This window comes from Streptomyces sp. NPDC051662, from assembly GCF_040681655.1.
Taxonomy (GTDB): domain Bacteria; phylum Actinomycetota; class Actinomycetes; order Streptomycetales; family Streptomycetaceae; genus Streptomyces.
Genome location: NZ_JBFAZD010000016.1, coordinates 111,367 through 168,382, shown reverse-complemented (window position 1 = coordinate 168,382; position 57,016 = coordinate 111,367). Strand labels below are relative to the sequence as shown.

Annotated in this window: 48 protein-coding genes, 1 pseudogene and 1 riboswitch (2 of these 50 running past the window's edge); of the genes and pseudogenes, 31 read left to right on the top strand and 18 right to left on the bottom strand. The window is 70.2% G+C overall.

Annotation, left to right across the window (positions count from 1 at the left end):
• A protein-coding gene (locus AB0M67_RS26015) for a hypothetical protein (protein ID WP_365749144.1) crosses the window boundary here: on the bottom strand, window positions 1-55 show its 5' end (the start). It extends 338 nt beyond the left edge of the window; only the first 55 of its 393 coding nucleotides appear in the window; its start codon is at window positions 53-55; its stop codon lies off the left edge, out of view.
• Window positions 56-302: 247 nt separating this feature from the next.
• Here AB0M67_RS26015 and cbiT point away from each other — a divergent pair, with 247 nt between their 5' ends.
• The 3 genes from cbiT to AB0M67_RS26000 all read left to right on the top strand — a co-directional run bounded on the left by cbiT (window position 303) and on the right by AB0M67_RS26000 (window position 6,963).
• Window positions 303-1,649, top strand: coding sequence for a precorrin-6Y C5,15-methyltransferase (decarboxylating) subunit CbiT (gene cbiT, locus AB0M67_RS26010; RefSeq protein WP_365749246.1), 1,347 nt, complete (start codon window positions 303-305; stop codon window positions 1,647-1,649).
• Entirely contained in the window at window positions 1,646-2,398 is a 753-nt protein-coding gene (gene cobM, locus AB0M67_RS26005; RefSeq protein WP_365749142.1) for a precorrin-4 C(11)-methyltransferase, read from the top strand. The genes cbiT and cobM overlap by 4 nt, the downstream gene beginning before the upstream one ends.
• Before the next feature lie 188 nt (window positions 2,399-2,586).
• Entirely contained in the window at window positions 2,587-6,963 is a 4,377-nt protein-coding gene (locus AB0M67_RS26000) for a hypothetical protein (RefSeq protein WP_365749243.1), read from the top strand.
• A 121-nt stretch (window positions 6,964-7,084) separates the two neighbouring features.
• On the opposite strand, the gene AB0M67_RS25995 is transcribed toward AB0M67_RS26000, so the two are convergent.
• A complete protein-coding gene (locus AB0M67_RS25995; protein ID WP_365749241.1) occupies window positions 7,085-8,257 on the bottom strand; it encodes a cobalt-precorrin-5B (C(1))-methyltransferase in 1,173 nt (390 codons plus the stop codon).
• 35 nt (window positions 8,258-8,292) lie between these two features.
• On the opposite strand from AB0M67_RS25995, the gene AB0M67_RS25990 reads away from it, so the two are divergent.
• Entirely contained in the window at window positions 8,293-9,135 is an 843-nt protein-coding gene (locus AB0M67_RS25990) for a cobalt-precorrin-6A reductase (RefSeq protein ID WP_365749140.1), read from the top strand.
• On the opposite strand, the gene AB0M67_RS25985 is transcribed toward AB0M67_RS25990, so the two are convergent.
• From AB0M67_RS25985 to cobG, 3 genes are read right to left on the bottom strand one after another with little or no spacing between them, the layout of a single operon-like run.
• A complete protein-coding gene (locus AB0M67_RS25985) occupies window positions 9,075-10,733 on the bottom strand; it encodes a precorrin-2 C(20)-methyltransferase (protein WP_365749138.1) in 1,659 nt (552 codons plus the stop codon). The two genes, AB0M67_RS25990 and AB0M67_RS25985, sit on opposite strands and share 61 nt — an antisense overlap.
• On the bottom strand, window positions 10,730-11,392 hold the full coding sequence (locus tag AB0M67_RS25980; protein WP_365749136.1) for a precorrin-8X methylmutase: 663 nt from the start codon (window positions 11,390-11,392) through the stop codon (window positions 10,730-10,732). The genes AB0M67_RS25985 and AB0M67_RS25980 overlap by 4 nt, the downstream gene beginning before the upstream one ends.
• The gene (cobG, locus tag AB0M67_RS25975; protein WP_365749239.1) at window positions 11,389-12,864 is read right to left on the bottom strand and encodes a precorrin-3B synthase; all 1,476 of its coding nucleotides are present in this window, start codon (window positions 12,862-12,864) and stop codon (window positions 11,389-11,391) included. Before cobG ends, AB0M67_RS25980 begins: the two co-directional genes overlap by 4 nt.
• Window positions 12,865-12,973: 109 nt before the next feature.
• A riboswitch (cobalamin riboswitch) is annotated at window positions 12,974-13,128 on the top strand.
• Between the two features lie 33 nt (window positions 13,129-13,161).
• Here cobG and cobN point away from each other — a divergent pair.
• Window positions 13,162-16,815: a cobaltochelatase subunit CobN gene (gene cobN, locus AB0M67_RS25970; protein ID WP_365749134.1), complete on the top strand. Its 3,654-nt coding sequence runs from the start codon at window positions 13,162-13,164 to the stop codon at window positions 16,813-16,815.
• A gap of 19 nt (window positions 16,816-16,834) precedes the next feature.
• Here the strand turns inward: cobN and AB0M67_RS25965 are convergent, their stop codons facing one another.
• Both AB0M67_RS25965 and AB0M67_RS25960 read right to left on the bottom strand, forming a co-directional pair.
• Window positions 16,835-18,811 (bottom strand): FtsX-like permease family protein, encoded by a 1,977-nt coding sequence (locus AB0M67_RS25965; protein ID WP_365749132.1) that lies wholly within the window; start codon window positions 18,809-18,811, stop codon window positions 16,835-16,837.
• A gap of 93 nt (window positions 18,812-18,904) precedes the next feature.
• Window positions 18,905-20,620, bottom strand: a complete 1,716-nt coding sequence (locus AB0M67_RS25960; RefSeq protein WP_365749130.1) for a hypothetical protein — start codon at window positions 20,618-20,620, stop codon at window positions 18,905-18,907.
• A gap of 259 nt (window positions 20,621-20,879) precedes the next feature.
• Here AB0M67_RS25960 and AB0M67_RS25955 point away from each other — a divergent pair, with 259 nt between their 5' ends.
• Window positions 20,880-21,434: a flavoprotein gene (locus AB0M67_RS25955; RefSeq protein WP_365749128.1), complete on the top strand. Its 555-nt coding sequence runs from the start codon at window positions 20,880-20,882 to the stop codon at window positions 21,432-21,434.
• A 3-nt stretch (window positions 21,435-21,437) separates the two neighbouring features.
• Here the strand turns inward: AB0M67_RS25955 and AB0M67_RS25950 are convergent, their stop codons facing one another.
• Genes AB0M67_RS25950 through AB0M67_RS25935 form a run of 4 tightly spaced genes read right to left on the bottom strand, consistent with a single transcriptional unit; the run spans window position 21,438 to window position 24,885 of the window.
• Window positions 21,438-21,878, bottom strand: a complete 441-nt coding sequence (locus AB0M67_RS25950; RefSeq protein WP_365749126.1) for an NUDIX domain-containing protein — start codon at window positions 21,876-21,878, stop codon at window positions 21,438-21,440.
• Complete coding sequence (gene tmk / locus AB0M67_RS25945) at window positions 21,875-22,528, bottom strand: dTMP kinase (protein WP_365749124.1); 654 nt, start codon at window positions 22,526-22,528, stop codon at window positions 21,875-21,877. The genes AB0M67_RS25950 and tmk overlap by 4 nt, the downstream gene beginning before the upstream one ends.
• On the bottom strand, window positions 22,525-24,069 hold the full coding sequence (locus AB0M67_RS25940; protein WP_365749122.1) for a radical SAM protein: 1,545 nt from the start codon (window positions 24,067-24,069) through the stop codon (window positions 22,525-22,527). Before AB0M67_RS25940 ends, tmk begins: the two co-directional genes overlap by 4 nt.
• 12 nt (window positions 24,070-24,081) lie before the next feature.
• Window positions 24,082-24,885, bottom strand: coding sequence for a hypothetical protein (locus tag AB0M67_RS25935; RefSeq protein ID WP_365749121.1), 804 nt, complete (start codon window positions 24,883-24,885; stop codon window positions 24,082-24,084).
• Between the two features lie 499 nt (window positions 24,886-25,384).
• Between AB0M67_RS25935 and AB0M67_RS25930 the strand changes: the two genes are divergently transcribed.
• Entirely contained in the window at window positions 25,385-26,710 is a 1,326-nt protein-coding gene (locus AB0M67_RS25930; protein ID WP_365749119.1) for a helix-turn-helix domain-containing protein, read from the top strand.
• Here the strand turns inward: AB0M67_RS25930 and AB0M67_RS25925 are convergent.
• Together AB0M67_RS25925 and AB0M67_RS25920 are read right to left on the bottom strand one after the other, a co-directional pair.
• The gene (locus tag AB0M67_RS25925; RefSeq protein ID WP_365749117.1) at window positions 26,707-27,249 is read right to left on the bottom strand and encodes an NUDIX hydrolase; all 543 of its coding nucleotides are present in this window, start codon (window positions 27,247-27,249) and stop codon (window positions 26,707-26,709) included. The genes AB0M67_RS25930 and AB0M67_RS25925 overlap by 4 nt on opposite strands.
• A 258-nt stretch (window positions 27,250-27,507) precedes the next feature.
• A complete protein-coding gene (locus tag AB0M67_RS25920) occupies window positions 27,508-28,083 on the bottom strand; it encodes a hypothetical protein (RefSeq protein ID WP_249948542.1) in 576 nt (191 codons plus the stop codon).
• Between the two features lie 125 nt (window positions 28,084-28,208).
• Here AB0M67_RS25920 and hemL point away from each other — a divergent pair.
• From hemL to ccsB, 7 genes and pseudogenes are all read left to right on the top strand, one after another.
• Window positions 28,209-29,513: pseudogene (gene hemL, locus AB0M67_RS25915) on the top strand (glutamate-1-semialdehyde 2,1-aminomutase); the annotation flags it as partial.
• 89 nt (window positions 29,514-29,602) lie between these two features.
• Complete coding sequence (locus tag AB0M67_RS25910; protein ID WP_365749115.1) at window positions 29,603-30,286, top strand: histidine phosphatase family protein; 684 nt, start codon at window positions 29,603-29,605, stop codon at window positions 30,284-30,286.
• 180 nt (window positions 30,287-30,466) lie between these two features.
• Entirely contained in the window at window positions 30,467-31,714 is a 1,248-nt protein-coding gene (locus AB0M67_RS25905) for a hypothetical protein (RefSeq protein ID WP_365749113.1), read from the top strand.
• A 182-nt stretch (window positions 31,715-31,896) separates the two neighbouring features.
• Entirely contained in the window at window positions 31,897-32,517 is a 621-nt protein-coding gene (locus AB0M67_RS25900; RefSeq protein ID WP_365749111.1) for a TlpA disulfide reductase family protein, read from the top strand.
• 31 nt (window positions 32,518-32,548) lie between these two features.
• Entirely contained in the window at window positions 32,549-33,286 is a 738-nt protein-coding gene (locus tag AB0M67_RS25895; protein ID WP_365749236.1) for a cytochrome c biogenesis CcdA family protein, read from the top strand.
• Window positions 33,287-33,290: 4 nt separating this feature from the next.
• Window positions 33,291-35,036, top strand: coding sequence for a cytochrome c biogenesis protein ResB (locus AB0M67_RS25890; protein WP_365749109.1), 1,746 nt, complete (start codon window positions 33,291-33,293; stop codon window positions 35,034-35,036).
• The gene (gene ccsB, locus AB0M67_RS25885; protein WP_365749107.1) at window positions 35,033-36,124 is read left to right on the top strand and encodes a c-type cytochrome biogenesis protein CcsB; all 1,092 of its coding nucleotides are present in this window, start codon (window positions 35,033-35,035) and stop codon (window positions 36,122-36,124) included. The genes AB0M67_RS25890 and ccsB overlap by 4 nt, the downstream gene beginning before the upstream one ends.
• Window positions 36,125-36,270: 146 nt before the next feature.
• On the opposite strand, the gene AB0M67_RS25880 is transcribed toward ccsB, so the two are convergent.
• A complete protein-coding gene (locus AB0M67_RS25880; protein WP_365749105.1) occupies window positions 36,271-36,597 on the bottom strand; it encodes a PLD nuclease N-terminal domain-containing protein in 327 nt (108 codons plus the stop codon).
• A 166-nt stretch (window positions 36,598-36,763) separates the two neighbouring features.
• Here AB0M67_RS25880 and AB0M67_RS25875 point away from each other — a divergent pair, with 166 nt between their 5' ends.
• Window positions 36,764-38,215 (top strand): menaquinone biosynthesis decarboxylase, encoded by a 1,452-nt coding sequence (locus tag AB0M67_RS25875; RefSeq protein WP_365749104.1) that lies wholly within the window; start codon window positions 36,764-36,766, stop codon window positions 38,213-38,215.
• On the top strand, window positions 38,212-39,114 hold the full coding sequence (mqnP, locus tag AB0M67_RS25870) for a menaquinone biosynthesis prenyltransferase MqnP (protein ID WP_365749102.1): 903 nt from the start codon (window positions 38,212-38,214) through the stop codon (window positions 39,112-39,114). Before AB0M67_RS25875 ends, mqnP begins: the two co-directional genes overlap by 4 nt.
• A gap of 17 nt (window positions 39,115-39,131) precedes the next feature.
• On the opposite strand, the gene AB0M67_RS25865 is transcribed toward mqnP, so the two are convergent.
• Window positions 39,132-39,725 (bottom strand): rhomboid family intramembrane serine protease, encoded by a 594-nt coding sequence (locus AB0M67_RS25865; protein WP_365749101.1) that lies wholly within the window; start codon window positions 39,723-39,725, stop codon window positions 39,132-39,134.
• 152 nt (window positions 39,726-39,877) lie between these two features.
• Between AB0M67_RS25865 and AB0M67_RS25860 the strand changes: the two genes are divergently transcribed.
• A complete protein-coding gene (locus tag AB0M67_RS25860) occupies window positions 39,878-40,588 on the top strand; it encodes a UbiX family flavin prenyltransferase (RefSeq protein WP_365749099.1) in 711 nt (236 codons plus the stop codon).
• A gap of 94 nt (window positions 40,589-40,682) precedes the next feature.
• Here AB0M67_RS25860 and AB0M67_RS25855 read toward each other — a convergent pair whose 3' ends face one another.
• On the bottom strand, window positions 40,683-40,826 hold the full coding sequence (locus AB0M67_RS25855) for a hypothetical protein (RefSeq protein WP_351392362.1): 144 nt from the start codon (window positions 40,824-40,826) through the stop codon (window positions 40,683-40,685).
• A 133-nt stretch (window positions 40,827-40,959) separates the two neighbouring features.
• On the opposite strand from AB0M67_RS25855, the gene AB0M67_RS25850 reads away from it, so the two are divergent.
• From AB0M67_RS25850 to AB0M67_RS25815, 8 genes are all read left to right on the top strand, one after another.
• Window positions 40,960-41,415 (top strand): Lrp/AsnC family transcriptional regulator, encoded by a 456-nt coding sequence (locus AB0M67_RS25850; RefSeq protein WP_249948422.1) that lies wholly within the window; start codon window positions 40,960-40,962, stop codon window positions 41,413-41,415.
• Window positions 41,416-41,602: 187 nt separating this feature from the next.
• Window positions 41,603-42,781, top strand: a complete 1,179-nt coding sequence (gene mqnE, locus AB0M67_RS25845; RefSeq protein ID WP_365749097.1) for an aminofutalosine synthase MqnE — start codon at window positions 41,603-41,605, stop codon at window positions 42,779-42,781.
• 31 nt (window positions 42,782-42,812) lie between these two features.
• Entirely contained in the window at window positions 42,813-43,343 is a 531-nt protein-coding gene (locus AB0M67_RS25840) for a GNAT family N-acetyltransferase (RefSeq protein ID WP_365749095.1), read from the top strand.
• A 78-nt stretch (window positions 43,344-43,421) separates the two neighbouring features.
• The gene (locus tag AB0M67_RS25835) at window positions 43,422-43,718 is read left to right on the top strand and encodes a DUF4229 domain-containing protein (RefSeq protein ID WP_365749093.1); all 297 of its coding nucleotides are present in this window, start codon (window positions 43,422-43,424) and stop codon (window positions 43,716-43,718) included.
• Window positions 43,719-44,166: 448 nt separating this feature from the next.
• Window positions 44,167-45,522 carry a dicarboxylate/amino acid:cation symporter gene (locus AB0M67_RS25830; RefSeq protein ID WP_365749091.1) on the top strand — a complete coding sequence of 452 codons (1,356 nt, stop codon included), beginning with the start codon at window positions 44,167-44,169 and terminating at the stop codon, window positions 45,520-45,522.
• Window positions 45,523-45,876: 354 nt separating this feature from the next.
• Window positions 45,877-46,935, top strand: a complete 1,059-nt coding sequence (locus AB0M67_RS25825) for a DUF1611 domain-containing protein (RefSeq protein ID WP_365749090.1) — start codon at window positions 45,877-45,879, stop codon at window positions 46,933-46,935.
• Entirely contained in the window at window positions 46,935-48,032 is a 1,098-nt protein-coding gene (locus AB0M67_RS25820) for a hypothetical protein (protein ID WP_365749088.1), read from the top strand. The genes AB0M67_RS25825 and AB0M67_RS25820 overlap by 1 nt, the downstream gene beginning before the upstream one ends.
• Entirely contained in the window at window positions 48,029-49,810 is a 1,782-nt protein-coding gene (locus tag AB0M67_RS25815; protein WP_365749086.1) for an ABC transporter ATP-binding protein, read from the top strand. The genes AB0M67_RS25820 and AB0M67_RS25815 overlap by 4 nt, the downstream gene beginning before the upstream one ends.
• A gap of 178 nt (window positions 49,811-49,988) precedes the next feature.
• Here AB0M67_RS25815 and AB0M67_RS25810 read toward each other — a convergent pair whose 3' ends face one another.
• Entirely contained in the window at window positions 49,989-50,192 is a 204-nt protein-coding gene (locus AB0M67_RS25810; RefSeq protein ID WP_017948713.1) for a cold-shock protein, read from the bottom strand.
• 442 nt (window positions 50,193-50,634) lie between these two features.
• Between AB0M67_RS25810 and AB0M67_RS25805 the strand changes: the two genes are divergently transcribed.
• The 5 genes from AB0M67_RS25805 (at window position 50,635) to AB0M67_RS25785 (ending at window position 56,019) form a co-directional block, all read left to right on the top strand.
• Complete coding sequence (locus AB0M67_RS25805) at window positions 50,635-51,528, top strand: menaquinone biosynthesis protein (RefSeq protein WP_365749084.1); 894 nt, start codon at window positions 50,635-50,637, stop codon at window positions 51,526-51,528.
• Between the two features lie 107 nt (window positions 51,529-51,635).
• Entirely contained in the window at window positions 51,636-53,432 is a 1,797-nt protein-coding gene (locus AB0M67_RS25800) for a serine/threonine-protein kinase (protein ID WP_365749083.1), read from the top strand.
• A 115-nt stretch (window positions 53,433-53,547) separates the two neighbouring features.
• Window positions 53,548-54,774, top strand: coding sequence for a cyclic dehypoxanthinyl futalosine synthase (gene mqnC / locus AB0M67_RS25795; RefSeq protein WP_365749081.1), 1,227 nt, complete (start codon window positions 53,548-53,550; stop codon window positions 54,772-54,774).
• Window positions 54,775-54,798: 24 nt separating this feature from the next.
• Complete coding sequence (locus tag AB0M67_RS25790) at window positions 54,799-55,248, top strand: hypothetical protein (protein WP_365749079.1); 450 nt, start codon at window positions 54,799-54,801, stop codon at window positions 55,246-55,248.
• Window positions 55,249-55,326: 78 nt separating this feature from the next.
• Window positions 55,327-56,019, top strand: a complete 693-nt coding sequence (locus AB0M67_RS25785; RefSeq protein WP_365749077.1) for a demethylmenaquinone methyltransferase — start codon at window positions 55,327-55,329, stop codon at window positions 56,017-56,019.
• 70 nt (window positions 56,020-56,089) lie between these two features.
• On the opposite strand, the gene AB0M67_RS25780 is transcribed toward AB0M67_RS25785, so the two are convergent.
• Complete coding sequence (locus tag AB0M67_RS25780) at window positions 56,090-56,599, bottom strand: GNAT family N-acetyltransferase (protein ID WP_365749075.1); 510 nt, start codon at window positions 56,597-56,599, stop codon at window positions 56,090-56,092.
• Window positions 56,600-56,706: 107 nt separating this feature from the next.
• On the opposite strand from AB0M67_RS25780, the gene AB0M67_RS25775 reads away from it, so the two are divergent.
• On the top strand, window positions 56,707-57,016 hold the start of the coding sequence (locus tag AB0M67_RS25775; RefSeq protein ID WP_365749073.1) for a geranylgeranyl reductase family protein. 977 nt of this gene lie beyond the right edge of the window; 310 of the gene's 1,287 nt are visible here — the first part of the coding sequence; the start codon lies at window positions 56,707-56,709; the stop codon falls past the right edge of the window.

The window sequence follows — 57,016 nt, the reverse complement described above, 5'->3', positions numbered from 1 at the left end:
TCAGAACCGCGGCGAAGACCGTCCATCCGGTAGCAAGTGCCCTCTTGGCCGTCATGGGGCGCTCCCTCGGTGAGGAGACGGGCCGGGGGCCGGTGCCGGCCGGCGGCCGTGGTGGTCACCTCAAGGTTCCATAGGTAAGGGTCTCCCGCATCTCGTCCGGGGGACGGCCAGTAGAGTGCGGATTCGGTCTTCCCCCAGTTCAGAGGTGTACGGCAGTGAGCCACGCCCAGCCCTCCGCGCCCACCGGACCCGACGCGCCCACCGGACCCGACGGGCCCCGGCCCTCCGTGCCCCGGGTGCCGATGCCGGTGCTGCCCGTGACTGTCGTCGGGATCGGCGCCGACGGCTGGGCGGGGCTGCCCGATGGCTCGCGGGCCGCGCTGCGCGAGGCGGACGTACTCATCGGCGGCCCCCGGCAACTCGCCCTGCTCCCCGGCGAGTGCGCGGGCGAGCGGGTGCCCTGGCCGTCGCCACTGCGGCCAGCCGTGCCCGGGCTGCTCGCCGCCCACGCCGGGCGCCGGGTCGCGGTCCTGGCCAGCGGGGACCCGATGTTCCACGGGATCGGGCGGACCCTGTCCGAGGTCCTGTCCGAGACTTTGTCCGAGACCCTGTCCGAGGTCCTTTCCGAGCCCCCTGGCACGGACGCCCGGCGGGCCGGCGCGCTGCGCGTGCTGCCGCATCCGTCGTCCGTCTCGTACGCGTGCGCCCGGCTCGGCTGGCCGGTGGAGGACACGGAGGTGGTCACGCTCGTCGGCCGCCCCACCGAACTGCTGGCCGCGGCCCTGCACGACGGCCGGCGGGTCCTGGTGCTCAGCGCGGGCGCGGCGACGCCCGCCGAGGTGGCGGCACTGCTGACCGAGCGCGGCTACGGCCCGAGCCGGATGCACGTACTGGAACGACTCGGCGCGGACAAGCGTCATGTCGAGGCCCCCGCCCAGGAGTGGGCCGAGCCCGCCGGTGATCCGCTCAATGTCGTGGCGGTCGAGTGCCGTCGCGCGCCGGACGCGCCGCGCCTCGGCGCCGTACCCGGCCTGCCCGACACCGCGTACGCACACGACGGCCAGCTCACCAAGCGCCATGTGCGCGCCGCGACCCTGGCCGCGCTCGCGCCCGCGCCCGGCGAGCTGCTCTGGGACATCGGCGGCGGGTCGGGTTCGATCGCCGTCGAGTGGATGCGTACGCACCGCTCCTGCCGCGCCGTCTCGGTCGAGCGCGATCCCGCGCGGGCGGAACGTATCGGCCGTAACGCGCGTGCGCTCGGCGTCCCCGGGCTGCGCGTCGTCACCGGTGCGGCGCCGGGCGCGCTGGCCGGACTGCCGGTCCCGGACGCGGTGTTCATCGGCGGCGGGCTGACCGTACCGGGGCTGCTGGAGAGCTGCTGGGACGCGCTGCCCGCGGGCGGCAGGCTGGTCGCGAACACGGTGACGCTGGAGTCCGAGGCGCTGCTGGCCGAGTGGTACCGCCGGCTGGGCGGGGAGCTCGTACGGCTGGCGGTCGCGCACGCCGTTCCGGTGGGCGGGTTCACCGGCTGGCGGCAGGCCATGCCGGTCACTCAGTGGGCGGTCACGAAGGACCACCCTCCGCGGGTCTCCTCGGCGGGACCGCGGGTCCCCTCGGCGGGAGCCCCCTCAGCAGGAGAAGAACGATGACGGTGTACTTCATCGGCGCCGGTCCCGGCGCCGCCGATCTGATCACGGTGCGCGGCGCCCGCAGGCTGGCCGCCTGCCGGGTGTGTCTGTACGCGGGCAGCCTCGTGCCGCGCGAGCTGCTGGCCGAGTGCCCGCCGGACGCGCGCCTGGTGGACACCGCGCGGATGGACCTGGACGGGATCACGGCCGAGCTGGTCCAGGCACACGAGGCGGGCCACGACGTCGCCCGGCTGCACTCCGGCGACCCGTCGGTCTTCAGCGCCGTCGCGGAGCAGATGCGCCGGCTGGACGCGGCGGGGGTGCCGTACGAAGTGGTGCCGGGCGTCCCGGCGTTCGCGGCGGCTGCCGCCGCGCTGAAGCGTGAGCTGACGGTCCCGACGGTGGGCCAGACGGTGATCCTCACGCGGATCGCCCAGCGGGCCACCCCGATGCCTGAGGGCGAGGACCTGGCGACCCTCGGCCGGAGCGGGGCGCTGCTCGTACTGCACCTGGCCGCGCGGTATGTGGACCGGGTCGTGGCGGAACTGCTGCCGCACTACGGGGCGGACTGCCCGGCCGCGGTGGTGGCGATGGCCAGCCGCCCGGACGAACTGGTGCTGCGCGGCTCGCTGGGGGACATCGCGGGACAGCTGAAGGCGGCGGGTGTGGTGCGGACCGCGGTCATCATGGTCGGCCGGACGCTGGGCGCGGAGCAGTTCCGTGACAGCCATCTGTACTCGGCCGACAGGGAGCGTCCGCACGCCTGCTGAGGACCTGCTCCGGACGCACTCGTCCAGGGGCACCTGACCGGTGCGCACGGCTGATCCGTTCTCCCGCGTTCGTTCGACGGCTCCACAGGAGATCCTCCGCACGCCATACTGAGCAGGGCAATCAAACATTCAATAATTCGCCAACAAACAGCCAAGTCGTACAGGGGAGTTGGGTGTACGTGGTGGAGATGCCGAGTACGCCCGATCCGCTCGCCGCCGCGGTGCTCAGGGTCAGGTATCCCGACGGTACGGCCGTCGGCGCCGGCTTTCTCGTGACCGGGGAACTGGCCGTCACCTGCGCCCATGTCGTGGCCTCCGCACTCGGACTCGACGACGACGAGCGGCCTGCCGCCGGGGCGACTGTCGAGGTGGACCTGCCGCTCGGCCCGGCGGCCGGTCCGGCGGTCGGCGAGGCGGCCGGGCCAGCGGCCGGTCCGGTGATCGTTCCCGCGCTGGTGGAGTACTGGCCGGAGGACGGTCCTTCCGGGGCCCGGGATATCGCCGTACTGCGCCTGCGGTCCACCGTCCCCGGCGCCGTACCCCTGCGCATGGCCGAGGCGGACGACGTATGGGGCCACCCCGTGCGGACCTTCGGCTTCCCGGCCCGCCATGCCGACGGGGTGTGGCACGCGGGGGTGCTGCGGGCGCGGCAGGGGGCCGGCTGGCTCCAGGTCGAGCGGGCGGCGGGCAGCAACCACGCGATCAGCCGGGGCTTCAGCGGCGCACCGGTGTGGGACGAGCGGCTGGGCGCCGTGGTCGGCATGGTGGTGGCCGCCGACCCCCAGCAGCCGTCCGCCTTTCTCATCCCGACCGGCGAACTGCTGCTCGCCGTACCGTCGTTGCGGGAAGCCGTGCTGCCGTCCTCGCCGTTCCGGGGACTGTCGGCGTTCCAGGAGACCGACAGCGAGGTCTTCTACGGCAGGGACGAGGAGAGCGACGAGGTCACCGCGCTGGTCACCGAGCATCCGGTGGTCACCATCTTCGGGCCGTCGGGCTGCGGGAAGTCATCGCTGGTACGGGCGGGTGTGGTGCCCCGGCTGAGGAAGGCGGGACACGCCGTCGTCATCGTACGGCCGGGCGGTCCGTCCGGTCTGCTCGGCGGTCTCGCCATGGAGCTGACCCGGCTCACCCGGCCGGAGCTGACCGGCAGCGCGCAGCGCGAGGAGAGCCGGGTGGTGGAGGCGGAGCTCTCCGTGCACGGCTGGGGGGAGATCCTGGCGCAGCTGACGGGTACGGGCGGCGGTACGGGTTCGGATACGGGCGGCGGTTCGGGTACGGATACGGGCGGCGGTACCCGTACGAGCAGGGGCACGCGTACCCGGCGTGCTCGCGGCGTACGCGGTCTCGTCGTGGTCGTGGACCAGCTTGAGGAACTTCTCGACCACGGCCCCGGCGCCCGGTCCGCCGCCGAGGCCGTCGCCGCGCTGTTCCCCGAACACCCGCCGTCGGGGCTGCGTGTGCTGTCGACGCTCCGCGCCGACTTCCTGGAAGCCGTCAGCACTCGCCCCGGTCTGGAACGCGCCCTGCGGGGCAAGTCCCTCCTCCTGCCCGCGATGTCCGCCGAACAGGTACGGCAGGCGGTGGTCCTGCCGGTGGAGGCGATCGCGTCCGTCGGATACGCGGACGGACTGGAGCAGCGCATCCTCGCCGACTGCGGTGACGCGCAAGGAGTGCTGCCGCTGCTGGAGTTCACCCTCGACCAGCTGTGGGAGCGCCAGCGCGGCGGTCTGCTCACCCACCGGGCGTACGAGGAACTCGGCGGCGTCAGCGGCGCGCTGGCCGAGCGTGCCGAGACCGTATGGCGGCGCGCGGTACGGGAGACCGACGGGCCGGATCAGTCGGAGGGGGCCGACGAGGCCACGGCACGGCGGCTGTTCACCCGACTCGTCCGGCTGCCGCTCGGCGGCCCGGCGGCCACGCGCCGCGTCGTGCCCCGCGCCGAGCTGGGCGAACCGGAGTGGACGGTCGCCCAGGCGCTGGCCCGGGAACGGCTGGTGGTGATCGGCCTCGACGACGAGAAACGGGAGACCGTCGAACTGGCCCACGAGGCGCTGATCCGGGCATGGGACCGGCTCGGCGCGCTGGTGGAACGCGACCGGGACTTCCTCGCCTGGCGGGAGGGGATACGGCACGACCGAGAGCGCTGGGAGGCCGCCCGCCGCGCGCCGGATCTGCTGCCCGCCGCCTCGGCCCTGGACGTGGCGCGCCGCTGGGAGCGCGAGCGTGGCGAGGAACTGAGCGAGGCCGACGCCGACTTCCTGCGCCGGGGCCGCGACCGGTGGCGGACGAGAACACGGCGCAGACGCGGGCTGTTCACCGGCCTCGGCACCGTACTGGCGCTGGCGGCGGTGCTCGGCTCGCTCTTCGTCTACCAGAGGGGCGTGGCGGAGGAGCGTTCCGCCGAGGCGGACTCCCGCTCCATGGCGGCGACCTCGACGGACCTGCGCGCCACCGATCCGGCGCTCTCCGCGCTGCTCGCGATCTCCGCGTACCGCAGGTCGCCCACGGAGTCCGCGCGTGACGCCCTGCTCCAGAGCTATCTGACGTACGGGCGGGCGCACTGGCTGATGTCGGGGACGCTGGGCCAGGTGCGGCGCGTCGCCGCGAGCGGCGATGGACGCGTCGTGCTGGCGACCACCCAGCCCGGACGGGCCACCCTGTTCGTACGGAATGACGACGGGGAGATACGCGGGGCGCACCTTCCCGCGGAGGGGGACGCGCGGTATCCGGTGGTCGCGCCGGACGGGAGCGGCGTGGGGTACATCGGGGCGGACGGCGCGCTGGTGTGGCACGAAGTCCGCCCGGGGACGGCCCGGATGATGGGACCGGCCCGGACGATGGCCGTGCGGCCGGCGGGTGCGGCGGCTCGCCCCGGCTTCGTGCCTCCCCGGGGCGCGGCGATCTCCTCCGACGGCAGCCGGGTGGCGGCTGCCGTCGGCGGCCATCTCGTGGTCTGGGACCTGCACAGGGGCACGGTCGTGCGCACGCTCTCGCCTCCAGAGGGCGAGGACTCGTTCGCGAAGGTCTGGTTCGGGCCCGACCGGGACACCCTGCTGGCGGCGGCGGAAGGCGACGCCGACTCCCTGGAGGACAACCCGTACACGGTGCTGGCCTACCAGGGGTCGCGAGCCCCGCGCACGGTCGCCACGGGTGTGGAGGGGGTGGAAGTCTCCGGCGACGGAACCGCGTTGGTCCACTGCCGTGTGTCGGACGGGGCGGACAAGGGTCTATACCGGGTGGTTCGGATCGCGGACGGCGAGGAACGCGGCCGGTTCAGGGACACCAGCCGGTGCGGAGCGGAGCTGGTCGTCGACCGTACGGGACTGCGCGTGGGCGTCGCGGATGGCATCCGCCCCCTCGTCCGGTTGTTCGACACGGAGCGGCGGGAGCAGATCGCGGTGACCGGGAAGCAGAGCGAGCCGCGGGTGGGCGGCGGCTTCCGGCACCGCGAGGTGCTCCCCCGTCTCCTGGAGGACGGCGGCCGGACCTATCTGCTCAGTCATGACTCGGCCGGCGCGGCCCTGACCGCCGTGTCCACCGATGTCCAGGAGTTCCTGCCGCGGGACAATCGTTCCTTCGAGGAACTCACCCCGGACGGTTCCACCATCGTCAGCAGAACGCCCGACGGGACGGAGCTGCGGACCTACACCGTGGGCCAGGGGTTCGAGGAGGTCGCCTCGGCGAAGCGGCCGAGCCCGGCGGCGGGAGGGGAGGCGGGCATCCGGATCAGTGGTGACGGCTCGTTGGTGGCGGATCCCGCCGTGAGCGGCGAGATCCATATCCGCGAGGTGCCGTCCCTGCGACGGATCGCCACCGTCCCCACCGGGGTCCGTACGGGGTCGATCTTCCGGTTCGCCGACGAGAGGTATCTCCTGGTCGCGACCGGTGGCGTCATCGAGCGCTGGGACGCCAGGACCGGACGGCCGGCCGACCGTATCGATCTCAGTACTACGGATCTGGCCGACACGGTGACGGACACTTCCCCCTTCGTCTGGCCCTATCCCAGGGAGGGGCATGTGGCTGTCCTCGGGGACAGCCACATCCACGTCGTCGACCTCGCCGAAGGGCGCGAGGTGACGGAACTCCGGATGGACGTCGGGAACGACGTGATCGGCGTCCGGTTCGACGCCGAGGGAAACCACATGGCGGTCTTCCGCCGTGGCGGTGTCTGGGAGTTGTGGCGGCTCGATCCGCTCCGCCGGGAGCTCGGCCCGATGCCCGTCGTCGGCGAGGGAGGCGATTTCGTCTTCGACTTCATGGATACGGAGGGGCGCCTCCTGGTGGCGGACGCGGGGAGGGTACGGATCTACAAGGCCGGCAGCCGTGCCTACGAGGACGCCTACAACTTCGGGACGGGGTCCGGCAGCACGCCGGGGGCGTTTCCCGCCGCCGCCCAGGGCCCGACGGTCCTGTACACCAGCGGCGGCCAGACAATCTCCGTACGCCTGGACCCGGAGACCTGGGTCGGCAGACTCTGCGCGGTGATCGGACAGCGCACCCTCACGCGCGCGGAGCGCGACGCGGTACCGGCGGAGGTGCCGCCGGGGGCGGTGTGCGGGGGGTGAGGCCGGGGGCGGATCCTCGTGCGCGTCGCGGGCGCGGTCAGTCGCCCCCCCCGGAGACAGACGCGGCCGGCCCGGTCGTCGAGCGGACGCACCGCGATCCGAAGGGAGTTCAGCTTGTTCTTCACCGGACTCCTTCGTGACCCGGGTCCGTACGCTCTCCGTCGCGTCCCGGGTCCGGGGGATCGCTGCGGCCCACCACCGTGCCCGCCCGGTCGACGCAGATCACGTCCACCTCCACCGGCGCTCCGCGCAGCACCCCCAGCGCCTCGTCCCGTGCCCGCCTCGCGACCTCGTCACCGAGCGGCACGCCGTGGGACTCGCACAGACGGAGCGCCTCCAGGCCCGTGTTCGCCGCCGCCACGCGGTTCGCGAGCGGCGCGTCCGCGCCCGCCGCCAGGGCGAGTTCGGCGAGGAACGCCTTGTCCACCTGGGAGCGGGCCGAGTGGAGGTCCAGGTGGCCCGCCGCCAGTTTGGAGAGTTTGGCGAAGCCGCCGCAGAGGGTGAGACGGTCGACGGGGTGGCGGCGGATGTATTTGAGTACCGCGCCCGCGAAGTCCCCCATGTCCAGGAGAGCGTCCTCGGGGAGGTCGTGGACCGCGAGGACCGTCCTCTCGGACGTCGATCCCGTACAGCCCGCCACATGCGTACGGCCCGCCGCGCGGGCCACGTCCACGCCGCGTCTGATCGAGTCGATCCAGGCGGAGCAGGAGTACGGGACGACGATGCCCGTCGTGCCGAGTATGGAGAGACCGCCCAGGATGCCCAGCCTCGGGTTCCAGGTGGAGCGGGCTATCTCCGCGCCGTTGTCCACGGAGACGCTGATCTCCACATCGCCCGTACCGCCGTGCCGGGCCGCCACCTCCGCCACGTGGGAGCGCATCAGCTGACGCGGGACCGGGTTGATCGCCGGTTCACCCACCTCCAGGGGGAGTCCGGGGCGGGTGACCGTACCCACACCCGGGCCCGCGCGGAAGACGACACCCGCGCCCGGTGGCAGCAGCCGTACGGTCGTACGGATCAGGGCGGCGTGGGTGACATCGGGGTCGTCGCCCGCGTCCTTGACGACGCCCGCCGTGGCCCGGTCCCCGGCGGTCAGGTCCTCCGTGGCCAGGGCGAAGGACGGTGTCTGCCCCTTCGGCAGCGTGATCGTCACCGGGTCGGGGAACTCGCCGGTCAGCAGCGCCGTGTAGGCGGCCGTCGTCGCTGCCGTCGCACAGGCACCGGTCGTCCAGCCGGGCCGGAGGCCGGTGTGCTTGAGTTGGGCGGCGCGCCCGCCCTTCCCGCCGCCAGCCATGTCCGTCATATCAGTCATGGAAAGACCCGCCGACGATGAGTGAACCGACCCCGGCCCCGGCCCCCGCCCTGATCCCGGCCGCTGCCCCGGCCCATGTGCTGATCCTCGGCGGCACGACGGAGTCGCGCCGGCTCGCCGAGCGCCTGTACGGCGACGGCCGCCTCCGCGTCACCAGTTCCCTCGCCGGCCGGGTCGCCCGGCCCGTACCGCCGCCGGGCGACGTACGGATCGGCGGGTTCGGCGGCGCCGAAGGGCTGGCGCGCTGGCTGCGCGAGCAGCGCGTGGACGCGCTCATCGACGCCACCCATCCCTTCGCCGGCACCATCAGCCGCAACGCGGCACATGCCGCCGCGCTCACCCATGTTCCTCTCCTCTCCCTGCGCCGCCCGTCCTGGGTGCCGGTCGCCGGTGACGACTGGCACCCGGTCGGCTCCCTGGCGCGGGCCGCCGAGAAGCTGATCGCGCTGCGGTCCGCGCGGGTCTTCCTCACCACCGGGCGGATGGGGCTCGCCGCCTTCGCGCACCTCGACGAGATGTGGTTCCTCGTACGGTCCGTGGACGCCCCGGAGCCGCCGTGCCCGGCCCGTACGGACGTGCTGCTGGACCGGGGGCCGTTCACCCTCGACGGCGAGCGGGAGATCCTGCGCCGCCACCGCGTCGACGTCGTGGTGACGAAGGACAGCGGCGGCGCCGCCACCGCGCCCAAGCTCACGGCCGCCCGCGAGGCGGGGATTCCGGTCGTGGTCGTCCGCCGGCCGGCCGTCCCGGAGGGGGTGGTCTCGGTGGCGACGGTCGAGGACGCGGTGGAGTGGCTTGCTCAGCTTTCCGGGGATTCCGGGGGCGCCGGGTTTCCCACGGCCCCCGGGCGCTCCGGGTAGCGGCGCGGCGTCCAGACCACCGTCTCGTCCCCGTTCTCGCCCCGCCGCGCCGTCACCGTCCGCGAGGAGCCGACCAGCAGGATCGTCCGCATGTCGACCTGCGCCGGATCGAGATCGGCGAGCCGCACGATCCGTACGCTCTCCTCCGGCCCGCCCACATCGCGGCCGAGGACGACGGGGGTGTCCGGGGCGCGATGCTCCAGGAGGAGTTCGCGGGCCTTGCCGACCTGCCAGGTCCGGCTGGCGGAACCGGGGTTGTAGAGGGCGAGCACCAGGTCCGCGCCCGCCGCCGCGTGCAGCCGTTCGGCGATGACCTCCCACGGCTTGAGCCGGTCCGAGAGCGAGAGCACGGCGTAGTCGTGGCCGAGCGGGGCGCCGACCCGGGCCGCGGCGGCGTTGGCGGCGGTCACGCCCGGGAGTACGCGTACGGGCACGTCCCGGTACGGGTCGGCGGACGCGGCCTCCAGGACGGCCGTGGCCATCGCGAAGACTCCCGGGTCGCCGCCCGAGACCACGGCCACGCGCCGGCCCCGCCGCGCGAGGTCGAGGGCGAACTCCGCGCGCTCCGACTCCACCTTGTTGTCGGAGCCGTGGCGCCGCTGGCCGGGGCGGACCGGAACGCGGTCCAGATAGGTGGTGTAACCGACGAGATCCTGGGCGGCGGCGAGCGCGCCGCGCGTCTCGGGCGTGAGCCACAGCGGTCCGGCGGGGCCCGTCCCCACGACCACCACGTCGCCGGTCCCTTCGCCGGTCGCCTCGCCGGTCGCCTCAGCGGTCGCCTCGTCGGCCGATTCCTCGGCCGCCCCGGGCACGGCACGCGCGGCGACGCGGCTCGGCAGCACCGCCACCGAGAAGTACGGCACCGACTCCGGATCCGTGTCGGCCAGCGCCCCGGTGCGTTCCCCGCTCATCGTGGCGCGCTCGACGTACCGCGCGTCCGCCAGCCGGCCCGCGCGCTCGACCGCCCGCCGTACGGTCGGGAACGTACGGCCGAGCTTCATCACCACCGCCGAGTCCGCCGAGGCCAGCCGGGCCGTCAGCTCCTCCTCGGACAGCGTGCCCGGCAGGATCGTCAGCACCTCCTCGCCCTCGACGAGCGGGGTGCCGAGCCGTGCCGCCGCCGCGCTCACGGACGTCACACCGGGGATGACCTCGGTCGGATAGCGGTCGGCCAGCCGCTTGTGCATATGCATGTACGAGCCGTAGAAGAGCGGATCGCCCTCGGCGAGCACCGCGACCGTGCGCCCGGCGTCCAGATGGGCGGCGAGCCGGGCGGCCGACTCGGCGTAGAACTCGTCCATCGCGCCCTGATAGCCGCCGGGGTGGTCGGTCGTCCCGGTGGTGACCGGGTAGACCAGCGGCTCCTCGATGTGGTCGGGGCGCAGATGCTCGGCGGCGATGGACCGGGCTATGGACCGGCCGTGGCGGGCGCTGTGATACGCGATCACATCGGCCTCGGCGATGATCCGTACGGCCCGTACGGTCATCAGGGACGGGTCTCCCGGCCCCAGACCGACCCCGTACAGCCGGCCCACGCCCGGGCCGGCGTCCGCCAGGACTCCCGCGCCCTGCTCATCCGTGGTGCTCCGGGCGGTCATTCTTCCTCGCTCGCGATCGCGTTGACGGCCGCGGCGGCGAGGGCGCTGCCGCCCCGCCGTCCCCGTACGACCAGGTGTTCCAGGCCGGAGAAGTGTCCGGCGAGCGCGTCCTTGGACTCGGCCGCGCCGATGAAGCCGACCGGCACGCCGATGACCGCCGCCGGGCGCGGGGCGCCGTCCTCGATCATCTCCAGCAGCCGGAAGAGAGCGGTCGGCGCGTTGCCGACGGCCACCACCGCGCCCTCCATCCGGTTCCGCCACAGCTCCAGCGCGGCGGCGCTGCGGGTCGTCCCCAGCTCGGCGGCGAGGGCGGGCACCGACGGATCGGAGAGGGTGCAGACGACCTCGTTGTCCGCGGGCAGCCGCTTGCGGGTGACCCCGCTGGCGACCATGGCCACATCGCACAGCACGGGCGCTCCCGCGCGCAGCGCCTCGCGGGCGCGGATCACCACCCCGGGGCTGAAGGCGAGGTCACGCACCAGGTCGACCATGCCGCAGGCGTGGATCATCCGCACCGCGACCTGCGAGACCTCGGCCGGCAGCCCGCTGAGATCCGCCTCGGCGCGGATCGTGGCGAAGGACTGGCGGTATATCGCCGCGCCGTCCTTCTCGTACTCGAACCCTCTGGGCACTGTGGACACCGTGGTCTTCTCGCTCATCTCGTCAATGGGGTCGTGCGTGCCGCCGCAACCGCGTCGGCGAGTTCCGGTGCCGGTTCCGGTTTCCGTTCCGGTTCCGGTTCCGGTTCCGGTCCTGTGGTGGTGGCGTTCGGGACATCTCCCCGTACCTGTGCCTGTTTCTGTACGTGAACCTGTTTCTGTACGGAGATGTCGTAGCGGCCCTCGCCCTTCGCGACCACATCCACCCAGCGGCCCTGCGGATGGCCGCAGCGGCGCGCGCACCCCGACCAGTACACGGGCAGTCCGCCCGAGCCCGGGGACCCGGCATGGGACACGGCCGCCGCCGCGTCGGACCGTACGTCCGCCAGCGCCTTCGCGCAGCCGGGCCTGCCGGTGCAGGCGCCGACCCCGTACCAGGGGGAGTCGGGGTCGGTGATCAGCCCGGCCGTACGGAGCCGGTCCAGGGCATCGCCGGCCGCGGCCGGGGCCACCCCCGGCACGATCACTCCGCGCCACGGGGTCACCCGCAGCGGTCCGTTCGCCTCCGCCGCGAGCAGCCGCCACCGCGCCACGCTCAACCGGCCGAGGCGCGCGTGGACGGAGAGCGCCACGGTCCCGTCGGGCGACCGTACGGAACCAGGAGTAGGAGGCTCCCCTTCCGGTTCCGGTTCCATGTCCCGCGCGGGCGCGTTCATGTCCCGCGCGGGCGCCTCCGTCGCGTACTCCGTCGCGATCCCGGCGTCCGCCAGCGCCGCCCGTACCGCCGCGTCCAGCCCCCGGCCGTCCTCGGCGGGCAGTTCCCGTACCCGCCAGGCCCCCGAGCCGCTCGCCTCCGCCAGCGTGAGGAACGTCTCCGCCGCCAACAGGGCCGCGCGCGGGGCGTCCTCGGGGGCCACACGGGGACCCGACCGGTTTGCCCCGGTCCGTACGGAAACCGAGCCGTCCCGGTGTGCGAGCAACGTCACATCGGCGCCGAGAGCCGCCACATCGCCGCGTCCGTCGTCCAGCGCGAAGAGAAACCGCCCGGAGAGGGCCGCGGCCCGCACGCTCGCACAGAGCAGTCCGTCCAGCTCGCGCGCCCACGACTGGACGTCCGCGGACGGCAGTTCGTCCAGCCCGGCCAGCGGTGACGCGACGATGTTCCGTACCCGCTCGTGTGTCTCCGAAGGCAGCAGTCCGGCCTCGTGCAGCAGCCCGGCCAGTTCCGTGCCACGGCTTCCGTCCAGGCCGCGCAGCTGCACATTGCCCCGGGAGGTGAGGTCCAGATGTCCGTCGCCGAGCCGCTCCGCCGCGTCCGCCAGCGCCTCCGCCTGACGGGCCGTCAGAAGCCCGGCGGGCAGCCGCAACCGGGCCAGCCGTCCGTCGTCCGCGGTGTGCAGCCGCAGCGCGCCCGGGCAGGCGTCGCCGCGCTCCCGCAGAGGGGCCCGTACGGACTCCCGTACGGCGGCCCGCGGGGGCGCTTCGTCCCGGTTCACGGGTGTTGGCGAGGTGGGCGGCATGGCGGCGAGCATACCCACGTACCCACACCCGCTCCCGTCCCGCCGTCCGGCCGCCGCCGCTCCGTACCACCCCCTGTACCGGCCCGGGTTCCGGGCGCCCTCCCCCGCCCGTGACCTCAGCACTTACTATGCAGACGACGGCCTGCCCAGGCCCGTCAACGCCAGCGACGGCGTCATGGGGAGGAAGCCCGGTGCGAACCCGGCGCGGTCCCGCCACTGTGAGTCCGGCAGCAGCCGGACGAGCCAGGAACTCCCGCCGTCCTCCACACCTCGCCCGGGGCGCGGACCCCGAGGAAGGCCAGACGCCGCATGCTTCTGCTCCTGTCGACGTCCGACACCGATCTGCTGAGCGCCCGCGCGGCGAACGCGGCGGGCGGGCCCGTCCCGTACCGCTTCGCCAACCCCGCCCGGCTCGCGCTCGACGAACTGCCCTCGCTGCTGGAGGGCGCCGACCTCGTGGTCGTACGCCTCCTCGGCGGGCTGCGCGCCTGGCAGGACGGGATCGATCTGCTGCTCGCGGGCGACCGGCCGGTCGTGGTCCTCACCGGTGAACAGGCACCCGACGCCCAGCTGATGGAGGCGTCGACCGTCCCCATCGGTATCGCGGCCGAGGCGCACGCCTATCTCGCGCACGGCGGTCCGGCCAATCTGGACCAGCTCGCGCGGTTCCTCTCCGACACGGTCCTGCTGACCGGCCACGGCTTCGAGCCGCCCGCCGCCGCGCCCACCTGGGGCCGGCTCGACCGGCGCGTCAGGCCGCCCCGCTTCGGCCGTCCCGGACACAGCGTGGGGGAGTTGGCCCCGACCGTCGCCGTCCTCTACTACCGCGCGCACCACATGAGCGGCAACACCGCCTTCGTGGACACGCTGTGCTCGGCGATCGAGGACGCGGACGCCCGGCCCCTGCCGATCTTCGTCTCGTCCCTGCGCGCGCCCGAGCCGGAGCTGCTGGCCGCGCTGCGCGAGGCCGACGCGATCGTCACCACCGTGCTCGCCGCCGGCGGCACCAAGCCCGCCGAGGCGTCGGCCGGCGGCGACGACGAGGCGTGGGACGCGGGCGCCCTCGCCGCGCTCGACGTACCGATCCTCCAGGCCCTCTGCCTCACCGGCAGCCGCGCCACCTGGGCCGAGAGCGACGAGGGGCTGTCCCCGCTGGACGCCGCCTCGCAGGTCGCGGTGCCGGAGTTCGACGGCCGCCTCATCACCGTCCCGTTCTCCTTCAAGGAGCTGGACCCTGACGGTCTGCCGGTCTACATCGCCGACCCCGAGCGGGCCGCCCGAGTGGCCGGGATCGCCGTACGCCACGCCAGGCTGCGGTATGTCACGAACGCCGACAAGCGCGTCGCGCTGGTGCTCTCCGCGTACCCGACCAAGCACTCCCGTATCGGCAACGCGGTCGGTCTCGACACCCCCGCCAGCGCGGTGACCCTGCTGCGCCGACTGATCCAGGAGGGCTACGACTTCGGCTCAGAGCCCGTCCCCGGACTGGCCTCGGGCGACGGCGACGAGCTGATCCACGCCCTCATCGAGGCCGGTGGCCATGACCAGGAGTGGCTGACCGAGGAGCAGCTCGCCCGTAACCCGGTCCGTATCCCGGCTGCCGACTACCGGCGGTGGTACGGCCAACTCCCCGCCGAACTGCGCGAGTCGGTGGAGCGGCACTGGGGACCGCCGCCCGGCGAGATGTTCCTGGACCGCAGCCGGGCCGCCTCCGGCGGGGACCCGGACGGCGACATCGTGCTCGCCGCCCTGCGGCGCGGCAATCTGCTGATCCTCATCCAGCCGCCGCGCGGCTTCGGCGAGAACCCCATCGCGATCTACCACGACCCCGATCTGCCGCCCTCGCACCACTACTTGGCCGCGTACCGCTGGATCCAGGCCGACCGCGAGGACGGCGGCTTCGGCGCCGACGCGATGATCCACCTCGGCAAGCACGGCAATCTGGAGTGGCTGCCCGGCAAGAACGCGGGGATGTCGGCGGCCTGCGCCCCCGATGCCGCGCTCGGTGATCTGCCGCTGATCTATCCGTTCCTGGTCAATGACCCGGGCGAGGGTACGCAGGCCAAGCGGCGCGTACACGCCACGCTGGTGGACCATCTCGTACCGCCGATGGCGCGCGCCGAGTCGTACGGCGATATCGCGCGCCTTGAGCAGCTGCTCGACGAGTACGCCGCGATCTCGTCCATGGACCCGGCGAAACTGCCCGCGATCCGCGCCCAGATCTGGACGCTGATCCAGGCGGCCAAGCTCGACCACGACCTGGGGCTCGAAGACCGGCCGGACGACGACGGGTTCGACGACTTCCTGCTCCATGTCGACGGCTGGCTCTGCGAGGTCAAGGACGCGCAGATCCGCGACGGTCTGCATGTGCTCGGCGGCGCGCCGGCCGGCGAGGCGCGCGTCAATCTGGTCCTGGCGATCCTGCGCGCCCGGCAGATCTGGGGCGGTACGGCCTCCCTGCCCGGTCTGCGCGAGGCCCTCGGGCTCGACGAGTCGGCCGCCACCCGTACCGACGCCGACGAGACGGAGGAGCGGGCCCGCGCGCTCGTCCGGGCGATGGAGGACGCCGGCTGGGACCCGGCCGCGGTGGCGGGCGTGGCCGCCGGCCTCCCCGAGGGCGTCGCGGCGATCCTCGACTTCGCGGCGCGCGAGGTCGTACCGCGCCTCGCGGGCACCGTCGACGAGATCGAGCATGTGGTGCACGCCCTGAGCGGCGGATTCGTACCGGCGGGCCCGTCCGGATCCCCGCTGCGCGGCCTGGTCAATGTCCTGCCGACCGGCCGCAACTTCTACTCCGTCGACCCCAAGGCCGTACCGAGCAGGCTCGCCTGGGAGACCGGCCAGGCCCTCGCCGACTCCCTCCTCACCCGCTACCGCACCGACAACGGCGAGTGGCCGACCTCGGTCGGGCTGTCCCTCTGGGGTACGAGCGCGATGCGCACCTCCGGCGACGACATCGCGGAGGCGCTGGCGCTGCTGGGCGTCCGCCCGGTGTGGGACGACGCGTCGCGCCGGGTGACGGGCCTGGAAGCGATCCCGCTCACCGAACTCGACCGGCCGCGTATCGATGTCACCCTGCGCATCAGCGGCTTCTTCCGCGACGCGTTCCCGCACGCGATCGGGCTGCTGGACGACGCCGTACGGCTCGCGGCCTCGCTGGACGAGCCCGCCGACGCCAACTTCGTCCGCGCGCACGCCCAGGCCGACCTGGCCGAGCACGGCGACGAACGCCGCGCCACGACCCGTATCTTCGGCTCCCGCCCCGGTACGTACGGCGCGGGCATCCTCCAGCTCATCGACAGCCGCGACTGGCGCACCGACGCGGACCTCGCCGAGGTCTACACGGTGTGGGGCGGCTACGCGTACGGCCGGGAGCTCGACGGCCGCCCGGCGCGCGACGAGATGGAGACCGCGTACAAGCGCATCGCGGTGGCCGCCAAGAACACCGACACCCGCGAGCACGACATCGCGGACTCGGACGACTACTTCCAGTACCACGGCGGCATGGTCGCCACCGTCCGCGCGCTCAAGGGCACGGCCCCGGAGGCGTACATCGGCGACTCGACCCGCCCCGAGACCGTCCGGACGCGCACCCTGGTCGAGGAGACGTCACGGGTCTTCCGCGCCCGTGTGGTCAACCCCCGCTGGATCGAGGCGATGCGCCGCCACGGCTACAAGGGCGCCTTCGAACTCGCCGCGACGGTCGACTATCTCTTCGGGTACGACGCGACGACGGGCGTGGTCGCGGACTGGATGTACGACAAGCTCACGGAGACCTACGTCCTGGACCCCGAGAACCGCGCGTTCCTCCAGGAGGCCAACCCCTGGGCCCTGCATGGCATCGCGGAACGGCTGCTGGAGGCGGAGTCGCGCGGGATGTGGGCGAAGCCGGACCCGGCGGTGCTGGACGCGCTGCGGGCGGTGTTCCTGGAGACCGAGGGGGAGCTGGAGGGGGAGGACTGAGTCCGGGGGCGGCGGCCTGTTACGCGGCGCGTCTCGCGAACTGACGGTGGATGCCGGACAACGGACGTGCCGTCAGTGCCGTGGGAACGCAGACGGCCGCGACCACGGCCGCGAGCACCCCGGCCGTCCAGGGCACATCGAAGGCCGGGAGCGCCGGGCCCCCCGTCCCGGCGCTCAGCGCCGCCGCGAGCGGGACCAGACAGGCCAGCGCGGTGACGGCGGCCAGGGCGATACCGACGACCGCCGCGCCCAGGGCCTCGTACAGCACACAGCGCAGCAGCTGGAACCGGCCCAGGCCCATCGCGCGCAGCTGGGCGCGCTGGGAGTGCCGGTCGCGCTGGGCGAGCGCGCAGGTGTTGGCCGCGGCCAGCAGGGCGTACCCCGAGACCACGGCCACGATCAGCCGGACGGCGAGATCGTCGGCCGGATCGCGGGGGTTGAGGCCGTCGAGGTACTCGGCTCGGGAGGCCACCCGCCGGCCGTCTCCCGCCGGCCACGAGGCGACGGCGCCGGTCAGCAGGATCTGCTCGGCGTACGGGGACGCCGTGTGCGCCAGGGCGGTGGAGAGGGGGATGATGAACTCGGGGAAGGCCAGGTCGCGTTCGTAGACGGCGGCGAGGGTCAGCGTTCGCGCGGTGCCGTCGGCCAGTTCGAACCGGACCTGCTGCCCCGTACGCCAGTGATGGCCGTCGGCCCGGGTCGCTCCGGCAGCGAACGTCCCCTCCTTCAGATCGGCCAGACGGCCCTGTCGCGCATCGAGGTCCAGCACCTTCGCCAGCGAGGTGCCGTCGGCTCCCCAGGCCCGCGCGGCTCCGGGCCGGCGGTCGAAGTCGGTGGGAGGCGCGGTGACTTCGGTGGCGATGAGCGGGGTCGCGGAAACCCCCGCGGGGGACGCGGTGGTGACGGGGAGGCGGCTTCCGGGCTCCGCGCTGACCACGCCGTCGGCCCGTAACCCCTCTTCCGTCTGACGCTGGACCGCCTGGCCCATGGTGGCTCCCGCGCCGAGCAGACAGACCGCGACGCCCACCGCCAGCAGCACGGGGACCGCGATGGCGGTGGTGCGGGCGGGGGTCGCCCTCATCCCGGACGCGGCGATGCGGCCGACGCGCCGGTCCAGGACGCGCAGCGCCACCCGTACCGGCCAGGTCAGTGGCGGGACGGCCCAGGGAGCGAGTACGGCGAGCGTGGGGATGACCATCAGGGCCAGGCCCGGTGCGGTGGCCGCCCGCAAGGTCCCGGGGAGGTCCATGAAGGCCATCACGTACAGCAGGGGCAGACAGAGGAGGCCCGCCATGGCCAGCCCGGTCAGCAGCCGGGCCCGGCCGCGTGCCGTCGGGGCCGCGGGAAGTTCCGGATCCTTGAGCAGATCGATCGTGCTGACCCGGCCGGCCGCGAGCACACTGGCCAGAGCCGCCAGTACGGCGACGGCGCCGGTGGCGAGGGAGACCCCGAACCCGGTCGCCCAGATCTGACCGGCACCGGGCAGCCCGGCGCTTTCGGGAAACAGCTCACGCTCCACGAGCAGCCCGCGCCCGAGCCGCGCCAGCGGCACAGAACCCAGCGCGGCCCCCACGGCTGCGGACAGCACGGCCAGCCGCGCCACATCGGCGGCGACCATGCGCCGCAGCCGCCCCGCGGTCACTCCCAGCGCCCGCAGGACGGCGAACTGCCCCAGACGCTGCCCGGTCCACAGCGAAACGGTGGAACCGGTCACCACCACCGCGCACATGAGCAGCAACGACAGCAGCAGGGACAGCACGTTCCGGGCGCCGAGCGCGGCGGCGGCGGCCGGAGAGTTCTCGGGAAAGCCGGACTCGCTCGCGCTGAAGAGCAGGAGCACACAGGCACCCACCCCGGCCGCGGTCACCGCGCACGCCAACGCGACCCCGGCCAACCGCCCGGGAAAGGACCGTACTTCACCGACGAACAGCCGAGTGCCCGCGCGTAAGCCCGATATCGCCTGCTTCTGTCTCCGCTTCTGTCCCCGCTCCGTCATGGCGAGCAAGGCTAGTGCCCCTCCCGGGCAATGGTGTCCGGGATCCGCTCGTGTCTCGTCGGCGCGCCTGCCGGCGAGTCCCGGCCGTGCCGGTCAGGTGGGGATGGGCTTGGTCTTGGTGCAGTTCTTCCATTCGACCCAGGGCCGCGCGCCGCCGTTCTGCGGACCGGTGGCGTACTTGGGGTCGCCGGTGATCGTCTGGTTCTTCTCCTCGTGGGTGATGTCGATCCCGAAGATCTTGAAGCCGAAGCTGACCTGCCCGGCGGAGATACCGAAGCCGATGCCGAGCGAGGCGTTCCACCAGTCGGTGTTGGCCTTGTAGTCGAGCTTGCTGAGCTTTCCCTTGTCGTGCAGGAGCCGTTCGAGGGGGCTGGCGTCGGAGTCGGGTACTTCGGCCGCGTCGGAGGGGGAGGGGAGCGGGTTGCTGGCGGGGTCGTCGCCGCGTCCGCGCAGCCAGTCCTCGACGGTGGTGCTGTCGGCGTCGTTGTCGAGGATGAGCTCGGCCGACTCGGTGTGGATCTCCGAGTTGGTCGATCCGCCGCCACCGCCGACGTCGATCGTCACGGGACCGGCGTTGGCACCTGCCTCGACCTTGACGCCGCCGCCGCCCCCGGCCTCCTGGCTGGTGGTGATGACCAGCTTCTCCGGGTGGTGCGGGGCGCCGTCCTTCTCCTCCTGGTCATAGGCCGCGGCGTCGTAGGTGACGGCCACCTGCTGCATCCGCTCGCCGGTGGCGACTCCGCCCGTGCCGGCCGAGCCCTTGACGGTGAAGGTGTAGATGAAGGTGATCTTCCCGGCGTTCGGACCGTTCTGGGCGCGCATGACGACGACGTCCTCGGTCATCGTGCCGTTGAGCACTTCGCCGGAGATCTTGCCGAGATCCTTGGGGCCGTCGCTCTTCCCGGCGTCCTTGCCGCCCTTGCCGTTGCCCTTGAACTTTCCGCCGAAGCTGGCGTTACCGGACGCCTCGACGGACGTCTTGGTGATGTCGACGTCGGGCGCCCTCTCCGGATCGAGGTCGGGCTTCTTCTTGTTCGCGTGGTAGCCGCAGATCATTCCCAGCTCCGAGGAGCGCGGTCCCGCGGGCCGGCTGTTGCAGTCGTCCATCGCCTTGAGATATTCGGCGAACTGCTGGGCGTCCTCCAGGTTGGCCGCCAGGTCCGCCTGCGGATCGCCGCTCTTGTTCCCGTTGAAGAGCCACTGCCCGCCGCTGCCGCTGCCCGCCAGATACGTGCCGCTCAACTTGGCGCTGCCGCCCCAGTCCTTCAGGCCGGGGATGCCCGCGGAGATGCTCGCCGTGACCCCGCCCGAGGTCTCGGTCACCCGTTCCAGGGTGACGGTGCCGTCGGACCACTGCTGGAGCTTGACCGTCTCCGACGAGCTGATCTTGATGAAGATGATCTGGATGACGACGGTGGTCTTCGTCTGGTCCTGGGACAGCAGACACCGTGCGGGCTCGAACGGGTCGCCGTTGGGTACGAAGGGATCGTCGGGGCCGCCTCCGCCTCCGCCCCCTCCGTCGCCTCCGTCGCCCTTCCCGTCGCCAGCGTAGTCGCCGGAGGAGCAGGCCTCGGCGCCGCTGAGTGGGTGAAGTATTCGGCACACCGCGCTCTTCAGCCCGGTCGCCGTGTCGGCGGGCACGCTCAGACCGACGATCGCCGCCACGACCAGTGACACGACCCCGACCATCGCGGCGTACTCGGCCCCGCCCTGACCCCGGTCGAGGCGCTCTCTGTCGACCAGCCCCCGGCTTCGCCTATGCCATCTGCGCAGCCCGTCATTGCCCCTCATGCCGCTCATGCCGCTCATCGGCTCTCCTCGCCCCACACCGTCCGCCATCCCCCGAGCGAGAGCAGCGTATGGATTGGGCCGGGCCCAAACGCAGGGTCCCCGGGCCCAGTTGAGGGGCCCACTCTCAGAGCCGCGCACCCCCTCCTACCTGCGGAAAGTGTCGTCCGACGGTCGGTTGGATGAACTCTGCGGGGACGCATCGCGTCTGCCGCGGACGCGGTGCGCGCGAGGCCGTCCCGTAACCGTCAACGCCCTTCCGGCCGTTAGGGTCGGGAGCATGACCGCGGAGAAGCCGTTCCTTTATGTCGTCGTATGCGCGTCCGGCATCGCGGGCGACGTCGGCAACCTGATCACGGCTGCCCAAGAGGCGAACTGGAACGTGGGTGTCATCGCCACCCCACAGGGCCTCGGCTTCATCGACGCGCGGGCGGTGGAGACACAGACCGGCTATCCGATCCGCTCCGCCTGGCGCAGCCCCGGCGACCCACGCCCGCTACCGCCCCCGGACGCCATCGCGGTCGCACCGGCCACCTTCAACACGATCAACAAGTGGGCCGCCGGGATCTCCGACACCCTCGCCCTGGGGATTCTCTGCGAGGCATACGGACTGGGCATCCCGACCGCGGCGCTCCCGTACATAAACGCGGCCATGGCCTCCCACCCCGCGTACGCCAGGAGCCTGGAGCGACTGCGGGAGATGGGCGTCCTGGTGGGGTCGTACCGGCCCCACGAACCGAAGGCGGAGGGAGAAGCGGACCACTTCCGCTGGGAGGAAGCGCTGGAACTACTCGCTCCGGCCATATCGGCCCGGACCGGACCTAGCCGCGCTTGATTGTTACCAGCCGTGCTCCGCCAGAGAGCCGGAATTCTTCAAGTATCCGAGCAGTCCTTCCTTCGGGTACTCGATGATGTCCTCGGGCAGTTCGTACACGCTGAACCACTGAAGTCCCAGGCACTTCGCCGGTTCCTTGTTGACGGGCTCCCCGGTCCAGTCGGTGGCCTCGAAGAAGAACCCGATCCGTTCCACGGCCTCGCTCTGTCTGTGATGGACGACATGCACCAGCCGCAGCTGAGCTGGGTCTACCTCGACGCCGGTCTCCTCCAGCAGTTCCCGGGCGGCTCCGACACTCATGGGCTCGCCCTGGTCGAGCTTGCCCGACGGCATGTGCCAGCGGCCGTAGCCGTACGGCCCTCCGCGCTGGGAGAAGAGCAGTTTGTCTCCGTCGCGGAGGAGGACGTGCGTGTCGATGACCGGTTGCGCGGGTTGCGGATTCATGGTTCCTGGGGGGTTATTGGTGGCGTTGTGGCGGCTGACGTTACCGACGAATGGGGGATTGCGTCGGCGATTGTGGCCGCAACCCCCTTTGGGGTCGTGTCGGCTGTGTTCACGACCAGCACCTTCACGTTCGCGGTCATGAGGATCTGGGCGGCCTCGTCGTACAAGTCGACTTCGCGGCCGGGTGCGGTCGGGTCGAGGTGGAAGCGATTGCGGGGTCCGCGCACAGCTATCCGTTCGGCGATGAGGCAGGGGGACGCGGTCAGAATGACTGCCAGATCCGGCATCAGGACGTGCGCGTTCAGGTCGAACAGGAACTTCAGAGGCACACCGTCGAGTTGTTGCATGACGAGCGTCGAGGGGAGGTACCGGTCGCAGATGACGGTGTCGCCGGCGCTCAGCCAGGGCTCGATCTCGTGCTCGACGTGCTCGTACCGGTCCGCCGCTACCAGGCAGGCCAGGGCGCGCCCGCGGATGTGGCTGAAGTGCTCCCTGATGAAGACACCGATGGCGCTGGTGGTGGGCTCCACGGTTTGGCGGACGGCCTGGCCCCGTCTGATCAATTCCCTGTTCAGGGCCTGGACGGTGGTGGTCTTCCCGACACCGCTGGGGCCGTCGAGAGTGATGAACTGCCCGCGTCTCGACGTCACGCCGCGTCCTCCCGGGGCGCTTGGTTGCGCTCGTGCTGTTCGCGCGTGAGCGCGGCCAGGGTGGAGCGGACTTCGCCCAGGGGGACGTCGCCGAACTGGATCCCGACGGAGAAGTTGAACTCGTCGCGCCGGCGCATCGACTCGTCGGCCCCGTCCGCGGTCAGGTCGACGTCTCCGTACGCGAGGAGCTTGTCGGGGTCGTAGCCGACGTCGGTCAGTGTCTTCCACACGGGCGTGCCGGGATAGGGGCGGAACTCGAACACGCTGGCCCGCACATCGCCGGGATTACTGTCGGCGATGTTCCAGAGGTTGCGGATGTGGCGCACGGTTGCCTGGATGTCCTCGTGGGTCTCGCCGGGGAAGCCGAGGATGAAGTACCCCTTGACGCCGATGCCGTGTTCGACGAGGCGGCGGGCTACGCGTTCGGTCATCTCGGCGTCGATCCGCTTGTCCATCGCGCTCAGGACGCGGTCGCTGCCGGACTCGATGCCGAGGGCGACTTCCCGCAGGCCATTGCTGACGAGCAGTTCGAGATCGGTGTTGTCGAGCCGGTCCAGGACGTTGATGCGTCCGGTGGCGTCCCACACGTACCGTTCGCCGATGCCGTGCCGCGTGAAGGCCGCCATCTGCGTCTTGATGACGCGGGAGGCGCCGAGGAACAGATCATCGACGAACCGGAACGCGGTGACGCCGTACTCCTCGTGCAGTTCGTCAAGTTCGCCGATGATGTCCTCGGGGTCGCGAACTCGGATCTTGACGTCGGGGTTGGCGCTGACGGCAGCACCACAGAAGGTGCAGTTGTAGGGGCAGCCCCTGGAGCCGACGATGTTCGCCTCCATGTGGCCGGCGCGGGCGGCCTGCGTCAGTAGCTCGGTGTCGCGGCTCACCGCGAGGCGCCGGTCGGACTCTGTGGGGGCGGCACGGTAGGGATCCTGGGGCAGGAAGGCGCGGTTGACGTATGGCAAGGCGTTGATGTCGGGGCCGAGCATCTGCGCACTCGCCTTGCCGACGGGGATACCTGCCGACCGGGTGCCGAGGAGAGGATCACGCCATAGCACCCCGGGCAGTTCACGACGGCGTTGCTCGTCCTCCAGGAGGGCAGCGACACGCAGTTCGCCCTCACCGAGTACGAGGGCCCGCAGGTTGGCCATGCGCGGGTCGGCGAGAACACGGTCCGGCATCGCCTTGGCGTGGTGGCCGCCGACCATGAGGGCGATGTCCGTGGACAGGCGCGCCGCGATGCGGGCGGACATCTCGTAGGTGGGGGCGAGCAGGTTCATGGCCGCCCACCGAGGTTGTGCGGCGTTCACGAGATCCGCTGTTTCGCCGATGCCGAGACCGTGTGCTTCGGCGTCGAGGACCCCTACGTTGAAACCGCCGATCTTCTGCGCGTACGTAGCGATATAAGCCATGCCCAGCACGGGCAGGGTGTAGTCGTTGGTCCTCGGTCGTTGGTCGTAGTCGCGCAGCGGCGCGTTCACGAACAGCGCGTCGAGCGTGCGGGTCGGATCGGCACCCGTGATCAGTGCTAACTGCGGCATGGGTCCTCCAGGTCAGCGGGCATGGGAGCCCCAGGTGAGTGTGGAGAGAGTCAGGGTGTGCAGGGCGATGCGGTCGGGACCGGCCATGCCGGTCCACATTGGGCCGAACGCCTTGTCCTTCCTGCCGGGCCAGGCGTGGGCGGGCGCGATCTGCGCGGCCCAGGTACGCACGGCCAGATCGTCGTGCGGGTAGATGCTGAAGTCGCCGGTGTAGTCGGCTGCCGCGGCCGCTGCGGTCCACGGGCCGATGCGCGGGACACTCGTGAGAGCGACGACCAGGTCGTGGGAGTCCATACGCTGCCAGTGGATGGACCGCCGCTCGTAGTGGGTGGCGGCAGCCTGCAAGACGCTGCGGTGGAATTTGGCCCCGACATCCGTGAACCGTTCGTCATCCAGTTCCAGAACCTGGGCGGCGGTAGGGGCGACGGACAGCTCACCCATGGGGCTGGGAACGGTGGTGCCGAACGTCCGGCACCACGCCCTGTACAGCTTGCGGGCCTGCTCGGCGCGTACGACCTGCCGCAGGATCGCGGTGGTGATGGCATCCCACAGCCAGGGGTTGGCCAGACGCTGCGTGGGACCGAGGCCATCGAGCCCAGCCTTGAGCTCGGCGGGGACACCGTCAGGCAGGCACGAGGGGTCCGTGGAGACGAACGTCGGCTTTACGTCCTCAGCGCCCTGCACACACGTCATGTGCGGGCCTTCCTGGTCCCACGACAGAACCCAGATACCGGAGGCGGTGCGCACGGCTCGTGCGCGGGTGCCGGTCCTCGCCTCGATCCAGGCAGGGTGATCGGTCGTCAGTACGCCGGCCATGGGTGCTCCTCAAGGTGGGTGGTTGGTCCGCCGTAGCCTCTCGCGTTTGACCGGAGAGAGAAGACCTCCGATCCGATTCCATGTCAGCTGTCGCCCTTGCGCCGGTCGGGAGGAGGATCTGTGGGCCCGTGGTGGTCCTCGCTCGGGCGCGCGAGGCGCGCCCGCATCTCGGCAGCGGTCGCCGGGTACTGTCTCGACCACGTCGCGGTCCCTGACGCCTGCCTTCCCGAGCACGGTGGCCGTGACACGACGTGCGCGCTCCACCTGCTCGGGAAGGGACACGGGATCTGCCTCCGAGGTCCTGGAACCTTGGGTTTTCGGGCCCAGGTCTGGGGACGTACGTACCTCGCGCCCTCTGTCGCGGGCGGTCAGTCGGAACACCAGCTCACCACGAGGGGCCGTCACGCGATCAGGTCACAGTGATTACCCAACGTGGGTAATCTGCATCAAGGCTGCCCAATCGCCGGACGCGACCGCCTAGTACGGCAGAGGAGCGCATGTGCCCGGACCCCAGCCACAAGGGCTCCCTCCGGAACTGCTCAGTAGTCCTGAGTGGCAACGTGCCTGCCAGCAGCGAGACTTCGCGAGTGTGTTCCGCCTCGTGAAGGTGAAAGCCGGCATCCATCCGTCTCGTGTGGCTGCCTTGTGCGGCATGACGCCGAGCCGGGTCGGGGAGATCATGTCGGGGCGGCGCCGGCTCGCTCACATCGATGTCATCGAGCGGGTCGCGGATGGACTTCGTATCCCCGGCGCCTCGCTCGGGCTTGCCCACCGCCCGTGGGAGATCCCTCCGTCCGCGTCCTCCGGGCAGCATGCGCGGAGGAGTTCGGCGCAGAGCTCCACAACCGCCGCTGACTCGGAGCAGGAGAGCGAAGTCGAATCCGGCAGGGAACTCGACGAGTTGCTGACACTCGCTGACGGCAGGGTGACGAGATCGACACTTCTCGCCCTCAGGTCATCAGTTGAGGACTACTGGCGCCGTGACGACAAGCACGGCGGCGCATCCATGCGCCCGGCGGTCATGGGGCACCTCCGGTACGTGACGCAGGTGATGGGCAGCGTCCCGGACCCCTTGCGCCGCGATCTTCAGTCACTCGCCGCCGAACTCGCCCGCCTCGCCGGATGGGCCTGCTTCGATGCCCGCCAGTACAGCACCGCGCGCACCCACTTCACCCAAGCTCTGCGGCTCTCGAACGGGCAGGACGACTATCTCTTCATGGCCAACGTTCTGTCCTGCATGAGCCTGCAGGCAACGTACGACGGGCAGCCCTCCGATGCGGTGGCGCTGGCCTGCAAGGCCCAGGACAGCGCGCGCGCCGCCGGCGGGCAGCCGCTGGTGATGTCGATGCTCCATATGCGGGAAGCCTTCGCCCACGCCACACTCCGCGACGCCGCCTCCTGCCACCAGGCCATCGGACGGTCCCGGGACTCGTACGAGCAAGCCCGCGGCCAGGAAGGCGAGGCGCCTTCCTGGATCCGCTACTTCGACGAGACGAAACTGATCGTCGACACAGGAATCGCGCTCGCCGAGCTGGGCGAGTCAGAACGTGCCGAGCCCCTGATCGCCGAGGGCCTTCGACGGGAAACGGGCGCACAACAGCGTGGCCGTGCCTTCCACGCCTTCTGGCTGGCCACGGCCCAACTCCAACAGGGCAAGCTCGATGCCGCGTGCCACAGCGCCGGGCTCGCTCTGGACCTCAGTGCGTCCCTCGACTCACCGCGGGTCGCGGGCCACGTCCATGAGTTCCACCAGCGTCTCGCCCCCTACGCGCGCGAGACGCCGGTGATCGCGTTCGAGCAGCGCATGCGCGAAGCGCTCGGCTAGCTTGCGGCGTTGGTGGCATCGTCCAGCAGGAGATACAGCAGCCCGACCAGGCTTCCGCTGCTGACCACCTCGCGACGGTCGATCATCCCGCGAATCTCAGACATCGGGATCCACTCGATGCGGTCCGACTCGTTCAGTTCGGTCGGCGGGCCCGCGTAAGTGGCTGCGGTTGCGCGGAAGACGTGGTGTTCCGAGTCGGTGATGCCGTTCGCCGGCTGCGCGTACACCAGAGGCTTCAGTCCCTCCACCCGCCAGCCGGTCTCTTCCTCCACCTCGCGAGCCGCCGCCTGCTCCGGGGTCTCGTCGGCCTCGATCAGGCCCATCGGCAGCTCCCAGCCCCACGTGTCCGTGATGAACCGGTGGCGCCACATCATCAGCACCCGCTTCTGCTCGTCCACCACGGCGGCGACCGCGAGATGCCGCATCCGGACCACGTGATGCTCCCACCGCCGGCCATCCGGCTGCTGGACATCCACGAGCCACAGGTTGACCCACGGGTTGCCGTAAATCTGACGCTCGCCATGAACCGTCCACCGCATGAGCCAACTCCCCTTCGCCTTCTCGCGGCTCCAAGAATGTCACTTGGACGAGAAGCCGTCTTTCCCATCAGCGATTTCGGGCCGTTACTGGCGATATCGGTCCGGAGCCACCGGCCCGCGGCTGCGTTGGGCCGAGTGTGGTGGCCGACGAGGGTCGGTCGGGGGCACGTGCCTCCGACCGACCCACGTCGGCTTCATCCGCGTACGTAGCCGAGGGCGAGGCCCGAAGACCCCGCCCTCATGCGACGAAACCTCACGTCAGGGCCAGACCAAGCAATACGGCTGATGCCCCGCCTCGTGGAGCCGGTGGCTGAAGTCCTGCCATTGGTGCAGCAGTTGGTAGACGTTGTACGCGTCCCTCGGGCCGCCCCTGTCCGGGACCGTCGACCAGATGAAGGCCGCCGCGCCCACCGATTCCTCGCCGATGCCGCGCAGCGGGTCCACCACCGTCATCGGGAGTTTGACCACCGCGTAATCGGGATGCAGCACGACCAGTTCCAGCGGGGGCACTTTGTACAGGGGCATGCCCTGAATGCCCGTGAGGACCATCGCCGCTATCGTCTCCGGCTTGATCTTGGTGAACATGCCGTTCATACCGAGCTCATCGCCGCCCAGCTCCTCCGGGCGCATGGAAATCGGCACGCGCGCGGCCGTGGCTCCATCGGGCGCGCCGAAGTATTTGTAGGTCACCCCCACCCGGCCACCACTCCTGCTTTCCGGCCTTCCCGGAGGTTGCTCCCGCGCCTCACGTTCGCGCCGTCGATGCTTTCCACGCCGGGCAGGCTCGGGACCGAGGTCGTCGGTTCCCTCGCCCAGTCCGCCACCGCGATGCATATCTCCACCCGACCACTCGCAGCCATGGCCGCGCAACCCGATCATCGTGACAGTGACCTCCCCCACGAACGTCCGGTGAAACACCTGTCCGCAAGAACGTCCGAGCCTCTGACACCATGGATTCCGTGAGCTTCCCCTATGACGCCCCAGTTTCGCAGACGCTTTTCGACCGCGCCGCCCTCGTGACGCCCGGCGGCGTGAACTCTCCCGTCCGCGCCTTCCGCGCGGTGGGCGGTACGCCCCGGTTCATGGTGTCCGGTCATGGTCCGTACCTCATCGACGCGGACGGCCGCGAATATGTCGACCTCGTATGTTCCTGGGGTCCGATGATTCTCGGTCACTCCCACCCAGAGGTCATCGAAGCGGTCCAGGCCGCTGTCGCCCGCGGTACGTCCTTCGGTACGCCCGGTGAGGGCGAGGTGGCGCTCGCCGAGGAGATCGTCGCCCGGGTCGCCCCCGTCGAGCAGGTACGGCTCGTGTCGTCCGGGACCGAGGCGACCATGTCCGCCATCCGGCTCGCCCGCGGTTTCACCGGGCGCGCCAAGGTCGTGAAGTTCGCCGGCTGCTACCACGGGCATGTCGACGCGCTGCTGGCCGCCGCGGGCTCCGGGGTCGCGACCCTCGGGCTGCCCGACACCCCCGGGGTGACCGGCGCGCAGGCCGGGGACACCATCGTCCTGCCGTACAACGATCTTGAGGCCGTGCGCCGGGCGTTCGCCGCGCACCCCGGTGAGATCGCCTGTGTGATCACCGAGGCGTCGCCCGGCAACATGGGCGTCGTACCGCCCAGGGACGGGTTCAACGCCGGGCTCAAGGAGATCTGCGCCGCCGATGGCGCGCTGTACATCTCGGACGAGGTGATGACCGGTTTCCGTACGTCGAAGGCCGGCTGGTACGGCGTCGACGGTGTCGCGCCCGACCTGATGACCTTCGGCAAGGTCATGGGCGGTGGGTTCCCGGCCGCCGCGTTCGGCGGGCGCGCCGATGTCATGGGGCGGCTCGCCCCGGCGGGCCCCGTCTACCAGGCGGGCACGCTCTCCGGGAACCCGGTCGCCACCGCCGCGGGCCTCGCGCAGCTGCGGCTGCTCGACGACGCGGCGTACGCGAGGATCGACGCCGTCTCGCGGCAGATCCAGGGGCTGGTGACGGAGGCGCTCAGCAAGGAGGGCGTCGCCCACCGCGTGCAGACGGCGAGCAATATGTTCTCCGTCTTCTTCACGGCCGACGAGGTGCGTGACTACGAGGGCGCCAAGCGGCAGGAGTCGTTCCGCTTCACCCCCTTCTTCCACTCGCTGCTGGCCGACGGCGTCTATCTGCCGCCGTCCTCCTTCGAGTCCTGGTTCGTCTCCACCGCCCACGACGAGCGCGCGATCGAGCGGATCGCCGCCGCGCTGCCGGCCGCCGCCCGCGCCGCCGCCGAAGCGACCGCCCCAGAGCCGACCGCCCCAGAGTCGACCGTCCCCGAGCCGACCGCCCCCGAGCCGACCGCCCCCGAGCCCGCCGACCCGGAGAACGCCGCATGAGCAAGAACGAAGAGATCACCGTCGTCCATCTCGTGCGCCACGGCGAAGTGCACAACCCCGACGGTGTCCTCTACGGCAGACGCCCCGGCTACCACCTCTCCGAGCTGGGCAGGCGGATGGCCGACCGGGTCGCCGAGCATCTCGCGGACCGTGACATCGCTCACGTCGTCGCCTCCCCCCTGGAACGCGCTCAGGAGACCGCGGCCCCCATCGCCAAGAGCCACGGGCTGACCCTCGACACCGACGACCGGCTGATCGAGGCCGCGAACGTCTTCGAGGGCAAGGCCTTCGGGGTCGGTGACGGCGCCCTGCGCAAGCCCGGCAACTGGAGGCACCTCACCAACCCGTTCCGGCCGTCCTGGGGCGAGCCGTACATCGATCAGGTCGTACGGATGATGGGCGCCCTGAACTCCGCGCGCGACGCGGCCCGCGGGCACGAGGCGGTCGCCGTCAGCCATCAGCTGCCGATCTGGATCGTCCGGAGCTTCGTCGAGCGGCGCCGGCTGTGGCACGACCCGCGCCGCCGGCAGTGCACGCTCGCGTCCCTGACCAGCTTCACCTATCAGGGCGACAAGATCGTCTCCGTCGGCTACTCCGAACCCGCGCGCGATCTCGTCCCGGCCCATCTGCTCGCCGGCGCCCGGCCCGTCAAGGGCGGCACCAAGGCGTTCGGTGCCTGAACGGATCCGAATGCTCGCAATGCGTTGATCCCTTCTGCCATATCTGTCGTTACGTCAGTAAAGATTAGTAAAGATACGACGTGCGCTGGAACCTCCGCGTTCGCCCTCTCATCTCCTGTGTTGCCGCTTGTAAGACTTTTATGAGCGGCATACGCACAGACGAGCGCGGATGGGAACGGTATGCGCGACATCAGCCGAAGGAGTCTTCTCGGAGCGGGAATTGGAGCGGCTGCCGCGATCGGAATCGCGGGCTGCTCCACCGGCGGGAGCGGCACGGTCCGGCACACGGAAGTGGGCAAGGGCGGCGAGAGCGGAGGCGCGACGAGCAGTGCCGGCCCCCTCGGTAAAGAGGTCCGGCTCATAGGGGACGGTTCCACTTCCGACACGGGAAAACAGCCGCACCAGCCGCCCGCCCCGGTCCCCCTGGAGCCCGGTCAGACCCCGCCGCAGTTCGTGATCTTCTCCTGGGACGGGGCCGGCGAGGTCGGCAACGGCCTCTTCCCGCGCTTCCTGGAACTCGCCAAGAACCACGACGCGGCGATGACGTTCTTCCTCTCCGGTCTCTATCTGCTGCCCGAGTCGAAGAAGACGCTCTACCGCCCGCCGAACAACCCCGTCGGCGCCTCCGACATCGGCTATCTCACCGACGGCCATATCAAGGACACCCTCAAGAACGTCCGCCAGGCATGGCTGGACGGGCATGAGATCGGTACGCACTTCAACGGGCACTTCTGCGCCGGCTCCGGCTCCGTCGGCGACTGGACCCCGCAGCAGTGGCGCAGCGAGATAGACCAGGCTGTGTCCTTCGTCACCGAGTGGCGTACGAACAGCGGCTGGACCGACCTCGACCCGCTGCCCTTCGACTACCGCAAGGAACTGATAGGCGGCCGTACGCCCTGTCTGCTCGGCCAGGAGAATCTGCTGCCGACGGCGAAGAAGCTGGGCTGGCGCTACGACGCGAGTTCCCCCGGCGGCACGCAGCGGTGGCCGGACAAGAAGCTGGGCATCTGGGATTTCCCGCTTCAGCAAGTCCCGTTCCCCGGGCACAGTTTCGAGGTGCTCTCCATGGACTACAACATCCTCGCGAATCAGTCGAAGAATTCCACGAACGGCATGACCTCGCGTTACGCGGAGTGGCGCACGCAGGCCACCGACGCGTATCTCGGCGGTTTCAACCGCGCGTACGAATCGAATCGCGCGCCGTTCTTCATAGGCAACCATTTCGAGCAGTGGAACGGCGGGATCTATATGGATGCCGTCGAGGAGGCGCTGAAGGGGATGGCGGGCAAGAAGGACGTACGGCTCGTCTCGTTCCGGCAGTTCACCGACTGGCTCGATGCGCAGGACCCCGCCGTACTCGACAAGCTCCGCACACTGGAGGTCGGCCAGGCCCCCACCGGCGGCTGGAACACTTTCTTCAAAGCGTGAGGAAACCGTCTGAGGAAACCGTCTGAGAAGACCACCTGATCAGGCAGCTTGGTCGGGCCGCTTGGCCGGGCCGTTTGAGCAGACCCCCCGGCGGTTGCCCGCGCGTGGCTCTTTACAACGGGCTTTACGGGCAGCCAGGGGGGTGCGCAAGATCCCTGAAACGCCCATGCGAAACTTTTCACATGAACTCAGGCCGCGCTCCCCGACGCCGCTCCGAGCGACGATTCCGCGCCCTCCCACCGGTTGTCGTGGGCGTGGTGGCCCTGACGCTCTCGGCCTGCGGGGGCGGCGGCAAGTCCGGCGGCGGCGGTGACACCAACTTCGTCACGAACACCGGTGGCATCTCCACCGTCGCGGCGGCCGACCGCAAGCCCGCCAACCAGCTCTCCGGGGAGACCCTGGACGGCAAGCGGCTCGATGTGGCCGATCTCAAGGGCAAGATCGTCGTGATGAACGTCTGGGGCTCGTGGTGCCCGCCCTGCCGCGCCGAGGCCCCGCACTTCGCGAAGGTCGCCAAGGAGACCGAGTCGAAGGGCGTGGCGTTCGTCGGGATCAACACCCGGGACGCCAACAAGGGCCCGGCGCTGGCGTTCGAGAAGGACTACGGCGTCCCCTACCCGAGTCTGTACGACCCGGCGGGCAAGCTCATCGTCAACGGCTTCCCGCGAGGAAGTCTCAACCCGCAGTCCATCCCCTCCACGATCGTGCTCGACCGGGACGGAAAGATCGCGGCCCGCGCGCTGATGGCGCTCGACGAGGAGAAGCTGCGCAAGATGATCGACCCGCTGATCGCGGAGAAGTGATCCTGTGCAGGTTCTCGCCGCGACCCCCGGCATGAATGAGACGGTCTACAGCGGAGCGCTGCTGCTCGCGCTGCCGATCGCCCTGCTCGGCGGGCTCATCTCCTTCTTCTCGCCGTGCGTGCTGCCGCTCGTACCGGGTTATCTCTCCTACGTCACGGGCGTCAGCGGCACCGATCTGGCGGACGCCCGACGTGGCCGGATGGTCGTCGGCGCCACGCTCTTCGTCGTCGGCTTCACCGCGGTCTTCGTCTCGGGCGGGGCGCTCTTCGGCTACTTCGGCGGGACTCTCCAGGACCACCGCGAAGTCCTCTCCAAGGTGCTCGGCGTCCTGATGATCCTCATGGGTGTGTTCTTCATGGGGATGATGCCCTGGCTCACCCAGCGCGAATTCCGCTTCCACAGGCGCCCGGTGACCGGCCTCGCGGGCGCGCCCGTGCTCGGCGCGCTCTTCGGGATCGGCTGGACGCCCTGCCTCGGGCCGACCATCTCCTCGGTGAACGCCCTTGCGTTCGACCAGGCGAGCGCCGGCCGAGGGGCCATACTGACCGTCGCGTACTGCCTCGGTCTCGGAGTGCCGTTCGTGCTCGCGGCGGTGGCGTTCCGCAAGGCGCTCGGGGCGTTCGGCTGGATCAAGCGCCACTACGTATGGGTGATGCGCATCGGCGGCGCGATGATGATCCTGACCGGGCTGGCGCTGCTGACCGGCGCGTGGGACAGCATCGTGCAGGACATGCAGACCTGGACCAACGGCTTCACGGTGGGGATCTAGTTCCATGAGCAAGGCGTCCACGAACGACACCGGGACCGAAACCCCGACCGCGGCCGGGACCGGGACCGGCACCGCCGAGGCCCGCGACGCGCGTGAACTCGGCGACGCCGGGTCCACCCTCTCCACCGCCCCCCGCGAGGAGCGCGAGGACGCCGTCATCGGCGGCCCCACCCTCGGGATCGTCGGCTGGCTCCGCTGGTTCTGGCGCCAGCTCACCTCCATGCGCGTCGCGCTGATCCTTCTCTTCCTGCTCTCCCTCGGCTCCATCCCCGGCTCGCTGATCCCGCAGACCGGCATCGACGAGATGAAGGTGCAGGACTTCAAGGAGCGCCACGAGACGCTCGCGCCGATCTACGAGAACCTCCAGCTCTTCCAGGTCTACAGCTCGGTGTGGTTCTCCGCGATCTACATCCTGCTGTTCATCTCCCTCATCGGCTGTATCGTCCCGCGCACCTGGCAGTTCGTCGGCCAGCTGCGCAGCCGGCCGCCGGGCGCGCCCAAGCGCCTCGACCGGATGCCCGCGTACGCGACATGGCGCACCACCGCCGAGCCCGAGGCCGCCCGCGAGGCCGCGCTCGCGATCCTCAGGAAGCGCCGCTTCCGGGCGCATACCGTCGGTGACGCGGTCGCCGCCGAGAAGGGCTATCTCCGCGAGGCCGGCAATCTCGCCTTCCATATCGCGCTGATCGTGATGCTGGTGGCCTTCGCGAGCGGACAGCTCTTCAAGTACGAGGGCGGCAAGCTGATCGTCGAGGGCGACGGCTTCTCCAACACCCTCACCCAGTACGACGACTTCAAGTCCGGCTCCCTCTTCGACTCGGAGGAGCTGACGCCGTTCACCTTCACCCTGGACGCGTTCACGGGTACGTACGAGCGCAGCGGGCCGCAGCTGGGCACCCCCCGGACCTTCAAGGCCGACATCCGGTACACCACGGACGCGACAGGACCGGAGAAGAAGTCGGTCATCGAGGTCAACAAGCCCCTCAAGCTCGATGGCTCGAAGGTCTATCTCATCGCCCACGGCTACGCCCCCGTCGTCTCCGTCAAGGACGGCCGCGGCAAGGAGGTCTTCCGGGGCGCGGTCCCGCTGCTGCCGATCGACAACAACGTCTCGTCCACGGGCGCCATCAAGGTCATGGACGGCTACCGCGACAAGAACGGCAAGAAGGACCAGCTGGGCTTCGCCGCGTTCTTCGTGCCGACCTACGGCGGGAAGGGCTCCGGGCAGATGTTCTCCCGGTTCCCCGCGCTCGACTTCCCGGTGCTCAACATCGGCGCGTACCACGGCAGTCTCGGTGTCGACTCCGGGCTGCCGCAGAACGTGTACCAGCTGAACACCGACAAGATGACGGCCTTCAAGGACGCCAAGGGCGATGTCCTCAAGAAGACCCTGCTGCCCGGCGACTCGCTCACCCTGCCCGACGGCGCCGGCTCCATCACCTTCGAGAAGGAGGTCAAGGAGTGGGCGAGCTTCCAGATCACGCACGAGCCCGGTAACACCTGGGCCCTCGCCGGTGCGATCGCCGCCATCGCGGGGCTGGCCGGCTCGCTCTTCATCCAGCGGCGCCGGGTCTGGGTCCGGGCCGTACGGGGCGCCGACGGCGTCACCGTCGTCGAGATGGCGGGACTCGGCCGCAGTGAGTCCACCAGGCTCCCCGAGGAACTGGCCGAGCTGGCCGGCACCCTCTATTCAGAGGCGCCCAGCGCGCCTGATCCCGCAGAAAAGACTGTTGAAGGGGCTGAGAAGTGAATCTCGCCGCCACAGCAACCAATGAGAGCCTGGCGCAGACCAGCAATGTGCTGATCTATTCGGCCATGGCCGTCTACCTGCTGGCCTTCCTCGCGTATCTGGCCGAGTGGCTGTTCGGCAGCCGCAGCAAGGTGGCCAGGACCGCCGCCGCGCTGACCGGCGGAGACAGGAAGTCCGCGGCGGCGCCGGTGACGGTACGGTCCACGCGGGAGGGCGGTTCCACGGCCGTCCTGGAGCGGCCTGAGGTCATCACCCGCTCCGCGAGCGGCACCCGCGATCTGCCCGACGGTCCCGGCGCGGCCGGCGGTGACGCGCAGGGCGATCTGTACGGCCGGATCGCCATCTCCCTCACGGTCCTCGCCTGGGGCATCGAGGCGGCCGGGGTGGTCGCCCGCGCGCTGTCCGTGCAGCGGGCGCCGTGGGGCAACATGTACGAGTTCAACATCACCTTCACCACCGTGGCCGTCGGCGTCTATCTCGCGCTCCTCGCGCTGAAGAAGAACGTCCGCTGGATCGGGCTGCCGCTCATCATCACGGTCCTGCTCGATCTCGGGCTCGCCATCACCGTCCTGTACACCGACAGCGACCAGTTGGTTCCGGCGCTGCATTCGTACTGGCTCTGGATCCATGTCTCCACGGCGATCTTCTGCGGCGCGGTCTTCTACGTCGGCGGACTGACCACCGTGCTCTACCTCTTCCGTGAGCGGTACGAGTCGAAGCTCGCCGCCGGCCTCAAGCCCGGCTCCTTCGCGACCTCGGTGCTTGAGCGGCTGCCGGCGGCGGCGTCGCTCGACAAGTTCGCCTACCGCGTCAACGCCGCGGTCTTCCCGCTCTGGACGTTCACGATCGTCGCGGGCGCGATCTGGGCCGGCGACGCCTGGGGCCGCTACTGGGGCTGGGACCCCAAGGAGGTCTGGTCCTTCATCACCTGGGTCGCGTACGCCTGTTATCTGCACGCCCGCGCCACCGCCGGCTGGAAGGGCCGCAAGGCCGCCTATCTGGCGCTGATCGCCCTCGGCTGCTGGCTCTTCAACTACTACGGCGTGAACATCTTTGTCACGGGTAAGCACTCGTACGCGGGCGTATAACGCCGGTACGCGCGTGCATCGGATACATCAAGAGGCGCCCTCCGCGGTATTGACTCCGCGGGGGGCGCCCCTGTATGTGCGTACGTGCTTCTGAAGGCGGCTGTCAGGGCTCGGGCTCAGGGCTCGGGCTCAGGGCTCGGGCTCGGTCAGGGCTTCGGCGGGGTGTCGTCCGCGCCGCCACCCTTCTCCGTGTCTCTCTCCTTCTCCTTGCCCATCTCCCGGTCCTCCTTGAGGGAGTTGAGGAACTCCGGGTTGTCGTCGGGCGCGACCCAGCCGCCACGACGCACCGCCCTCGTCCGCTCCCGGCCCACGATCAGCCACGAGATGGAGCCGACCAACGGGAAAAGCAGCACCAGAATCGCCCAGATGGGCTTGGGGAGGTACCGGATCTCCTTCTCATCGGTCGTGATGCAGTCGATGAAGGCATAGATGCTGAGAGCCAACGGCACCAGAAACATCAGCACCCGAAGCATGGAGGTCCCCTTTTGAGTGGAGAACGAGACCGGATCGCGGCCCCTGACCACACCAGGGTAGCGAGTAACCGAACAGAGCCGGTCCGGGATGGTCAACGGCTCGCCTCGCGGGGCCGACGGTAAGCCCCCGGCGGACCGCGCCGGGGAGGATGACACACTGGACCGCATGGCTTACGACGATCTCCGCTCGCTGCTCCGGGCGCTGGAGCGCGAGGGCGACCTCAAGCGCATCAAGGCCGAAGTCGACCCGTACCTGGAGGTCGGGGAGATCGTCGACCGGGTGAACAAGGCCGGCGGGCCCGCGCTGCTCTTCGAGAATGTCCGCGGCTCGGCGATGCCCCTCGCCATGAACGTGTACGGCACGGACCGCCGGCTGCTCAAGGCGCTCGGGCTGAAGTCGTACAGCGACATCAGCGACAAGATCGGCGGACTGCTCAAGCCGGAGCTGCCGCAGGGTTTCGTCGGGGTGCGCGAGGCGTTCGGGAAGCTCAGCTCCGTCGCGCATGTACCGCCGAAGAAGATCAAGGACGCGCCCGTCCAGGAGGTGGTCCTCACCGGCGACGACGTCGATCTGGACCAACTGCCCGCGCTGTTCACCTGGCCCGAGGACGGCGGCTCCTTCTTCAACCTCGGTCTCACCCACACCAAGCACCCCGAGACCGGCGTCCGCAACCTCGGGCTCTACCGGCTCCAGCGCCATGACCGGCGCACCATCGGGATGCACTGGCAGATCCACAAGGACAGCCGCAACCACTACCAGGTGGCCGCCAAGCGCGGTGAACGGCTGCCCGTCGCGATCGCGTTCGGCTGTCCGCCCGCCGTGACGTACGCCTCGACGGCCCCGCTGCCCGGTGACATCGACGAGTACCTCTTCGCGGGCTTCGTCCAGGGCCGGCGTATCGAGATGGTCGACTGCAAGACCGTGCCGCTCCAGGTGCCCGCCAACGCCGAGGTCGTCATCGAGGGCTGGCTCGAACCGGGGAAGACGCTGCCCGAGGGTCCGTTCGGCGACCACACCGGCTTCTACACCCCCCAGGAGCCGTTCCCGGCGCTGACCATCGACTGTGTGACCATGCGGAAACGACCGCTGCTCCAGTCGATCGTGGTCGGCCGGCCGCCGACGGAGGACGGCCCGCTGGGACGCGCGACGGAACGGTTCTTCCTCCCGCTGCTGAAGATCATCGTGCCGGACATCGTGGACTACCACCTGCCCGAGTCGGGCGGCTTCCACAACTGCGCGATCGTCTCGATCGACAAGAAGTACCCCAAGCACGCGCAGAAGGTGATGCACGCGATCTGGGGCGCGCACATGATGTCGCTGACCAAACTGATCGTGGTCGTCGACGCGGACTGCGATGTGCACAATCTGCACGAGGTGTCCTGGCGGGCGCTGGGCAACACCGACTACGCGCGCGATCTCACCGTCGTCGAGGGCCCGGTGGACCATCTCGACCACTCCTCCTACCAGCAGTTCTGGGGCGGCAAGGCGGGGATCGACGCGACGAGGAAGCTCCCCGAGGAGGGGTACACCCGGGACGGCGGCTGGCCGGAGATGGTCGAGTCCGACCCGGAGACGGCGGCGAAGGTCGACCGGCGCTGGCGGGAGTACGGGCTGTGACCAGTGCGGCGGCGGCAGTACCGCAACCGGGCAGGACCAGGGCGTTTCTGCGGCTGGTGATGATCGAGCACTCGGTCTTCGCGCTGCCGTTCGCCTATATCGCCGCGCTGACCGCGATGTTCCAGCTGGACGGAAACGTCCACTGGGTCCGGCTGCTGCTGGTCACCCTCGCGATGGTCGGGCTCCGTACGTTCGCGATGGCCTGCAACCGGATCATCGACCGCGAGATCGACGCGCGCAATCCGCGCACGGCGGGACGCGAACTGGTGACCGGCGCGGTCTCGGTGCGCTCCGCGTGGACGGGCGCGCTCGTCGCCGTCGTCATCTTCCTCGGGGCCGCGGCGGCGCTCAATCCGCTCTGTCTCGCCCTCGCGCCCATCGCCGTGATCCCGATGGTGGTCTATCCGTACGGGAAGAGGTTCACCAACTTCCCGCACGCGATCCTCGGCATCGCCCAGGCCATAGGCCCGGTCGGCGCCTGGCTCGCGGTCACCGGCAGCTGGTCGTGGGACGCGGTGATCCTCGGTCTCGCGGTCGGTATCTGGATCGGCGGCTTCGACCTGATCTTCGCCTGCCAGGACGTCCAGGCGGACCGCGCGCACGGCGTGCTGTCCGTACCGGCCCGGTTCGGTATCCCGGCCGCGCTGTACGGGGCGCGCGCCTGCCATGTCGTGACCGTGGCGCTGCTGGTCTGGTACGCGCTGGCCACGGAGGCCGGGGCGTTCTTCTGGACCGGGCTGGCCGTTGTCGCCGGTGCGTTCCTGTACGAGCACTCGATCGTGAAGCCGGGCGATCTGTCGCGGCTGAACCGCGCGTTCTTCAGCGTGAACGGCTTCATCGGGATAATTCTCTTCGTGGCCGCGCTGCTGGATCTCCTGGTGCGGGGCCTGACGCTGTAGGGCCCGGCTGTCCGGCGTCAGCCCCGGGCCGTTATTCGTTCGTTCAGCGGGGGCGGCCTGCGGAACATGAACGCGGCCAGCACCCCGCCGATCAGTCCGAAGAGATGGCCCTGCCAGCTGACGGCCGAGTTGGTCGGCAGAACGCCCCACAGGGCCGAGCCGTAGAACGCGAGGACCAGCAGACCGGTCACGATGTCCACCGCGTTGCGGTCGACGAAGCCGCGCACCAGCAGATAGCCGAGCAGCCCGAAAACCACCCCGGAGGCGCCCGCCGTGACCGTGTGGTCGGCGGCGGTGAGCCAGACGCCCAGGCCGCCGACGACCATGATCGTGAACACGACGGCGGCGAACCGCCGCAGACCGGTCAGCGCGGCGAGGAAGCCGAGCACCAGCAGCGGCAGGGAGTTGGAGACGAGATGGTCGTAGCCGTGGTGCAGGAAGGCCATGGGGATGACATCGCGCAGCTCGCCCACGTCGCGCGGGCTCAGTCCGTACGTACTGAGCGACCCCGTCGCGCCGTTCACCGCTTCGAGCACCCAGAGCAGCGCGACCCAGCCGATCATGACGGCCGCGGCCGGTTTCATCCGTGAGGTCCGGCTCCGTCTGGTCATGCCGGCGGTCCCATACGACATCGCGGCCCCCCTCTGATCACTGCTGGTCTGTCGGGATGTCTCCCTGTCCGTGTTCCCGTGCTTCTGCCCTGGTGAACGTCCGGGGTACGGTCATCGGTTCCTGCCCCGGGCCGCCGGATAGGCTCGGATCCGTGAAGCCCGGAGCGTACGAAGACGAGCACAGCCCGCGACAGCCCCGGCGGCCCTGGGTCGTCGGGGTCTCGGGAGCGTCGGGAACGCCGTACGCCGCGGCCGTGTTGCGGGGGCTGCTGGACGCGGGGGAGAGCGTCGATCTCGTGGTCAGCCGGGCAGCCCGGCTGACCCTGCTCGACGAGACGGGTGTCGCCTTCAGGGACGCGCGCTGGCGGGACGATCTGCGCACCTGGCTGGCGCGCGGCGCGGACGGCGAGCCGGACACCTTCGAGGTGAAGCTGGGCCGGGACACGGGTGCGGATGACGTACGGCACTGGTCGGCCGGAGATCTGGCGGCCGGCCCTTCCTCGGGCTCGTACCCGGTGAAGGGGATGCTGATCGTGCCCGCGTCCACGGCGAGCGTGGCAGGGGTGGCGCTCGGTCTCTCGAAGGATCTGCTCCAGCGCGCGGCGAGCGTGACCCTGAAGGAGCGGCGGACGCTGGTGGTCGCCGTACGGGAGACGCCGCTCAACGGGCAGACGCTGAAACATCTGGTGACGCTGGACGAGGCGGGCGCCGTGGTGCTGCCCGCCTCTCCGGCGTTCTACGCGGGGGCGACACATATCCAGGATCTGGTGGACTTCGTCGCCGGGCGGATTCTGGACGCGGCAGGGGTGCCGCACCGGCTGTACCGCCGTTGGGAGGGAGAGCTTGGCGGGCTCTCGCGGTGATGAGGACGGACAGGGCCGGGCCGGGTGCCGTATCGGTGCCCTTGTCGAAGCTCCTGTCGGGGCCCGTACCGGGCCCTTTGACGAGGGTGGCCGCTCAGCGCTTCTTGGCGCGGCGTCGCGAGCGGCCGGCCTTCTCGGCGCCGGCGCGGCCCGTGGTGACGGCCTGATGGACACGCGAGCGGCTGGCCTGCTCCTGAAGCGATCGCATCTGGGCGTAGGCCATCTCGATCGTGTACACGGTGGGTCTCACTCCTGAAAGTTCGAAGGATCATCGTTGATCGTCTAAAAGATTCGCAGGACTTCAGCCCTGCATGCCTTAGATTCTACACGTAACTTTGCGAGATTGCTGATTAATGGAAGGCTTCAGGCATATGGACGCCGTGGATAGGCAGCTCATCCAGGCCCTCAGGGAGAACGGCAGAGCCTCGTACGCCGAGCTCGGCAGGCTCGTCGGACTCTCCGGGCCCAGCGTCACCGACCGCATCAACCGTCTCGAAGCGGCGGGCGTCATCACCGGCTACCGCGCCACGGTCGACTCGGCCTCGCTCGGCCTCGGCGTCACCGCGCTGATCGGGATCTCGCTCTCCGACGCCGCCGACCACGAGGACGTGGCCCGCCGGATGCGCGATCTCGGGGAGATCGAGGACTGCTGGTTCATCGCGGGCGACGACTCGTACATGCTGAAGGTCCGCGCGAGCGATGTGGACGGCCTGGAGAAGACGATCCGCCGGCTGAGCGGTACGAAGGGCGTCTCCCGGACCCGTACCACCATCGTGCTCTCCACCAAGTGGGAGAACCGGGTGGGGGAACTGCCCGAGGAGGCCTGACAGGCCGGGGGCCGGCTTCCCTTCCGCCCGATGCCGTCCCGCACCCGGGGCGGCATCGGACGGCCGTGCCCCGCCCGCGCGCATGACCTGCTCGAACAGTGCGTCAGCATGGGCCGCGTCATGCTCGTATCGGGAGGGGCGTAGTCTCGACTGGCACGATTTGGCAGACGAAGTGGGAGGCGGCCTGATGACTGCATCTGCTCAGGATGTGGGTCTCAAGCGCGAGCTGGAGGCGAAGATCCGGGCCGGCGAGCGGCTGACCCGTGAGGACGGCATCGCGCTGTACGCGTCGGACGATCTGGCCTGGCTCGGCGGTCTCGCCCACGAGGTGCGTACGCGCAAGAACGGTGACGTCGTCCACTTCAACGTCAACCGCCACCTCAACATGACGAACGTCTGTACCGCCTCCTGCGCCTACTGCTCCTTCCAGCGCAAGCCGGGCGAGAAGGACGCGTACACGATGCGCATCGAGGAGGCCGTCCGCCTCGCCAAGGCGATGGAGGGCGAGAACCTCACCGAGCTGCATATCGTCAACGGCCTCCACCCGACGCTGCCGTGGCGCTACTACCCGCGCTCGCTCAGCGCGCTGAAGGAAGCCCTCCCGCAGGTCTCCCTCAAGGCGTTCACCGCCACCGAGATCCACCACTTCGAGACGATCTCGGGCCTGTCGGCCTCCGAGATCCTCGACGAGCTGATCGAGGCCGGTCTGGAGTCGCTGACCGGCGGCGGAGCCGAGATCTTCGACTGGGAGGTCCGTCAGCACATCGTCGACCACAACACCCACTGGGAGGACTGGTCGCGGATCCACCGGCTCGCGCACGAGAAGGGGCTCAAGACCCCGTCGACGATGCTGTACGGGCACATCGAGGAGCCCCGGCACCGCGTCGACCACGTACTGCGGCTGCGTGAGCTCCAGGACGAGACCGGCGGTTTCCAGGTCTTCATCCCGCTGCGCTACCAGCACGACTTCGTGGACATGAAGGACGGCAAGATCCGCAACCGCCTCCAGGCCCGTACGACCATGGCCACGGGCGCGGAGGCGCTGAAGACCTTCGCGGTCTCCCGGCTGCTCTTCGACAACGTTCCGCACGTCAAGGTCTTCTGGGTGATGCACGGCGTCCAGACCGCGCAACTCGCCCTCCAGCACGGCGCGGACGACATGGACGGCTCGGTCGTCGAGTACAAGATCACGCACGACGCGGACAACTACGGCACGCCGAACAAGCTCGGCCGCGAGGATCTGCTCGACCTCATCCGCGACGCGGGCTTCCGGCCCGTCGAGCGGAACACCCGGTACGAGATCATCCGCGAGTACCCGGGCCCCGACGCCGACCGCCGCGAGTCCCCGCAGCCGATGCGGGTCTGAGCGGGCGCACGGGTCTGAGAGGGCACAGCGAATGGCGCTCATATTCGAGCTGGATCCGGCGGTGGACCCCGCCCTGCGCGACGGGCTTCTCGCTCTCTGGGCGGATGTCTCCAACGCGGGCGGTGCCGTCGGATTCGTACCGCCGGTGACGGTGGACGAGATACGGCCCGAGCTGGTCAAGCACTTCGCGGCCATGGCCGAGGGCCGGGGCAGGCTGCTGGTCGGATACGACGAGGAGGGCGCCGTCGCCGCGACGGCGTTCCTCACGCTCAACACCCACCGGCTGATGCGGCACTGGCTCTGGCTCTACACCGTGATGGTCCACCCCGGGCACCAGGGCAAGGGGTACGGCCGTGATCTGATGGCCGCCGCCGCGGACGCCGCCCGCGGGATCGACTCCATCGAGGCGATCCGGCTCACCTGCCGCGGGGGCACGGGCGTCGACAGGTTCTACGCCTCCTGCGGCTACAAGGAGGTCGGGCGGGTGCCGGACGCGATCAGGGTCGCCCCTGGTGACGACCGTGACGACATCATGATGCTGCTCCCGCTGAACCGGTCCTGACCCGCCCGTGCTTGACTGGTAGGAGCCGGACATACCGTGACGTCGGTACGCCAGGAAGAGACAGAGAGAGGGCCCGCTGTGACCGTTTCGAAGACAAGCGCCACGATCCGGTACACCGCGATGCGTCTGGGCATCTTCGTCGGCTGCTTCGTGGTCGTCGCCGGCCTGGTCCAGTTCGGTGTGCTGCCCAAGGGACTCGGTGACTCCAACTTCATCTGGGTGCTGCTGCTCGCGATCGTGATCTCGGCGCCGCTCAGCTTCGTCCTGCTGCGCAAGCAGCGCGACGAGATGTCCGCGCAGATCGTCGGCAAGGTCGACAGCGCGAAGACGCGGCTGGAGGCGAACCGTACCCAGGAGGACGGCGTCACCCCGTAGGTCACCCAGAGGGCGCCACGTAAGCGCCACGTAAGCTTTCTCACATCGCGACACCCCAGCTCCGGAGCCGTCCCTCCAGAGCTGGGGTGCCGTGTTTTCCGGCTCTTCCGGCCCGCTTTCCGGCGCTCTTTCCGGCAGTTCATACCCCAAAGAAGTGCTTTGAGCTTCTCAAAGTTCAAGTGTTAACGTGTTCGGCATGAAGACAGCAGCGCGTCACCGCCGCCACCGGGGCATCCCGCTCGTGGCGCGCCTGCATGTCGATCTCTGCCGCTGTATGTCCGCGGTCTGTTGCCGCGCGGTCTGACCCGGCATCATGCAGCGGCGCCCCTTCCGAGTCTCCCGAGTCCCGGCCTGAGTCTCCCGAGTCCTGGCTCTCCCGAGTCCTTCGAAGCACGAGCGCCGCACCCCTGTCCGTATGGCCCCGATGCGTCATGTCTGGAGTGTGTTCGTGTCCGCGAACTCCGCGTCCACCGTCCCCGAGAAGCCGGCTGATCCCAGATCCGGCCTCCGTATTCCCAAGATCCCGTTCTGGGCACAGATCGTCGCCGGTCTGGTCCTCGGTGTCCTGCTCGGCTGGCTCGCCCGCAGCCAGGACATCGGCTGGCTCTACACCACCCTCGACAAGATCGGCAGCATCTTCGTCCAGCTGCTGAAGCTGGCCGTGGCGCCGCTCGTCTTCTTCGCGATACTGGTGTCGATCACCAACCTGCGCAAGGTCAACAACGCGGCCAGGCTGGCCTCCCGTACGCTGCTCTGGTTCATGATCACGTCGCTGATCGCGGTCGCCATCGGCCTCGCGATCGGCCTGATCACCAACCCGGGCTCGGGCACCGGCCTCACCCCGAAGGACGGCAAGGCGCCCGAGGGCTCCGGGTCCTGGATCGACTTCCTGACCGGCATCGTGCCGACCGACGTCATCACGCCCTTCACCGAGCTGAACGTCCTTCAGATCGTCTTCATGGCCGCCGTCGCCGGAATCGCGGCCCTCAAGCTCGGCCCGAAGGCCCAGCCGATCCTCACCCTCAGCGAAGCCGTCCTCGAACTGCTCCAGAAGGCCCTGTGGTGGGTCATCCGGCTCGCCCCGATCGGTACGGTCGGCCTCATCGGCTTCGCCATCGCCGACTACGGCTGGGACCTCATCGGCAAGTACGCGACCTTCACCGCCGACGTCTACATCGGCTGCGCGCTGGTCCTCTTCGGTGTCTACCCGCTGCTGCTGGCCACCGTCGCCAAGGTCAACCCGGTCCAGTTCTTCAAGGGCGCCTGGCCCGCGATCCAGCTCGCCTTCGTCTCCCGCTCCTCGGTCGGCACGATGCCGGTCACCCAGAAGGTCACCGAGCGGCTCGGCGTCCCGAAGGAGTACACCTCCTTCGCCGTACCGTTCGGCGCGACGACCAAGATGGACGGCTGCGCCGCCATCTACCCGGCGCTCGCCGCGATCTTCATCGCGCAGATCTTCGACGTCCAACTGGGTATCCAGGACTATCTGCTGATCGCCTTCGTCTCGGTCGTCGGCTCGGCGGCCACCGCGGGCCTCACCGGCGCGACGGTCATGCTGACGCTGACCCTCTCCACGCTGGGGCTCCCGCTGGAGGGCGTGGGCCTGCTGATGGCGATCGACCCGATCCTGGACATGATGCGTACGGCCACGAACGTGGCGGGCCAGGCGCTGGTCCCGGTCATCGTCGCGGCACGCGAGAAGATCCTCGACCACGACGCGTACAACTCGGCCTCGGCCTCGCCGGTGGACGACTACGACAGCGCGGACGACAAGCGCGGGGCGAACGTCCCGGTCCCCGCGTAACGCACACGCGCGAAGCGCACCTCGATCGCCCCCGTCCTCCGCAGAGGCCGGGGGCGACGTGCTGTCGCAAGGCCGGTCGTCGCGCCCCGGCCTTCTCTCCGTTCCCTTGGCCTGTTCCCTCGACCCGGGTACGGACGCGGTGGTTGTCTCCATAGGTGCGCAGTACACGAATAGGCCCGGCGGGGGTGGTACTTCCACCCTGGACCTCCGCCTCACCCCTGGGCTCACCGCCAGGGCCACCGGTCACAATGCGGTCGATCCCAGGAGCCCCGATCATGGGATGAGCGAATCGAATGGACGACACCCGTTCGGGCGCCGGCACGGGCCCGATCCGCACCGGATGAGGGATCTGTGATGAAAGATTTCGCTGGGGCCAAGTGGGGCTATGTGACCCGCAGAATCAACGACCGGGACGCGACCGCGCCCGGTGGGTCGGTTCGCGAGCCGCAGCTCGGGGACCTTGTGGTCGCCACCGTGGCCCACCTGGGCGAGCTCGACCATCTGGAGGATGTCCATGGTCGGCGCGTCCGTCTCTACTGGGGCGACATCGTGGTCGGTGCATACGGCAACCGGTACGCCACCGACTTCTACGAGGGTTACCTGCCGACCGGGCCCCATGTTCATCTGCTGACTGCGGGCGGCCTTGTGGGAACGGTCGCCTCGGCGCATACGCGACGGCTGCCACCGACCGAGTTGCAGGTGATCGGCACCCTGAACGACCGGTCCGGGATGCCGCTGTCGCTGGAACACTACGCGCGGACGCCGTCACCGCACACGGCTCCGGACTGGGGCACTCTGGTCGTGCTCGGCTCGTCGATGAACGCGGGCAAGACCACGACGGCGTCGGCCATGGTGAGCGGCTGGACGCGAGCCGGACTGGCCGCCGGTGCGGGCAAGGTCACCGGTTCCGGCAGCGGCAAGGACCGCTGGATGTACATCGACGCGGGCGCCAGTACCGTGGCCGAATTCCTCGACTTCGGTATGTCCTCCACGTTCGGCTACCCGGTCGAGCGGTTGCGGACCACGATGATCTCCATCCGCGATGCCCTGGTCGACGACGGTGCGGACGCGGTCGTCCTGGAGATCGCCGACGGGCTGCTGCAGTCCGAGACACGGGCGCTTGTCGAGTGCCTGCCCGGATTCGCCCACGGTGTCGTACTGGCGGCGGCCAACGCGCTGGACGCGGCGGCCGGGGTGACGATCCTGCGAGAGCTGGGCGTCCCGGTCCGCATGGTGAGTGGTCTGGTCACCGCCAGCCCCCTTGCCTCCCAGGAAGCACACGCGGCCACGGGACTGCCGGTCCTGTCCCCGCCACAGCTGGCGAACGGCGCGGCTGTGGACCTGGTGCGCGCACCGGCCCGGCAGACCGTCGCCACGGCGGATCCCGTCGTCGATGCCGGTGTCCGGGGCTGATGCCCGTGATATCGGCGATCGTCTACATACCTGACGGACGTCCCGGGCCCGGGCAGTTGTGTGAAGCCGCCCTGGACGTCCTTGAGCTGCGGCCGGCCGAAGTGGTGCTGCCCGAGGCCACGGTCCGTGACGAGCGCGGCGGACGGCTGTTCAACGGCTCTACGCTGATGTTCGAACCCGCGGCCGGTGGCGGCCCCCTGGCCGGCGCCGTCGCGGACCGGCAGGCCCGAGCATTCGGCGTGACCAACACGGCCTTCCACGTCCAGCGTGCCCTGCGGTTCGCTTCGGCCCTGCTCGGCCACCCGCTCCCTCGCCTGCTGGTCAGAATCGGGATGCACGACCAGCCCCGCCGCTGGCGCGGAGGGCACTACCGGCTTCCCAGGGCGTCGCTCACGGACGAGCCCGCCGCTCTCAGCTGTGCGGGCGAGGTCCATCTGGGGGGCGGCGCCGGATTCGTCCCGGCACCAGGTGGCGGCCGGTATTTCCACGCCCCCGCACACAACGCCGCGATCATCTGTCACGAGGTCGGCCATCATCTGTGCCGGCACACCGCGGACTTCCGGCTCAACCGGCTGCGTCCCCCGGCGCAGCAGACCAACCTGAAGGTCGCCCTGGACGAGGGCACGGCAGATGTCCTCACGGCCATCCTGCTGGGCACCTCGGACATCTACGGCTGGCACCGCGGGGCCATCGCCGAGTGGGACCAGCGGCGCCGCAAACTGCAGCCCCGGTGGACAATGGCGCACTTCTTGGGCGGCCGGGACCAGGACCCGCACGCCGACGGAACCGTGTGGGCATCGGCATGCTGGTCCGCTCGTGAGCGGGTCGTCGCCACGGGTGCCGACGCCGCCCGCTTCGACGCGGCGCTGCTGCGCGGCATGGAGTCGACCGGAGCCGAGGCCGCCCCGCTGACCAAGGACGCCTTGAACGAGCGCCGTCAGTTCTCCCGGCTGCTGTCCGCGATCACACGTGCCGACCCGGGACTCGCGCCGGTGGTGCTGACCGCCATGGCCGAGCACGGCGTTCGCCCCGGCGCGAGCAACACAGCTCTCAAAGACGCCGCCCGCGCCGAACTGGTCGGGGAGGTGGGCAGATGAAGTCCCGCCGGGACGATGTGGGAATGCTGCGGCACCTGTGGCGATTCCGTTCCTATGGGCGCCCGCACCTGCGCACGCTCACGCTCGGCGTGGGACTGCGCATCGGAGAACTGATCGCCGACCTGGCGGCCCCCTGGCCGCTGGCGCTGGTCATCGACAACGTACTCAAGGGCAAGACCAGTGGCCCACTGACCTGGCTCACGGGCATCGTGGGCTCGTCCCCGCTGGCCATGCTCAGCGTGGCCGCCGCCGCACTGCTGCTGATCACTCTCGCCTCGGGGACGTTCGACTACCTCGGTGACCGTGTGATGAACAGCGCCGGAGAGCAGATCACCGCGTCGATCCGCACGGACGTCTTCGCCCATATGCAACGGCTCCCCATGAGCTACCACGACCGGCAGGCCGCGGGGGAACTGACCAGCCGCGTCGCGATCGACACCAGCCGGATCCAGGACGCTCTGGTCGACCTGTTCTCCACACTTCTGCCCGGACTGCTGGCCCTCTCGGGCTACGCCACCGTCATCCTCTTCGTCGACTGGCGCCTGGGATTGATCGCGATCGGGGGCGCCCCGCTGATATTCCTCACGGCCGCCCGCTACACCCGGTTGACCCGCCAGACGGAACGGCGGCAGCGCACCGCCGAAGGACACCTCGCCGCCTTCGTCACCGAATCCCTTCAAGGCATCCGCACCATCCACGCCTTCGGCCGCCAGGACCTGCACGATGAACATTTCGCCACCAGCAACAGCACCACCCTCAGCGCCGGCCTGCGCAGCGTCGAACTGCGGGCCCGATTCACCCCACTGCTCGAAGCCGCCGCCGCGGTGGCCACCGCGGCACTGCTGTGGGCGGGCGGCCTGGGTGTCGTGAACCACTGGTGGAGCGTCGGGCTGCTGGTCGTGGTGACCAGCTACCTCAAGGACATGATCAAACCCATGCGATCGATGTCCCGGCTGTCGATCACCTTCCCCCAGGGCGCGGCCTCCGCGGAACGCGTCGCCGCCATCCTCGACCAGCCACCCCCGCCCCCGACACCACACCGGCACCTGCCCGACCGCGCCACCGGCCGAATCGACCTGCACGACATCACCCTCGACTACGGCCGCGGCCCCGTCCTGAACCACTTCGACCTCACCATCCACCCCGGCGAACACCTCGCGCTGCTCGGACCCAACGGCTCCGGTAAATCCACCGTGCTCTCCCTCATCGCCGGGCTCTACCCGCCCACCCGAGGCCGCCTGCTCCTCGACGGACTCCCCCTCGCCGACATCCCCACGATCTGGCTGCATCGCCAGATCGCAGTCGTGCTGCAGGACACGTTCCTGTTCTCCGGCACCATCGCCGACAACATTCGCTACGCCCGACCCGACGCCGGCCCGCACGAGGTCGCCAGGGCGGCGGAGGCAGCCCTGGTCACCGAGTTCACCGAACGCCTGCCTGATGGCCTGGGCACCCGGCTCGCCGACCGAGGCGCCGGACTCTCCGGCGGCCAGCGCCAACGCGTCGGCATCGCCCGCGCCCTGCTTGCCGACGCCCCCGTTGTACTGCTCGACGAACCCACCACGGGACTGGACAACGCCGCCGAAGACCTCGTCGTCCGCGCGCTCGGCCGCCTGGTCGAGAGCAGAACAGCGGTCATGACCACCCACCGGCCGGCGATCACCCGCCTCGCCACCCGCACCCTCCATCTCGACGACGGCACCCTCCTCACGTGCCGAGGCCCGGCCTCGGCGTCGGCCCGGCGGGAGGCCGCACGGGCGCCCCGGCGGGCCGCCTGATGGGCCGCGCGGCGAACCCGACCGGCCGTATACATTTCCCTATGGAACGGGAGTTCGAAGTCGCCTCGGGAGGGGGATCCGAGCCGGAAAGGCAGGAGCCCCGCTTTTCCCACCCGAGTGGGGAAAGCAGGGCTCCTTGGTTACTGCGTAAGTCGTACGCGATCGCCGACCCGGGCAACTAGGCCGGGGTGACGTTCTCCGCCTGCGGGCCCTTCGGGCCCTGAGTGACGTCGAAGTTCACGACCTGGTTCTCCTCAAGGGAGCGGAAGCCGGTCGCGTTGATCGCGGAGTAGTGGACGAAGACATCCGGGCCGCCGCCGTCCTGGGCGATGAAGCCGAAGCCCTTTTCAGCGTTGAACCACTTGACGGTTCCGGTAGCCATAAGCCCTCCTTGGGCCAAAGGGTTGCCCTGCTCCAGAACCTGCAAAGAAGTCTGAAAACTACAAAAGCCTGCGGGTCACATGCTCCGCAGGCTCTGTACTGCAAGGGAAACCAAACTGCAACTTGCGGCGAGCCTAGCACGCAGCACATGTCCAGCGGTAGAGGGAAAGATCACTTCACCCGGACGTTTGTATAGGGCTCTGACGTGCTGACGAGCCACGCCGCAAGCGAGCCCCGGAGCACCCCCGCAACCGACGCGGGTCTAGCCTCGCGCTGTGGACAGTCCAGCGGAAAACACAGCGGCAGAAGCATCACGGGCATCCGAGGCATCAGGGGCATCCGGCCCGGCGGCACCTCCGACCAAGGCCCCCGAAGCCCCCGAGGTCACGGAAGCCACCAAGCCCCCCAGGGCTCCGGCGGCGGCCGGAGGTGGCGACGAACGGGTGGACGACCGGGTGGATGACCGGGTGGACGACGACCGGGTGGATGACGGCGATCATCGCAGTCGGCCGCGTGTCGGCCATATCCAGTTCCTGAACTGCCTGCCCCTCTATTGGGGCCTCGCCAGGACCGGTGCCCTTCTCGATCTGGAGCTGACGAAGGACACCCCCGAGAAGCTCAGTGAACAGCTGGTGCGCGGCGAGCTGGATATCGCCCCCGTCACCCTTGTCGAATTCCTCCGCAATGCCGACGATCTTGTCGCTTTCACCGATCTCGCGGTCGGCTGCGACGGACCCGTCATGTCCTGCGTCATCGTCTCGCAGGTACCGCTGGACCAGCTGGACGGTGCCCGGGTCGCCCTCGGCTCCACGTCCCGTACGTCGGTACGCCTCGCCCAGCTGCTGCTGAGCGAGCAGTACAAGGTCACCCCCGACTACTACACGTGTCCGCCGGATCTCGGTCTGATGATGCAGGAGGCCGAAGCCGCCGTCCTGATCGGTGACGCCGCGCTGCGCGCCTCGCTCTACGAGGCACCCCGCCTCGGCCTCCAGGTCCATGATCTGGGGCAGATGTGGAAGGACTGGACGGGCCTGCCGTTCGTCTTCGCGGTGTGGGCGGCCCGTAAGGACTATCTGGCGCGCGAGCCGAATGTCGTACGGAAGGTCCACGAGGCGTTCCTCGCGTCCCGGGATCTCTCCCTGGAGGAGGTCGCGAAGGTCGCCAAGCAGGCGGCACGCTGGGAGACCTTCGACGCGGAGCTGCTGGAGCGGTACTTCACGACGCTCGACTTCCGCTTCGGCCCCGACCAGCTCGCGGGCGTGACGGAGTTCGCGCGCCGTATCGGCCCGACGACCGGGTTCCCGGCCGATGTGCGAGTCGAGCTGCTCAAGGCCTGACCTCCGCCGTACCCCCACCCGCGCCGTACCCCCACCCCCTAGTCTGCTGCCTGGAGGTCCGTCGGGACGTAGGGGACGTAGGACAGGACTCATGAGGGGGACGGGGAATGCAGCCGCTGGAGGCCGGCGATCCGGCGATCATCGGTCCGTACCGGCTGCTCGGGCGGCTGGGGTCGGGCGGGATGGGCAGGGTCTACGTCGCCCGCTCGCAGGGCGGCCGTACGGTCGCGGTCAAGGTCGTCCACCCGCACTTCGCGATGGACGAGGAGTTCCGGGCACGCTTCCGACGTGAGGTGGAGGCGGCGCGTCGCGTCGGTACGGGCCCTGACGGGCCCCGCTGGTCGGCGCCGGTGCTGGACGCCGATCCGGAGGCAGCCGTTCCGTGGGTGGCCACGGCCTATGTGGCGGGCCCGTCGCTGACCCAGGCCGTCGGGGCGTACGGTCCGCTGCCCGAACACTCCGTACGCGCGCTGGGCGCCGGTCTCGCGGAGGCGCTGGCGGCCGTGCACGGCCTCGGTCTGGTGCACCGGGACGTCAAGCCGTCGAACGTACTGCTCGCCCCGGACGGGCCCCGGCTGATCGACTTCGGTATCGCGCGCGCCACGGACGGCACCGCCTCGCTCACCTCGACCGGTGTCTCGGTCGGCTCGCCCGGCTATATGTCGCCCGAACAGATCCTCGGCAAGGTGGTCACGGGCGCGGCGGACGTCTTCTCGCTGGGTGCGGTACTGGCGTACGCGGTGACGGGTACGAGCCCCTTCCCCGGCGACTCCTCGGCCGCGCTCCTCTACAAGGTCGTGCACGAGGAACCCGAACTGGGCTCCCTACGCGGCGAACTGCGGGAACTGGTCGCGGACTGCCTCGCCAAGGACCCGTCCGCACGGCCTGCGCCGACCGAGATCGTGCGCCGGCTTGTCACCAATGGGTCCGGTGGTGCTGGTGGTGCGGCTGGTGGATCCGACAGCGCCGCCGGGGCCCGTGGCGCGGAGGCGCTGATGGCCGCGGGCTGGCTGCCGGCGCCGCTGGTCGAGGAGGTCAGCCGGGCGGTGGTCCGGCTGCTGCACCTGGAGGCGGCGGCTCCGCCCGTACAGACGGGTCCCGTGCCTTTCAGCAGTCCGTCGCTGGGGGTCTTCGGACCGCCGACGGACCCGCCCGTGGATGTGTCGGCGGCCCCGCCGGGCGACTCACCCCAGGACGCCTCATTCCCGGGGTCGCGGCTCTCCGTATCGTTCTCCGCCGGCACCAGTAGAGCGACGGGAACCGCCCCAGCCCCCGACCCCGACAACACCAGCACGAGCACTGGCACTGGCACTGGCACCGGACGTCGCGCGCGCAAGGTCAGCTGCACGGTGGCGCTGGCCGTCGCGGGTGCCCTGGCCGCCGTGATGGTGGGCAGCGCGTTCCTCTTCGACCTGATGCCCGGCGGTGGCACCAACGACGCGGCCTCCCCGGACAAGGCCAACCCGCCGTCCAGCGCCTCCGCCTCGAAGCCCGCGACCGGCGACGGCTCCGGCTCCGGCTCCGGCGATGGCTCCGAAGACGACTCCGGCGACGGCTCCGTACCCGCCGAGCTCGTCGGTATCTGGGACGGCGAGGTCACCGCCGCCGGCCTGCCCGCCGGCACGATGAAGGTGACCATACGAACGGGCGCCACCGGCGAGCGGATCGGGAAGGCCGAACAGACCGACATCCTCGGCAACTTCATCTGCGAGGACCTCCTCACCCTCACCGGGGTCGAGGGCAAGACCCTCGTGGTCGACGCCGAGCGCGGCCCGCGCAGCAAGGACATGTGCACCGAGGCCACGACCGGCCTGCGGCTCGGCCTCGAACGGGACGGTCTCCGTTACCTCTCCCGGGATTCGCGGGCGGGCAGCCCCACCGGCATCCTGACGAAACAAAGGTGAGCCGCCCGCCGCCACGTACAGCGGGCCGCCCGCCCCCATGGCGCTCGCGGCCCGCCACCACCCCTGGCGTACGCTGGATCGGTCGTCACAGACCCCTTGGGAAGGACCCGCACCGGTGACCGAGAAGGCCGACCTCACGTCCGTAAAAGTCACTGGCAGCCTCACTGATGTCCTGGACCGCGCCGCCGCCGGCGGTCGCGTCACTCCTGAGGAAGCGCTCGACCTCTACCGCTCCGCGCCGCTGCACGCGCTCGGCGCGGCGGCCGACGCCGTACGCCGTCGCCGGTACGCGGGCACCGAGCACATCGCGACGTACATCATCGAGCGGAACATCAACTACACCAACGTCTGTGTGACGGCGTGCAAGTTCTGCGCCTTCTACGCCGCGCCCAAGGACACCGCCAAGGGCTGGAGCCGCGACCTCGACGACATCCTGCGCCGCTGCGCGGAGACCGTGGAGCTGGGCGGTACGCAGATTATGTTCCAGGGCGGCCACCACCCGGACTACGGCGTCGAGTACTACGAGAAGCACTTCGCCGCGATCAAGAAGGACTTCCCGCAGCTCGTCATCCACTCCCTCGGCGCCTCCGAGGTCGAGCACATGGCGCGGATCTCCAACGTCTCCGTCGAGGAGGCGATCCAGCGCATCCACGCCGCCGGTCTCGACTCCTTCGCGGGCGCGGGCGCCGAGTTGCTGCCCGCGCGCCCGCGCAAGGCGATCGCGCCGCTCAAGGAGTCCGGCGAACGCTGGCTGGAGATCATGGAGACCGCGCACGGGCTCGGCGTCGAGTCCACGTCCACGATGCTCATGGGTACGGGCGAGACGAACGCCGAGCGCATCGAGCACCTCCGGATGATCCGTGACGTACAGGACCGGACGGGCGGCTTCCGCGCCTTCATCCCGTACACCTACCAGCCCGAGAACAACCATCTGAAGGGCCGGACGCAGGCCACTCTCTTCGAGTACCTGCGCATGATCGCGATCGCGCGCATCTTCCTCGACAACGTCGCGCACATCCAGGGCTCCTGGCTGACCACGGGCAAGGAGGTCGGTCAGCTGTCGCTGCACTACGGCGCCGACGACCTCGGCTCGATCATGCTGGAGGAGAACGTCGTGTCCTCGGCCGGCGCCAAGCACCGCTCCAACCGGCTGGAGATCATCGACCTGATCCGCAAGGCGGGCCGTGTCCCGGCGCAGCGCGCCACGACGTACGAGCACCTCGTCGTGCACGACGACCCGGCGAACGACCCCGTCGACGACCGCGTCCAGTCGCATATCTCGTCGACGGCGATCGAGGGCGGTACGGCCCACCCCGAGCTGAAGCTCATCGCCACCAACTGAGCCAGTCGACCGGGAGGCCGTGCGGTGGAGACCATGCACGTGGCCGACGAGCTGCTCCGCGTCTGGGACGCCACCGAGCCGATCAAGGGCGGCGGCGTCGTGGTGGCAGGCGACCGGATCGGCGCGGTCGGTGCGTTCGAGGAGCTGCGGGAGCGGTTCCCGGGCGCGCGGGTGCGGAAGTGGGCCGGGGTGCTCGGTCCCGCCCGTGTCCACGAGGGGCCGCTGCCCGACGCCCCGACCCCGCGCGAGCGGATCCACGCCGTACTGAAGCTGGGCGCGGTGGCGGTCCTGTCCGAGCACGCCACGGCCCCGGGGCTGCGCGCCGCCGCCGCGCGAGTGGGCGTCCTCGTCCTGCCCGTGGCCGTGCGTACGGAGATCACCGAGGCAGGCCGCGCCGATCTCGCCGTGTTCGACGCGGACGGGCTCTGCGTCGCCACGGTGTGCGCCGGCCGTCTGGTGCACCGCCGCGCGTAGCGCCCCGAGGCCCGGGAGCGGAGGCGTACGGGGGAGTGGCCCGGCCCGGCCGATCCCCGCCCTGCCACAATGGAGTGCGTGACCCGAGCCTCCCTGGACAAGCAGCCGCACGAAGTCATCTCGATGTTCGACGACGTGGCGGAGAAGTACGACCTCACGAACGATGTGCTCTCGCTCGGCCAGGCCAGGCTGTGGCGCAAGGAGGTCGCCAAGGCCGTGAACGCCCGCCCGGCCGAGAAGGTCCTCGACCTGGCCGCGGGCACCGCCACCTCCTCGATGTCGCTCGCCGCGACCGGTGCGTACGTCGTGCCCTGCGACTTCTCCCAGGGCATGCTGCGGCAGGGCAAGAAGCGGCATCCGTGGATGCCGTTCACGGCCGGGGACGCGACGAAACTGCCGTTCGCCGACGGGGTCTTCGACGCGGTGACGATCTCTTTCGGCCTGCGCAACGTCCAGGACACGGACCTCGCGCTGCGCGAGCTGCACCGGGTGACGAAGCCCGGCGGGCGGATCGTGATCTGTGAGTTCTCGCACCCGACGTGGGCGCCGTTCCGTACGGTCTACGAGGAGTATCTGATGCGCGCGCTGCCGCCGACCGCGCGTGCCGTGTCCTCCAACCCCGACGCGTACGTCTATCTCGCCGAATCGATCAGGGCCTGGCCGGACCAGCCCGCCCTCGCGGCGCGGCTGAAGGGGGCGGGCTGGTCCAAGGTGGCGTGGCGGAATCTGACGGGCGGGATCGTGGCGCTGCACCGGGGCGTACGCAACTGATCCTCAGGGTCGGCAGACAGCCGGCCAGCCGGTAGGTAGGCGGCAGGGTAGGGCTACCGCTTCACGCCTCTCACAACTCCAGCCGGAAGCAGTACGCGGTGTCCCCCGTCGAGGTGATCGGGTACGTCTCCGCCAGCTCCATCCCGAGCCGCGTCGTCACCGCGACCGAGCGCGCGTTGCGGGAGTTGACCATCGCCACGACCCGGCCGACCCCCGCCGCGCGTACCCGTTCCACCGTGGCCCGCGCGGCGGCCGTCGCGTAACCGCGCCCCCAGTACGTCCGCCCCAGCCGCCAGCCGATCTCGATCTCGCCGACCGGCCCGAACGTCTCGTGCGGCCAGGGCTGGGCGCCGGTGAAGCCGATCACGTCACCGTCGTCGTCCGTCATCGTCCACAAACAGAAGCCGCGCTCGGCGTCGTGCCTGCGCTGTCGCGCGGTCAACTCCTCGTACACGGACATCTCCGCCGAGACGTCGCCGTGGAACTCCATCACCTCGGGGTCGTCGAAAACCCGGTGCCAGTGGAACGCGTCCTCCTCCGTGGGGACGCGGAGCTGCACCACAGGGAGCGGTTGGGTCATGTTGTTCACAAGGACAACCCTTCAGTGGAGGTAACGGTGCACCCCAATAGACTGCACATGCCCCGTGCCACCAGGTACCCAAATTCGAGTCTTCGGGAGAACCCGCTGTGACCGAGCCCCTCTCCGAAAACCGCGCAGATGTGATCGTCGTGGGCGCCGGCCCGGCCGGTTCCACCACCGCGTACTACCTCGCCAAGGCGGGCCTGGACGTCCTGTTGCTGGAGAAGACCGCGTTCCCGCGCGAGAAGGTCTGCGGCGACGGCCTCACCCCGCGCGCCACGAAGCAGCTTGTCTCGATGGGCATCGACATCTCCGAAGAGGCCGGCTGGCTGCGCAACAAGGGGCTCCGGATCATCGGCGGCGGCGTACGGCTCCAGCTGGACTGGCCCGATCTGGCCGCGTATCCGGACTACGGCC

Excerpts from the sequence above, each read along its gene's own strand:
- AB0M67_RS25950 (WP_365749126.1), bottom strand. The coding sequence starts at position 21,878 with ATGAATCCGCAACCCGCGCAACCGGTCATCGACACGCACGTCCTCCTC.
- AB0M67_RS25840 (WP_365749095.1), top strand. The coding sequence starts at position 42,813 with ATGGCGCTCATATTCGAGCTGGATCCGGCGGTGGACCCCGCCCTGCGC.
- AB0M67_RS25815 (WP_365749086.1), top strand. The coding sequence starts at position 48,029 with ATGAAGTCCCGCCGGGACGATGTGGGAATGCTGCGGCACCTGTGGCGA.
- AB0M67_RS25955 (WP_365749128.1), top strand. The coding sequence starts at position 20,880 with ATGACCGCGGAGAAGCCGTTCCTTTATGTCGTCGTATGCGCGTCCGGC.
- AB0M67_RS25880 (WP_365749105.1), bottom strand. The coding sequence starts at position 36,597 with ATGCTTCGGGTGCTGATGTTTCTGGTGCCGTTGGCTCTCAGCATCTAT.
- AB0M67_RS25825 (WP_365749090.1), top strand. The coding sequence starts at position 45,877 with ATGAAAGATTTCGCTGGGGCCAAGTGGGGCTATGTGACCCGCAGAATC.
- AB0M67_RS25935 (WP_365749121.1), bottom strand. The coding sequence starts at position 24,885 with ATGGCCGGCGTACTGACGACCGATCACCCTGCCTGGATCGAGGCGAGG.
- AB0M67_RS25965 (WP_365749132.1), bottom strand. The coding sequence starts at position 18,811 with ATGACGGAGCGGGGACAGAAGCGGAGACAGAAGCAGGCGATATCGGGC.
- AB0M67_RS25910 (WP_365749115.1), top strand. The coding sequence starts at position 29,603 with ATGAGCAAGAACGAAGAGATCACCGTCGTCCATCTCGTGCGCCACGGC.
- cobG (WP_365749239.1), bottom strand. The coding sequence starts at position 12,864 with ATGCTCGCCGCCATGCCGCCCACCTCGCCAACACCCGTGAACCGGGAC.
- AB0M67_RS25960 (WP_365749130.1), bottom strand. The coding sequence starts at position 20,620 with ATGAGCGGCATGAGCGGCATGAGGGGCAATGACGGGCTGCGCAGATGG.
- AB0M67_RS25985 (WP_365749138.1), bottom strand. The coding sequence starts at position 10,733 with ATGACCGCCCGGAGCACCACGGATGAGCAGGGCGCGGGAGTCCTGGCG.
- AB0M67_RS25980 (WP_365749136.1), bottom strand. The coding sequence starts at position 11,392 with ATGAGCGAGAAGACCACGGTGTCCACAGTGCCCAGAGGGTTCGAGTAC.
- AB0M67_RS25890 (WP_365749109.1), top strand. The coding sequence starts at position 33,291 with ATGAGCAAGGCGTCCACGAACGACACCGGGACCGAAACCCCGACCGCG.
- AB0M67_RS25900 (WP_365749111.1), top strand. The coding sequence starts at position 31,897 with ATGAACTCAGGCCGCGCTCCCCGACGCCGCTCCGAGCGACGATTCCGC.
- AB0M67_RS25920 (WP_249948542.1), bottom strand. The coding sequence starts at position 28,083 with ATGCATCGCGGTGGCGGACTGGGCGAGGGAACCGACGACCTCGGTCCC.
- AB0M67_RS25800 (WP_365749083.1), top strand. The coding sequence starts at position 51,636 with ATGCAGCCGCTGGAGGCCGGCGATCCGGCGATCATCGGTCCGTACCGG.
- AB0M67_RS25865 (WP_365749101.1), bottom strand. The coding sequence starts at position 39,725 with ATGACCAGACGGAGCCGGACCTCACGGATGAAACCGGCCGCGGCCGTC.
- AB0M67_RS25905 (WP_365749113.1), top strand. The coding sequence starts at position 30,467 with ATGCGCGACATCAGCCGAAGGAGTCTTCTCGGAGCGGGAATTGGAGCG.
- AB0M67_RS25925 (WP_365749117.1), bottom strand. The coding sequence starts at position 27,249 with ATGCGGTGGACGGTTCATGGCGAGCGTCAGATTTACGGCAACCCGTGG.
- cbiT (WP_365749246.1), top strand. The coding sequence starts at position 303 with ATGCCGGTGCTGCCCGTGACTGTCGTCGGGATCGGCGCCGACGGCTGG.
- cobN (WP_365749134.1), top strand. The coding sequence starts at position 13,162 with ATGCTTCTGCTCCTGTCGACGTCCGACACCGATCTGCTGAGCGCCCGC.
- AB0M67_RS25940 (WP_365749122.1), bottom strand. The coding sequence starts at position 24,069 with ATGCCGCAGTTAGCACTGATCACGGGTGCCGATCCGACCCGCACGCTC.
- AB0M67_RS26000 (WP_365749243.1), top strand. The coding sequence starts at position 2,587 with ATGCCGAGTACGCCCGATCCGCTCGCCGCCGCGGTGCTCAGGGTCAGG.
- cobM (WP_365749142.1), top strand. The coding sequence starts at position 1,646 with ATGACGGTGTACTTCATCGGCGCCGGTCCCGGCGCCGCCGATCTGATC.
- AB0M67_RS25875 (WP_365749104.1), top strand. The coding sequence starts at position 36,764 with ATGGCTTACGACGATCTCCGCTCGCTGCTCCGGGCGCTGGAGCGCGAG.
- AB0M67_RS25995 (WP_365749241.1), bottom strand. The coding sequence starts at position 8,257 with ATGGCTGGCGGCGGGAAGGGCGGGCGCGCCGCCCAACTCAAGCACACC.
- AB0M67_RS25895 (WP_365749236.1), top strand. The coding sequence starts at position 32,549 with ATGAATGAGACGGTCTACAGCGGAGCGCTGCTGCTCGCGCTGCCGATC.
- AB0M67_RS25850 (WP_249948422.1), top strand. The coding sequence starts at position 40,960 with ATGGACGCCGTGGATAGGCAGCTCATCCAGGCCCTCAGGGAGAACGGC.
- mqnE (WP_365749097.1), top strand. The coding sequence starts at position 41,603 with ATGACTGCATCTGCTCAGGATGTGGGTCTCAAGCGCGAGCTGGAGGCG.
- AB0M67_RS25810 (WP_017948713.1), bottom strand. The coding sequence starts at position 50,192 with ATGGCTACCGGAACCGTCAAGTGGTTCAACGCTGAAAAGGGCTTCGGC.
- AB0M67_RS25990 (WP_365749140.1), top strand. The coding sequence starts at position 8,293 with ATGAGTGAACCGACCCCGGCCCCGGCCCCCGCCCTGATCCCGGCCGCT.
- AB0M67_RS25780 (WP_365749075.1), bottom strand. The coding sequence starts at position 56,599 with ATGACCCAACCGCTCCCTGTGGTGCAGCTCCGCGTCCCCACGGAGGAG.
- AB0M67_RS25820 (WP_365749088.1), top strand. The coding sequence starts at position 46,935 with ATGCCCGTGATATCGGCGATCGTCTACATACCTGACGGACGTCCCGGG.